The organism is uncultured Bacillus sp., assembly GCF_958411575.1.
Classification (GTDB): domain Bacteria; phylum Bacillota; class Bacilli; order Bacillales; family Bacillaceae; genus Bacillus; species Bacillus spizizenii.
In genome coordinates, this window is record NZ_CATYRA010000002.1 from 345,234 (window position 1) to 401,527 (window position 56,294).

The window sequence follows — 56,294 nt, forward strand, 5'->3', positions numbered from 1 at the left end:
ATTGCTGCGAACAGACTTGTCCCCCAACATTTCGTGAGTAATAGAGCCTTCTTCAATTACAGCTGGATCGCCCTTTGGACCGGGCTCACCCTGAGGCCCGGGTTCACCCTGAGGCCCGGGTTCACCTTGAGGACCGGGCTCACCTTGAGGACCGGGTTCACCTTGAGGGCCGGGTTCACCTTGAGGGCCGGGTTCACCTTGAGGGCCGGGTTCACCTTGAAGTCCTTTCACATAAACAGGGTTATCCTCACTGTTTTCTTTTAGATAAACAGGTGTAATTGCTTTACCGTCAGCCCCTTTTTCTGATGATGTTTTTACTCCGCCACTCTCATAAAGATAATCTTCTGCCATCTTCACTCATCCTTTTCTTTATATTTTTCATTCAGTTGCAGCTGGTTCTGTTTTCGCTGTCTCTAAAGCTTTTAATCTATTTTCTAAACTTGAAAGTCTTTCTGTGATAGCTGAATTCAAGTGCTCTTCCATTACACTTCCGGTGCCTATATTGTTGCTGCGGACTGATTTATCCGCCAGCATTTCATGGGTTACACTTCCGGTGCCGGGTTCTGCTTGGCTGCCGCCGTCTAAACTGACTTCTTGTCCATCCTTAATGACCTTGCCTCCGGCAATTTCTAAAACACCGCCAATAACGGTACGATCCCCGCCATCAGTAGTGTAATTTTTAGTAGAGTAGCTCACAATATCTCTCCTTATTCAACTGTGACTTGTCCAAATACTACAGCATCTTCATCCCACTTACGGACATCTTCTCGCTCAATACCTCTGACTTTTGTTGAATTTGTTTCAAATGCTCCTGCCCCTGTATCTGTGGATGCGATTGACTGTTGTTCACGATCAAACAGAACAATCGCTTCTTTTAAATTCCCGATGATGAGGGGAGCTTTACCTTTTTGAGTTTTTAATACTCTGTTAGTAAAAGGTACGACAGGTCGTCCATCAAGTAATTTCTTTGTAGGATTGGTTGGGTCTGGCTGTAATAAGTATCTGCCTGTGCCATCTTTAAGCGTGTCTAACCAATCGTATCCGTCTTGGTTTGTCATCACGATAGACCCCGGCGAAACCATCGGATCAAGCGTGACGTTTAACACTTTTTTAATACCATCTAAACCATCAATATCCACTTTTTTCAATGATGCAATTGCAGCCAAAATCAAACTGTTACGGGTAACAACTGATTTCTTTGCGAACCATCTTGCTACATATGACATGATCGCTTGGTCAGAGTCGTTCAACATTGAATTTGATAGGGTCATGATGCCACCATAATCCACGATTGAGTAGGATATTTTTGTGAATTTAGGCTGATCAATCTCAGGTAAATTCCCCAATTCCTCTACAGGCGAAAATGGCACCATATCAGCATTCTTTTCAAGCAAACGAGTTCCAGAACGAGTTGTCACAGGTTCAACGGTTACGTATTGTTCCAATGGCTCAAACTGACGTTTAAATTCATGAATTTGTCTTCCAATGTCTTCAGGGATCAAAATTCCGCCGTCTTCATCATTTATACCCGACATGGCTCTGAATTCTGGGCTATCCAGAAGGTCACGCTCTTCATCGGTAAGTCTTTTCCCTCTCAATCCTTTAAGGAAAGCTTTAGTGTATTGCTGTTGCCTTTCCTCTTTTCCTTGATCTTGTGAACGCTGCCCTTCTGGATTCCGCTCCTGCTCCGGCACAAAATTCACTCCTCCCGGCAAGTCAGGCACATCAAGTGAACGTCCTTCGGTCATCAATTCAATTTGATTCTTGAGCTGTTTCACTTCATCAAGCAAGGCACGGGCCTCATCTGTTTTCCCCTCCTGCAGCGCCTTGTCTGCTTGTTGCTTCTTTTCAGTAAATTGCTGTCTTAATTGAATTTCTTTTTTGCTCATTTGCATTGGCATATAGGTTTCCTCCTTATTTAGACACAAAAAAAGACCTTACTCCGGGAGTACAAGGTCAAGTAATTCCAATTCCATTTTTAATGTTTCATCTGATGCGTTGCGGCTCTCCTTCAATTGCTCCACTTTTTCCAAGCTGCGGGCGCCTACGACTGCCTCTGTATCGCTATACGCCGGCGTCGTCACAAGAGATATATCAAAAATACGATGTATTTTGTTAATTCTTCTCTCGTAGATGTCCTCATCTTCATTCAGCCGCCACTCGTCCGCTTCTGCGTCTCCATAATCGAGTGAAAAAGCAAAAGAGCATTGATTAATAACACCGCTGCGGACATTCTCCATTAAATCACGAGCATATGACGTGTCTGAGGGCTTAAATCTGAATTTGAGACCTATTCCATCTATTTCAAGGTCAAGACGCCCAGAATCGCCTGAAACAGTATTTCTCGCCAAAGGAAAGTCTTGCTGATGATTAAAAAGAGCAATAACGTTTGAAAGATCGGCTGAATCAAGTGCATTCCTGCTTATAATCTCCTTGAACCATCCAAGACGCTCTGACCATTTTTCAAATTTCAAGGCATATCCTTCGACAAATTCGCTTTGCCCTTCACCTTCTGAACGTATTTCAATGGGTGTTGTTAACTGCCGAACCTCTTTATCCTTCATTCTTGATGTCACCCCCTTTCACGGCACCGCCAGCTTTAAGACGCTGATATTCTTCCATGAAATCAAGGAACACATAATTTAAGCTGGCAAGATATTTTTCACCGTGTGGAATCGGATTGCGTTCAATGAGCTCTCTAATTTCGTTTTTATTCAGCACTCCTGTTTCATGCATTGTTTTAAAATACTCAGCCTGCGACTGGCTATCTCCCCGCAGCTCACTGTCGACATTGAATTTTACATAGTGGCCGCTTCTTTGGTTGTGATCCATAAATAATTTGACGTTGAGTTCTTGTTCAAAATTCACGATCCACGGCTGCAGAGTATTCCTGACATATTCAATAGACTGATGCTCAATATTGGAGAAGGTTGCTTTATCCAATTCGTTGAGTTTATGCAACGGCACTTTATAGATCATTGAAATTTGCGCTTTATTAAATTTCATAGACTCGACAAATTGAGCTTCTTGCAATGGCATAGAAATAGATTGATATTCTAAACCATTGTCGATGATCGCAATATTTTCGCCCTGGTTTACTCTTTTCCATTCTTTACGAACATTCTCTTTAGGCTTCTCATCTAAAAAAGCAGGAACTTTCAAGATTCCGCGCGGTGTTGCTTCATTTTTATACAGCTTGGCATTGTATTTTGTGGCGGCCGATTGTGCCCCGATATGTTCCCGCACTACCCCTATGGGTGATTTTCCGTGTATGCCATCTGTTGAAAGTCCTTTAAAATGCAGCACTTCATGATCATACAGCTCCACGGTCTTTCCATTGACGACCGTTTGATACCACAACATGCCCGTATTCGGACTAATATAAGCGTTTGTAGTCTCAGGCCGTAAAGGAGACAGCGCTTTTGGATAACCGTTTTCACCGAATTGGATATATGAGTAACCATTTCCCCACGTCAGTACTTGCGTCATCATCAACTTTTTCCATACAAAAGCCGTCATATAAGGATTAGGACGTGCATAAACAGCGTAGGCAGTGGGATGATCCGGATTACGTTCTATGCCGTTTTCTGTTTTCTGAAACGTATGGATCGGAAGCTTCGCTATATCATCTGATAATACATTCACGCAAGCAAAAACATCAGGCTGCACCAATGAATTTCTTTCATTTACAGTTTCACCGCTTGCTGTTTTCCGGCCGCCGAATAAATTTACAAATAAATCATTGAAACCGTCTATATCCGTTGAACCAGACCGTTTTTCAAACATCCGATCTATTAGCAATTATTTCACCTCGCTTTCTTGGTCAGAAGATAGGCATAAAACATAAAAAAGACACCCGTCAGAATCAGACCGATGTTTGTATTCCATCTATAAGCAGCTGTCAGGATAAAGCCTGCACCCGTGATGAACAGCAGATCATTTAATATCAACAAGAAAAAAGAAAACCCTCTTTTCATAACTCTAGGGTTAAACACGGCGGCAAAAAAAACACTAACCTTTTTCATACTTCTCACATCCTAAAAACTGAAATTGCCGGACCCAAAATGTTCATTCAAATCAACTCTTCCACTATTGCCGAAGTACATCGCACGGGCATACGCATTTATAACAGCTGCAATGGGGTCAATCCTTTGCGGCGATTTTGCTTTATCCAGCATAATATTTTCCTGCGGATCAATTTTCATGATCGCGTTATTGATCGCCCATGTTAAAACTGGATCATCACCGTGTATGATTTTCCCCTCATAAACATTTTCACGAAAGCTCTTAGTTGGTAATGAAAGATGATTTATTCTTTGCGGCATCTCAACAGTCGTAAGCCCTTTTGATTCAAGCCGTTGAGCTAAATGAAGAGCGTTCCATTTGTCATATACGATCTCTTGTGGCCGAAAACGATGTTTATGAATGAATTCCATGATCCATTGTTCGACTCGTTGATAATCAACTGCTTCCCCTGCTGTATACGTGATGTAACCCATCTCTTTCCACAAGTCATATGGCACCTTATCGGTGGCCATTTTTTCCTTTGCTCGTGCCTCCGGCATAAAGGAATGTTGTCCAACGTAGAACAAACCTTCCTGCACGGCCACATATCCAACGGATGTTAAGTCTGTAGTCATTGACAGATCAAGCCCAAGGTAAACCGACATGCCCTGTAAATCAGGGATTTCGCCGCTGCATGCCCGCCATTTTGTCATGTTCATATATCCATTATCCTTTTGATCAACCCATCGATTCATATTTTTTGTCAGGAAGCTTCTCATTTTCTCTGGAACTTCCAATGCTACTTTTAAGGCTGACCGTAAAGACTCCATGCCTTCTGGATATGTTGCAACAATCGGATTAGCTTTAATCCAATTTGATTCGTCTTTTATATCGTCCTCTGGATCAAGCTCACAGATCATAACAAAATAATCATCATTCTCCGTGTCAATGTCCGGATCAAGTATTTTACTTGTATATTGATATTCCCTGAAACACGGCCTTTCCATATGAAATCCGGCTGTCGTAATAACAGCCATTAACGGGCTGCGGCGGGCGACCATACCACTATCAAGAACATCATATATTTCACTTGTTTCATGAGCATGATATTCGTCCACTATCCCAATAGATGGGTTTTTCCCGTCCCCTAACTTCCGGGCTTCACGAGATAAAGGCTGAATGATGGAGTTTGTCTTGTATTTTTTGACTCGCCCATTGGCTGAGGAGTATTTCCCTTTCAGTATGGGCGCATGATGCAGCTGTTCGAGTATGGCTTGATAAACCTCATCGGATTGTTCTCTGGACCACCCGGCGATAAATACCCGGTGTTTTTCTTGCGTCGGAAAAATCTCATATGACGCCATTAAAGCAAGAAACTGTGATTTCGCATTTTTCCGGGCCAGCTGGATATAAACTTTTCGAAATCGCCGAGCACCGTTTTCTTTTTTATAAAATCCGTAGATATTAGCCGCTATAAAAAGCTGAAAGTCTGTAAGTTCAATTGGCTGTCCGGCAAGAATCCCCTCGACGTGTCTGAATTGCCTTGCCCATTCATAAAAATCGACAACAGCCTCGGCATCAAAATAATAAGGGCAGTCATCATCTGCAAGTCGTTCAACATCTCGAAAAAAGCGCTCAACAGCCCATCTGTGCTTTTTGCTTGCCTTGATTTCACCAGAACGGATTTTCTCAGCGTATGACCATACCCGTTCAATGAGAATTTCGGCATTAATCTCTTGCATTACATGCGGCCCCCGAACCGTTCTTCCTCTTTTGACTTCGGTTTCCCATCATCTTTTTTCGGGATGACAAGTCTACAGCGAGAGGAAATGGTCAGCCCTAAATCACTTGAAGCTTGCCGGCATTGTTTAAATAGCTTGTCCTGATTAATTAACAGCTCGGAATAGTCATCATTTGTGACTTGTTTTTCATGTTCCCCAATAACATTTCCCGCTTGATCAAGGTCCTTGACGATAATTGTCTTCATCGGTCCCTGTTCAAGCAATTGATCAGTGATCTGGATGTAAAGTTTACGGGCATATAAAAAACGGGCGAGCGCATCAACATCTAAATTGGTCATAATCCCGATGTTTTTTAGCTCGTCCGCTATCTTTTTAAACTCTCTTTTTAAGTCTTTTGGCAAATAAGAAGGAGCTTTTACTTTGTCGTTTGGTGCCTTTATTTCCTGTGCTCGACGCTCCTCGATCTCTTGCTGTGTCAGATGTTTCTTCCCTTTCACCAGTAGCAAGTCAACTGGTTGCCGCGGTCTAGCCATTCCCTCACCTCCTTCCGAATTTTCATTTAGGGAATTTTTCAAAATGGGGAGGGGAGCGCGGTCTCTGGCGTTCACCCCTCAGAGATTTTAGGGTGGGGGGTGCTCATTTCCTCTTTCAGCTGTAGCATTGCGGCTTCTAATTTCTTTTGTGCTTCTTTTAATTTCTTTGTATACAGATCGAATGCTGTTTCCTTTTTCATCGTTGCACGAAGAGCAAACAGTTTCTTTACCTTCTGTTGCATACGTCTTATGTCAGCGTTGGTGTAATAGGATGTATACTCAGTCCGACACCGAGGACACTTGATATAATGCTCACGGATTCCGTCGTCATGCTTCCTGACCTTTGAGCATCCTTTGACCAAGAGCATTGTTCCGCATTCATCACACATGCATGTTTGATGTTCTGTTCCCAAATCCTCCATCCTCCTTCGCTGTCTTTCGGCTATGGCATGGCGCGCATAGTGGCTGCCAGTTGCCTGAGTCCCAAAAGAGTTTCCTGTCTCCTTTATGCGGCTTGATATGATCGACTACTGTTGCCGGCACCCGTCTACCTTCCATCATGCACGATACACAAAATGGGTGCTTTGACAGATAGCCAAGACGCGCCTGCCTCCACTTGCTGTTATATCCACGTTTGCCAGCGGACTCCCGGTGCTGATCATAGGCCGGCTTGGTTCGCTTGTGCTGTTCACAGTAGCCCTCCCTTGTTAAGTTAGGACAACCAGGTTCATTACAGGGTTTCAAAGACTTATGCATATTACTAGAATCCCCCCATTAAAAAAGCTCTCCAATCTGGAGAGCTTTTAAAAATTATAAATTGTGTGTTAGTATGTTGTAAGTTCACAATGCTGAGCACTAATTATTAATTATTCTCATCTCTAGGTGGAAGTAAACTTGTAGGTAAAGAATCTTCAATCTCTTTTGGAAGTAAAGTTTTTACAGCCGATTGACCAATCTGTTTTGCCGCCTGAGGATTTCTTGCACACCAATTAACTAGCTTAACCATTAAAGCAGTTGCCCATTTCTTTTTAGTTAAGTATTGAACTTGATCCTTTAACAACTCGATTTCTTGATGCATCTTTTTCTTTTCAGCTTTTAATTCAGATTCAAGTTCTTCCGATTTATCAAAGGCTGAAGAATACTTTTCTTCAAGCTCATCAAGTTTATCTTTCAGCTTTTGTCCTTCAGCTTTTGTAAAATAACTCTCAGATACTTCTTCAAACTTTTCTTCCATAATCTTTTCAATTTCTTCTATTTTTTCTTGCGTATCTTTGATTTGTCTCCCAACAACTGAATTTCCCATTTCTCTTCTTAAGCGTTTAAGCCAAGCAGTTATTTCCATTGTAAGGAATTCATCAGCGAATGTGCCATATGATTTTTCACGAGATAATAATTTTCCGGGGCTTATCTCAAATTTTTTTAAATCTCCACTAGGATTTAATACAAATGAAAAGTAAAAATTTTTGTGATAAATATAAGTAATTTGCAAAATTAATTCATCCAGACTTTCAGTTGATTCGATGGATGTTGAGATTTTAAAATCATCTGCAGTAAAACCATTTCCCTCTAATTTATCTCGTAATTCTATTAGGAAAGATTGATTAATATCCAATGACAATAATTTCACCCCTGTTATGTTTTACACTATAAACAAAAAGCATCTCGAAGGATGCTTTTTGTTTATTTTTTAAAGATTAACCTGTAGATCATCTGCTTCTTATAATTGTCATTTTTAAACTCTGATCGATCTAAAGAATGTATATACCATTTATCGTGACGGTCTGACCACTTGGTTAACTCAACTTTAGTTATGTCAGGATAGCTGTATGTATATTCTTCGTTAGTTTCTGGGTTCTTCAAATGAATAAGTAAGAGCGCACCCGTCTTAGTTTCAAGTACCTGATGACCTTTAATCTCATGCAGAATTTGTTCATCTTTTCCTGGTATATCAGGTTCAACGCTTAATTCTACCTTTGTATAATTGTTCAAACAATTAATTAACATAGGATCAATAATCATTAAATTCACCTCCTATTTTATATATCGTCTTATGCATCCTAAATTTTAACACTTTATTCAAATCTTTAAGATTTGATGCTGTTAGATGAATAAAAAAGTCTCATGCAATTTCTTTATCGATTCATTACCTATTACCATAATAACTTTTTTAAAACGAAATGATGTGCCGTTATTCTGCCAAGTTTGTGCCATTTTAATAACTGGGTTCTATTTCGTCTGCATCATCATTTTCCTGTAGTTGTTCATTCTCTTTGAATGTATTCCAATTTATTAGCTCATTCAAAAAATACCCTTGAAACGCATTTAAGTTAGCTGAATAATGCTCGTACCCTTTTGATACTACTTTAAACAACCACCCTATTAGCCCAAAATAGATTAAAAATATAACCAAATTGAATATATACATATTTGGATTTAAGGTTTGATTAAGATAACTATCAAAATTATACTTTATTAAAGTAACAAAATTTATCACAATGGAAATCACTAGAGAAACTCTAAGGGTACCTAAACTATGAATTGTGCTAAGTATGTGCCTATATCGATCTGCTATATAATCTCTTTGAGCAGCATCTTTTAATTTCAATAATCCCCTATGCCAAACATATTCAAAAACGTAATAATCTTTATGATGATCACCTTCACCCCACTCATGCAGACTTACACCCTTAACATGCTCCTCCACAGCATTTGTCATTCTAGCAGCTTCATCTATGATTTGTTTATTTTTAGACCACCTATTAGAAAAGTGAATTTGTTGCATTATGTATCCTATAGTTACCCCGAAAAAAGCTAATGACACAAAAAGACCCAAAGTCTTGGATATATCTATTTTAAATTTAAGTAATTCATCATGATATAAAAATAATATTGGCAAGCTTATTAACATAATGAATACCCATCCTGGTATTCCCCACCTAATAAGATACTTCGTATCAAAATTCAAATTTTTCACTCCTAAACTTTTCCTCTATTATATAACATTTAAAGGCAGTATCCACATAATCCACGAATTACTCATATGTTTTATACTGTGCAACTCGTTGAACTGAGCCAACCCCTTGTCCCCTCTGTTTTTAACCAATATCCCTAAAATGAATTACACGCCTGTTATTTTTGAGGAATTGACGAAAAACGCAAAGAAAAAGGCCCATCCTTGTTGTTTTGGATGAGCCTGGTTATATTTTAAATTTCTTCATAGCGTTGTTCATGGCGTCTTGATTGATTCCGATGTATCTAAGGGTTGTCCGTTGGTCTGAGTGATTAAATATCTCCTGCAGCATAGCAACGTCCTTTGTTTGTTTGTAAAAGTGATAGCCGAATGTTTTTCTTAATGTATGCGTGCCAATGTCATCTAGCCCCACGTACTCAGCAGCCGCCCTGAGAATCTTGTATGCCATCGACCGGGATATTGGCTTGTTAATCCCTTCACGGCTTTTAAAGAGAAACTCATGGTCCTCTTTCCCTTCGACATAGGCCTTAAATTCCCTTTGAAGAGCTGGCGTCATGTCGATTCTCTTTTTCTTTTTCGTTTTCTTCTCTATGAGATTGAAGTATGGCCGTTTAGCGTCTCTTACTCTCAGCTGCAGAATATCTGATATGCGAAGCCCTGAATTGATACCCGTCACAAATAGCATGTAATTCCTCATGTTTTGCTCTTTTAAAAACCTCTTGATGTAAAAGATGCATTCCGGATCACGTATAGGCTGAACAAAATTCATTAAGAAGCTGCCCCTTTCTTGTAGACTTCTTCTCTAAGAGCAAATGCCAACCGATATAGAGCCTTTGCCTTCACACGATAATAGCTGCGCTGGCTCAGGTCCATTTCTGCATACACTTCATAATCATACATTTCTTCCGGCTGCATATAGAGCATGACAATGATCTGCCGTTCTCTTTGAGAAAGCCGGTTAACAGCTCTTTGAATCCTTTTTAGGAATTTGTCACGCTGAATCTCCCAATCAAGACGCTTTAACGCTGCATCTTCTGTCGATGAATGAAATTCATTCGTAATGCTCGGCGGAACAATGCTGTAAGTTGGTGTAACCTTTGGTAAAAAATCATCTGGCACCTGTAAGAGATATAACCGGTATTGATCCAGCAGCTTCTCTGCTTTTAATTTAGTCGCTTCTTCGTCAATCTGAGGAATGTTTAATGTTAATTGATTCATAGTTTTACCCTCCCGTTTATTTGCGTCTTAAAGTCCCGCCTTTGCCTCTTTTGAATGTTTGCCTATCTTGCCCCATCAATTTGCCGCCAAAACCATTCTGAGCGCTCCTGCGCGTTTTTATTGGACTTTTTCTTCCTCTTCTTCATGCCTTCCCTCCGTTCAAATAAAAAACGGACACCAACCAAAGCACAGATTTCTCTGTGTAGTGGTCAGTGTCCGCAGGCGTCTCCATCTTGGACTTATTTAGTTTTAAGCTCTTCTATACATGCATCAGCCATTTCCTCTATAAATTTCAAACGCGTTTTGTTCCCCGAAAAAAGGAAAACAAAATTGATAATAATGGATAAAAAAAAGAGCAATATCAACAAAACAGTCATAATGCTAATTAACTCTTGATTCGCGTTTTTTATTGGGATTTTTAAATATTCAATAATAGAATTGTTTTTAATGACAAAAAGAAATAATGGTCCAGCTAAAAGTGCAATTAATGTACGATTGATTGTGTCCAAACTCCCCTCAGTATTTTTGGTGCGAACATGAGCTTTAAGCATTCTTAACTTTGTTAAATCATGATTTGTATAAATTAATAGCTCTACTCGAAAATTATTGAGATTTTCTAGAAGATTCTTCTTATCTATATCTACTTCTTTTAAGTCTTTTAAAAATGAATCTTGTTCATATATAATCGGATTATTTAACCAATGATATAATTTTTCAGGAGGCTTGACTTGTTCTAAAGGGGATATAAGTACTGATATTAGATAGTAATACATTAATACGTAACTTGAAAAAACTATAAAGTTAGAAGACCAAATCGGTTTGTTAATCCACTCAAAAAAAAATGCTCCTAAAATGATTACCAACAATGAAACTATAAATATAACAGCAAACTTCACGTATTTATTCCAAATTATTTTTTTCATTGCTTCAACCACTTATTAATCACACCCTAATTTAAAAGTTTTGATTCTTTTTCAAATATAATTTCACTATCAGAAAGAAGCGCTTTAGTTATAGTTAAATTCCATGCCCTCATTCTTTTATGCCAACGTTTATGCTTTATAAAACTTTCCCAACTCAATTCATATATACCCTTCAAAGAATATTCTTTATCAAACAATACTATTATCACATATTCAAATTTCTGTATATCAGGTTCCCTTATTTCAGGATCGTTCATACCATAAAAAACTCCCGTAACGCTCCCAGTTGTTGTTTTAATACTATACCGATCTCCTTTTATACTTAGAGCATCGATATTTTGAGTCCCTGTTGGTGCAGCTTGAAGTTTGGGGAGCCCTTTAGTTTTATTATAAAAATTAATAGCCAAGTATTCTCCAAGCTCCCCAACAACATTATTAGTTCGTATTATACCTCGTTGCTTCAGTTCCTTAAGCAACGAACTATAAAGCAAAGTTAATTCTAAATCATCTAATTTTTTTAATGAAACAGTCAAGAAAACCACCCTTTTATTATTTATAATCATATTAAATCATAAAAAAGTGAAATTATGTTTTAAAATCATAAAATTCCCTTATGGACTTAAATATTGGATAAATCTGCTGAGGGACAACTGCGTTGCCTAATCCTTTAATTCTGTCCACCCGATTGGGAATCCCATTAGCCACTCTACCCACGTCGGGTTCAGCTGTCCAACTTCCCCACCGCTCCTTATGTAGTCCGGAAGACTGTTGGTAACACTCCTTCCTTTTTCTTTCAACTTCTCTGGTGTTCTTGCTCCTCGATAATCTCGTGTTATTGGTGTCGGAAAGAATTGAACGTGACTCCCTAAACTCAGACTGCAGTTCTTCCCGCTTTTTAAGTGTCGTCTGCTTGTTCCATTTTTGGTTTGTGTATAGTTGTCTTTTTCTCCAATTATTTGCCCTGCTGTTCCGTCTGTTGCTGTCGGAGTAGGCAACAACGAACGTCCGATCTCTTCGATGTTTGGCGTCGACGGCGCAAGCCGGTATAATAAACGATTGCCCTTTGTAACCTGCGCTTTCCAAGTCAAATAACGTGCGGTCGAGCTCCATGTTTGCGAAGTTAGCAACGTTTTCACCAACAACCCAAGTGGGTCTAAGTTCTTTGATGATCCTAAACATTTCCGGCCAGAGGTCGCGGTCATCTTCCGTGCCTCTTCGCTTCCCGGCAATACTGTAAGGCTGGCAAGGGAATCCTCCTGAAATAATGTCAATTGTTCCACCTGGCTCAATCACTCCTTTTTCCTCTAAAAGCTGTCTATTCAATGTGCGTACATCATCGAAGATGGGAACGCCTCGGAAGTTCTTATTCAATACTTTCTGGCAGAAGGGTTCACGCTCACAGAATGCAACTGTTTCAATCCCAGCCCATTCAGCAGCAAGCGCTATACCCCCTATTCCTGCGAATAACTCGATGCTTTTCATGCTGTCATCCCCCTATTCCCAACCGATTGCGGTTGCAAAGAATAAAACCAAAACCATCGCCCCAATGAGCCATCCGTTTGTTTTGTCTCTTTTTGCAATAATTGCGTCATTGCCGATCATTCTTAGATCATCAGCTTGAGCAACGATCATAGGCACTTCCTCGACATTAACCTTTAAGTGTTCGGCCGCCTCGTAAATGGTCATCGCTTCGTCCTTCGTAGCTTTGACTGCCCGCTGAAGCTCTACTTGTAAAGGAATCATTTTGCTTCCCCCTCGCAAAAGCATTCGCTTTCTTCATGTCCGCACTCTTCGCAAATTCTTTCAACTTGCCACCCCTCAAAATGATAGTGAGGCAATGAAAAATATTCCTTATGGCAACTCGTGCATGTTACAATTCCGTCACTGTCTGAATCCCAATTAGAGTAGGAATCTTCTTCTGTGTAATCGCAGTACGGGCAAGTTTGTTTATCTGATAACTCATTCATTTCACATCACCCTCCAATTCATTTTGGGCAACTGTTATCGCAAAATTGAGATTGGTAATGATCTTCTCTAATGCCTGTTTGTATCGTTTCATATCCCCGCTTAAATGCTGAATGTCCTTTTGTGCCTGCCGGAACTGATGAACCGTTACTTCCTGCTGGCGCTTGTTTTCCTCAATGATCTCCTGCTGTTTTTCTACTGATTGAATTAGAAATTCTTGATCCTCAAGAATAGTGGACCAATTAACGTCAATTTTCTTTTTATAAAGTGAAGTTGCTATTGAAAATCTATTTTGTATTTCCTGCAATTTATCCATGTCCGTTCCTCCCATATCGCAGAGAGGACCGGCCCCTCTGCGTCACATTTTATATCCGATTTCAAAATCAATTCTTGAAAGATTACCTTTTGACGTTTGCACGATGGTTTTCCCGTGCTCCGGCATTTCCGTTAACTTGAATGATTTATTGTTTCCGTCAATCACAATGACGTAATTTTTGTCATTTTCAATTTGGTTAAGTACCTGTTCCAGATTTTCTATATGTTTTGGACAGTTCACTATAAACGCCCCCGTGTGGTATAATAAAAGTGACTAGTTTCTATTTTCCGCACGGTGACGTCTACTTATGACTGTCATCACATCCAATCGTTCATCGAGAAAACCTGCAGCTTTGTCTGTGGTTCTTCTGTTGGGATGATTGGATGTTTTTTTATATACTCCAAGCGCTCCTCTTCCGTCATAATCCATGTAATGACTTCCCCATGCTGACGTAAGTTTTTATTTTCTGTCATGTCCTCGCCTCCTTACTCTTCGTTTAATTGTTTGATGTGCAGATTGTAAAGCGTCTCAATTTCATCGTCTGACTGGTGTTCCAGAAATGCTTTTCCGTATACACCCAGAATAGTGAGCCACTCAATCAAGTGCTGGCGTTCTGTCCATTCCAACGGTCCCCGCTCCCTTCTTGATCAATAATTGCATCGCAGCATTTTTATAGTCAGGCGGACATTCTTCAAACCGCACAATGACCATAAGTTGGTGAATGGTTGCTTTCTCAAAAGGGAAGGCGCTGCCTGATAAGATCATGCTTTGTCGCATCCTTTCCGAGAAGTCCGTTCATTCGTGGCTGAATGAAGTCCCTGCTGGCTTGATCCATAACAAGGAATAGAACTTCGTCTATGTCTCTATTAAGCTGCTTTGAAATACAGATAATAGATTCATTGGCTTCCCACATTTCACGGAACCGCTTAATCTCCGAATCATTCCAGACAAAGTTTTTTTCGATGAATGGTATATACACCGGGCTATCCTGCACGAACCGCCGCAGATTATCTTTTTTACCTTTTAGATGCGTTCTCTTGATTGAAATTCGTTTATTTGCATTTAACCCATAAGGACGTGGCGGAAGCACGCGGCCTCTTGCAAAGTCAACAATGAGCAAAATGATTTCATCCGGCTTTCTATTCAGCAGTTCGGCCATGTCATAAATGGATTTGCCGTCGTACCAGTAATCAACAACCTGACGCATTTGCACCAATGACCATTCAAAATTAAGATCAGTCAAAGCGATTTCTAACCGATCAGCAAGAACCGCAACGCTCATGCCAAACACTTCCTTACCGTCCCGGTATACCGATGAACAATGATCAATCTCTGTTCATGCTGCAGGTTTTTAGAAACCAGCCAGTTGTTTGGATTTAAACCGTTTTGCTTGATAATGTCCTTTTGCGCGCGTGTTGGGCGTTTACCGTGTTTCAAACTGCATTCCTCCTAGAGTTTTTATAGTCTGCTATTTTCTGATCAACCAGAGCAATGAGATTATTGATCTCTTTTTTGCGTTCAGCATCAGTAAGCTTCCGTTCTGGCTTGAGCTCCCAAACGCCAGGCATCACTGCTTGTACCACTTGTTTGCACCCCCTTAAAACGGCATTGCCGGTGTCTTACGACCTTTGTTCTTTTGCTTCTCTTTAAACTCAATTTTTTCAAGATGAGCTGTAAGACGGTTAACGGTCTTTCTGTCATAAAGCTTTGCTAAAGCAACTCCGGTGAGGTTTGTTGTCACTATCGTCACCTTGCCTTGTCTGCCAGTAGAGATCCCATACCAAACTCTTGAAATGAAATCAGGTGCCGCCCTATTCTCATTATCTGTGTCGCCCACTTCGCTCCCTAAGTCATCAATGACGAGGTAATCGACTCGTGTAAGCAGTTCGATTGCTTTGGACTCCGTAAGCTTTTCAGAATCATCTTTGAAAGAACTCTTGATACGCCGCATGAGTGCGTCACTATTAACAAAAAGGGCTGATTTTGCATACTCTTCTGAACTCTTTTTGTTCAGTTCTTTAAGAGCTGCTATTGCCAGATGACTCTTTCCGGCATTGGATTCGCCAGTTAGAAATATGTTCATGATCACGCCTGCTTTGATCTGTTTGACTAGCTCAAGCATCCGGCTTTTGTTCTGTTCGTCCTCTTTGTTGTAGCAGTGGAAAGATTCAAATGTTGCCTTTACCAGAGTTGGATCAGCGATAAGTGAATGTGTAGAAAGAACCTTTCTCTCTACCTGCCGGCGCCACGCCTCAGCTTCTTGTTCGATCTCCCTATTGCGCTGTTCCCTTTCACACATTGGGCATTTTACTGAGCCGTCTCGTAGCTGCATCAGTTGAACTGGATAAGGCTTTTCTTCGCCGCCTATAATTCTTGTGTGTTTATTGCAGTAGACAGGATTTCCAGCCTCATCAGTATGGAATGTCATCCTCCGAGATATTTCGCCCTTGACTGCGGTTGCCCGCTCCCTTGTGATTTCCTCCACGTGATAAGCCTCCTTTTTGGTTTAGATAAGACTCGAACTTTGTGCCGAACAATGTTTCAGGACGGAGAAACTTATTCATAGCAGGGTCATTAAGCCATTCTTCTGTTTTCACTAGGATGACGTGTTTAAAATCTTCAAAACGAAAACCGTCTTTCCAGAGTTTCTTTATAAGTTTTCTTGTTTTGTCAGTGGTATGACGGTATCGTGTACCCGCTTTTTTGTTCAGCAGATCAATGATCAGTTTGTAAGGAATCTCATCGTTTGCTTTTTTTGAAGTGGACGCGCCGTCTGGTTTACCAGACAATATATCTTTTAATTCTTTTTCTTTATCTAATTCTTTATCTATATCTGTACCGTCATGTGACGTCACGCTAACGTCATTATTTTTTTCTGGTGCAGTTAGCTGTAATAGCTTCTTCCGTTCCCGGTATTTTCTGTTTCTTTCAGCGTTTAATTTTCTTACTCTGTCCATACCTTCAACGTTTTGGTGTTTTTCCCAATTGGCAATAGATATGAATTTATTTTCGTCAACTTCAATCATTCCAAATTGTTGAAATGTATTTAACGCCATTCTGACAATTGGTAAGGGCCTATTAAAAATAGTTGCCAACATTTCGTCGGTATACGGGATGTTTTGATTTAGATAAATGTATCCAGAAGCATTGGTTTTCCCGGCTTGAGCAAGCAGTTTGACCCAAATAATTAAAATTGTATCTGATTCAGGCATCTGCTCTATCAACTTAATTTTTTCGTCCTCAAACATCTGAGTGCTTAACTTGATCCACTTAACCTCAGACATTTTGTTCAATCCTTTCTGACTTAGTTAAAGGCCAGGGCGACCTCTTTCCGTTAACAATGACTGTACCCAACAGATTGTCAGCTCTTTCACTTCGGATAACCTTTCCACCTTGCGAGAGAAGTTTATCTAAAGCTTTTTGATGAGTTGACTCAGACTCACTGATTACCAAGTGAAACCTGTTAGTTTGCCAAACATGACTTACTAAGAACATTTCATCCATTCCTTTCAGTTCTTTTTCGAAAAAATTTCAGCAAAGTGTTTATCTAAAAAGGCAGCCATTTTTGAAGCTTGGAAGCTCCAGTTTTGCCCTTTAGATTGTGGGTAAAACACAAAACCACCATTTGCTGAATCTAAAAATCTGCGGAAGTGACTTGGATATAAAATGTTTTCTTTAATCCACTCGCTTTTCCGTGACGTCTTTTTCTCTAAATCTTTCATATTCCAGTAAACGCCGGATAGAGATTGATCTCTCAGTTCTTGTAACTCCACTTTGCTGATAAGGACTTTATCAGCCGGAATCGGAATGGACAGACTAACATCAAGAAGCTGTGCCATAATTTTCTCCTTTCTATAACTTTTGAATAATTCATCCGTAGTGAGACCTAAGCAAGCAGCTAAATATCCGTTTTCTTTGTGAGTGACAAAATATTAAAACACACAACTTAATATTGTTCCTGACAGTACCATTATTAATCAAAAAAAATTCTGATCTTAATATTAAGTTGCTTAGTAATTTTTTCAATCGCCTGTATAGAAGGATTCGCTTTCCCTCTCTCAACTCTTGAGACATACGACGCTGTAAATCCAAGGAGTTGAGCAAATTCGATTTGAGACATCTTACGCTTTTTTCGTATTTTTTGAAGCAAACACCCAAACTCTTTTAGATCAAACATTGTTATATCACATCCTTATTTGTACCTGTAAGGAACAATTTGATCTTAACATAGCTGGTTTTTTTATACAAGCGCTTTTTAAAAGAATTTTCTCGTGAGGTACACGATGTGGTATAATTATTCCTATGAGGAATAAGGCTAATTTTTCAAAAAGCAGGTGTTATTATGGGAAATATGAAAATGGGAGAAGCGATTCGGCGCATCCGTAAGGAAAAGAAAAAAACATTAGATGAAGTTGCTGAAGCTGTGGGAATTACACATAGTTACCTTTCAAGAATAGAAAGAAATTTACAACAACCATCAATACAAGTAATTGAAAAAATCGCTGACTATTTAGGCGTTCATAAATCTTATTTATTTTTTGATGAAGAAAGTCTAAAAAAATATTCAGAACCGGAGAAACAGCTACTTGCACAGAAAAGCATCACAATAGATGATCTTAAAAAGCTAAACATTGTTCATGATAACGGTAGTAAGATTACTGAAGAAGAATTACAACTCGTCATAAACTATTTGAAAGAATTAAGGGAGTTAAAAGAACGGCATTTGAAAGACCTAGATTAACCAACTTTGAGCTTTCTTGTTTCTTCATTTTTCTCCTCTTCAATTTCCTTTTTCAAATTCCCGATGATGTTTTCAAATGTTATATGCATGATGTTTCCCCTTTCAAAAATAGAACCTTTGTTCTCATTGTATTTAAAATCAAATTTAAAATAAACACTTTTTCAAGAATTTCCTGTTTTCGTTTTTTTAGAAAACAGGAAATTTCCCCGAAAAGCACGAAAGACGCTGCCAGCGAAGGCATCGTCTTTTTTTTTGATATTTGTATCAGCTTTTCAGGGTGTTGATGAAATTATGCACCTACTATAATTTCGGCTGTTTGGAATTCACCTTCTGCATTTGAATGATCCAATGCAGCATTTGCACCAGCTAAAGTCAGTATACCGAACGCCAAAATCAAGACTATCGACATCTTTTTCATCTAAAACACCTCCTGTTACTAGATGTTAAAATTAAATCCTAATTTTATCAAGTATATTTTTGGAAGGTTAGAACGAAATTGATCTTTTTGCTGCGAAAAAAAGTAAAGTGATAACAGTAACTTCTCTGCTGACTTTTCTTTAATTCCATCAAAGAGCAAAGCATACCTTTTATAGAAATCATTCTGATAAAAAGAGCTTAATGAGTCCTGTGACGCTAATGATTTTGCAAAAGCAGTCACCTGATAATCTTCAGAAATCTTCTTGCCCCAAAATGCTTGTAAGATGGCTATTTCTTCTTTATTTTGTACTAATTCTTTTTTTCGATCTGGAAAAACGCTGAGCAAGTCAATACATTTCTTATAGTATTCATAAGACAGAAAATAAGATTCGTTCATATAGGACAATGCTAATATGTACAACGCGGTCAAATTTAAATTAACACTGAGGTTTTTCTCACGAAGAGAATGGGCAAGTTCACGAGCTTTAAAAACGGCATTATCTTGTTTTAAATATAGATTCACAGAAACTTCTTCTAAGCGAGCAGAGAATGCCGTCTTAAGAAACGGATCAGATATCCTATTGATATTCTTTTGAATGGTTCCAATTTTATCGAGTGTTAGTTCATACTTTCTGCTTTGATAATTAGAGTACATTTCTAAAATGAGTAGTAATGTTTTGGTATCATGGCAATCTGATTTAAGTTCATTAAGCTTTTCAATATACTCAAAGCTTCCGAGTGACAATCTATATTCCAGCATGAATTTATAGATTTCAGACCAAGAACTGATCTTACCTTCTTTTTTAATTTGCCTTTCAATCAAGGTCTCAATAACCGAAAAAAGTCTCTTGGTATAACAATATTCTAATGCTGCAGGGTAATTCTTTTTCTTCACCCCGCTGAGGCAATGCCTTTTCATCAAATCAGTTTCGTTCTCGGGATCAAGATACCTAATGATCTCTCGAACCATCCAAAAATTAATTTCTTTTCCGCTAAGAAACTTACTTAAATAGCCTTCGCTAATTCCGATTTTAGCTGCTATCATGTTCTGCTTTTCATCGGATGATTTTATCATTTCTTTAAGATGAACTCTTATATCTCTAGTTGCTAATATTCCCATATGATCACCTTTTCAACTTAAATTTAACATATTTACAAAAAGAATTTTGTCGAACAATGGCGATAAGATTTAGAATTTTGAGATTTTTTAATATGAATTATTTCTATGATTCTTTATTATAACATATTTTACATTTAATTCATTAAAGAGCTACTTGATTAAAAACTGATCTTTCAAATTATAATAGATAATGCTATCTTATAGACTGTAAAAAACCTTGATTTATTTTGTATTTATTAGTGGGAGTTGGAACTATGGCAAGTTTTCAAAAGCGCGGGAAAACATGGCAGTATTGTGTTAGTGCTAAACCAAAACCTATACGGAAAGGCGGCTTTAAAACTAAAAAGGAAGCTCAAGTAGCAGCATCAGAAATTGAGGAAAAACTTCGAAAATCGATGTCTCCTCGTGTAACCAAAGTACTTTTTGATGAGTACTTTAAAAGTTGGGTGGATGTTTATAGAGATGATATTGGTGATATCACTCGGAGTGGTTACTACATTACCCTTGGAGAAATTTCCGAGAGTTTTGCCGGTAGATATATCAATGACATCACTAAACGTGAATATCAGGAATTTTTAAATGACTTTGGGGCTGTCCATGCCAAAGAAACGGTTAGAAAACTGAACACACATATTAGAGCTTGTGTACAAGAAGCTATTGAGGAAGGAATAATACAATTTGACTTTACCAGAAAGGCCAAATTAACCGGTAGCGTGGAATCTAAACGACCTGAAGAAAAACATTTGAATTATGTTGAAAGTCAAAAGCTTCTAAATGAATTATATGAGCGTAAGGATAAGTCTATCGGATATTATTTACTGATACTGGCCCTTACTTCGGGGATGCGGTTTGCTGAAATAGTGGGATTAACAACAGATGATTTCAATTTTGATTTAAATGAAATCACAATCAATAAAACCTGGGATTATAAAAAAGGAAAAGGTTTTGCTAAAACCAAAAATGCTTCATCAAATAGGACCATTAAAATGGACTCCAATACAATGAATTTATTCAAAAAATTGTTTGATGAAATGCCTAACAACATACATAATCTTGTATTTTATAGCCCTCGAAGCTCTAAGAAAGTTCTTACCAACGAATTTGTCAACAAAATATTGAAAAAGACATTGACAGACTTGAATATTGAATCAATTTCGGTACATGGATTAAGACACACACATGCTAGCATTTTACTCTACAAGAAAATATCAATTTATTATGTTTCAGAACGTTTAGGACATGCGAAGATAGATACCACCCTTAATTATTATTCACATGTAATTAAAGAACTTCGTGAAGAAGATACACGAAACACTCTTGACTTATTTGAAAAAATGCCTGTTTCAGCAATAACGATTGTATAGCAATGTGAAAAAAATGTGCAAAAAAAAATAAATTCACATCGTTTCCCACCGTATTCTCTTCCAATTGAAAAACTCCTAGAAACAGCAAAAACCCTTGTAAAACAAGGGTTTTGTTGTTTTGTGGATGTTATTAATCTGAACACATCCAATATAAAAAACGCTCTAGGAGAGATTCGAACTCCCGACCTGCAGTTTAGGAAACTGCTGCACTATCCGCTGTGCTACTAGAGCTTTTTGTATTTATATAGTAGCTCTGATGATCAATATTTTCAAGCGGTTTGTATTAAAGCCCTCCAAAAACCTTATACGCGGCCCTTGTCGTGTCCTCGTCAATACCGATATACCGCATTGTAATCGAGGGTGATGAATGATTCAGTATTCTCTGCAGCTCGGCAATGTCTTTTGTCCGCTGATAAAAGTGATAGCCGAATGTTTTCCGGAGCGTATGCGTCCCTATCTCCTCAAGTCCGCACGCCGCGGCAGCTTCTCTTAAAATCCTGTATGCCTGAATGCGGGAAATCGGTTTCCTGGTCCGGACAGATTTAAAAAGATATTCGTTTTCTTTCATGTCTTTCGTATACTCGTATATTTCCTGTTTCAGTGATTCTAAAATCAGAATCTTCCTTTTCTTTTTCGTTTTGCTTTCAGTCGCCCATAAATGATCTTTATTTTTAACGTCTTTCACTTGCAGCGGCAGAATATCAGAAATGCGGAGCGCGCTGTTGATGCCGAAAATAAACAGAAAATAATCCCGCTTGTTTTTGTTTAGCAAATACTGTTTTACATCTTGGATTTTCTCTAAACTGCGAATCGGCTGTACAATATGCATCAAAAAACTCCTTAAAAACCGTTATGTAACGTTTTGAGGTCTATGTTACTATTATAGCTGAAAAACGTTGAATGTCAAAGTGCGACGGTATTTATGTAACATAATATACATAGTGTTACATAAGGAGACGAAGAAGTTTTCAAAATCTCTCTCCCTCTTAAATACGTTTTAAGGCCTCATATAAAGCTTCTGATCTATTTGATACGTATCCCTCTAGATATCATCAAAAAACCTCTTAAAATAAAATCTGATGATTCGGTTTTTCCGATGTTTTTAAAAAGATATACAAAAAAAGACACAATTTGAAATTGTGTCCTAATCCTCATCCTTTACATCAATATCTTCCGGGATCGGTTCATTTAATATTTCCTGCATGAGTGCTTTGTAATTCTCCAGCTGTTCGAGATGCGTTTTGAACTGTCCCTTATAAATCAAAAATTGCTTACCGTCATGAACGGCTCTGATTTTTCCTTCGAGCACCAAGCTTTTAATATAATCCTCTGAAAGATTTGCATATTCTGCTGTTTCTTTAATCGTTAAATACATATAGAAGTCCTTTCTAAATCCGTATACTGATTCTAATATAGCACATGGCTCATAACAATATAATCAATTTCGCACAGAAAAACGGCTGAATGTTCTATATAATATACCATTTGTCACTTGTGAAAACGCTGTAATTTTTTTACGCTAAGATTGTAACATAACAGCTTCATATAGGAGGGAGAACATGAAAAGAACGTGGAACGTCTGTTTAACAGCTCTGCTTAGTGTTCTGTTAGTCGCCGGAAGTGTCCCTTTTCACGCGGAAGCTAAAAAGCCGCCCAAAAGCTACGATGAGTACAAACAAGTAGATGTAGGGAAAGACGGCATGGTTGCCACCGCGCATCCTCTCGCTTCGGAAATCGGTGCTGATGTGCTGAAAAAAGGAGGAAATGCTATTGACGCGGCGGTTGCCATTCAATTTGCACTCAATGTAACAGAGCCGATGATGTCAGGCATTGGCGGCGGCGGTTTTATGATGGTGTATGACGGAAAAACAAAGGATACAACGATCATTGACAGCCGTGAACGTGCTCCAGCAGGCGCAACCCCCGATATGTTTCTCGATGAAAACGGCAAAGCCATTCCTTTCTCTGAACGTGTGACAAAAGGTACTGCCGTCGGTGTTCCAGGCACGCTGAAAGGGCTGGAGGAAGCCCTGGATAAATGGGGAACCCGCTCGATGAAGAAGTTAATCGCCCCTTCTATTAAACTCGCTGAAAAAGGATTTCCGATTGATTCGGTACTGGCAGATGCTATTTCAAATTATCAGGAAAAGCTGTCACGGACTGCTGCAAAAGATGTATTTTTGCCAAATGGCGAGCCGCTCAAAGAAGGCGATACATTGATTCAAAAGGATTTGGCAAAAACGTTTAAGCTCATTCGCTCAAAAGGCACTGACGCTTTTTATGAAGGAAAATTTGCCAAAGCACTTTCTGACACTGTACAGGATTTCGGCGGATCAATGACGGAAAAGGATTTAGAAAATTATGACATCACAATCGATGAACCGATTTGGGGAGACTATCAAGGCTATCAAATCGCCACTACTCCTCCTCCAAGCTCTGGCGGTATTTTCTTACTGCAAATGCTGAAAATACTTGATAATTTTAACCTTTCACAATACGATGTCCGCTCATGGGAAAAATATCAACTGCTTGCTGAAACGATGCATTTGTCTTATGCCGATCGTGCGTCTTACGCAGGTGATCCCGAATTTGTAAACGTTCCTCTCAAAGGCCTGCTTCACCCCGATTATATTAAAGAACGCCAGCAATTAATCAATTTAGATCAAGTCAATAAAAAACCGAAAGCCGGTGATCCTTGGAAATACCAAGAAGGATCGGCAAACTATAAGCAAGTCGAACAGCCGAAAGACAAAGTAGAAGGCCAAACAACCCACTTTACAGTTGCCGACCGCTGGGGAAATGTTGTTTCTTATACAACGACAATTGAACAGCTATTCGGAACAGGTATTATGGTCCCTGATTACGGTGTCATTTTAAACAATGAATTGACGGATTTTGATGCGGTTCCAGGCGGAGCTAACGAAGTACAGCCGAACAAACGGCCTTTAAGCAGCATGACCCCGACCATTTTATTTAAGGATGACAAGCCTGTCCTCACCGTCGGATCTCCTGGCGGGGCCACCATTATTTCATCCGTTTTGCAAACCATTCTCTATCACATCGAATACGGTATGGAATTAAAAGCTGCTGTTGAAGAGCCGAGAATTTACACAAACAGCATGAGCTCCTACCGCTACGAAGACGGAGTTCCTGAAGACGTCCTCAGTAAACTAAACGGCATGGGCCATAAATTCGGCAAAAGCCCGGTGGAAATCGGAAACGTACAAAGCATTTCTATCGACCATGAAAATGGCACTTTTAAAGGCGTAGCTGATTCAAGCAGAAACGGCGCGGCGATCGGCATTAATTTAAAACGGAAATAAAAAGATAAAAACTGTACTCGCTTCAAATGAGTACAGTTTTTGTATGCAGTCCTAATATCCACCTGTATTTCATACGCTTTTGCAGTACTCCGTACTTTCTTGACAATCGGCTACGCTCTTTGTTCAGCGTAAACAGACTGAAACCCAATGCATCTTTCCTCATCATTTTATTTCGCTTATCTCATCAATAAATCTCTGAAACGCACTCGTAATAAAAAAGTCTTTCCTGTATATAAATACGATCTCTAAGTCTTGATAAGCTGCTGGCAGCTGATGAATCCATACATTATTAGGACGCTCGGAGCAGTCTACAGCAGACTTAGGAAGCAGCGCCGTACCCAATCCGGCGGTTACTCCTCTTATAATGGCTTCCAATGTGCCAAACTCTACCGGCTGTACCTGAGATTCTGGGAGGCCCTTCTGACGGAACGCTTGCTGAATACGTGATCATCCCATCACAAAATGTAATCAAAAAACCTTCTTATTTATCCTGGGAAGAAGCAGGCGTTTTACCTTTATCAGCTTTAACTGCATATCGGGCCCTGTTTACAAAAGCCCAATTGAAAAAAGCGAGCATCTATTGATACCCGGCATCGGCAGCGGTGTTGCAACCTACGTTTTGTTCATGGCTAAAGCGATTGGAGCAACGGTAAGCGTGACCTCCCGCAGTGAGGAGAAAAGAAAAAGGGCACTGCAATTAGGTGCTGATTACGCAATTGACAGTTACAGCAATTGGGATGAACAGTTGCAGGGAAAAAAGGCTGATGTAGTTCTTGATAGCATAGGCCCTGCCCTCTTTTCGGAATACTTCCGGCGCCATATAAAACCGAACGGACGTATTGTCAGCTTTGGGGCAAGCTCAGGTGACGATCTCCGTTTTCCAGTGCGTTCTTTATTCTTTCCTCAGATCAATGTATTGGGTACCTCAATCGGAAGCTGTGAAGAATTTCACGATATGCTCGCTTTTATTGAAAAATATAAGCTGCGGCCTGTAATAGACCGTACATATCCTTTAGAAAAAGCATGTGAGGCATATACGAGAATGCAGGAAGGCAGACAGTTTGGAAACATCGGAATCGTAATGGAATAAAAAAGGAACCGGCTGGCAATCAGACCGGTTTCCTTTATATAATCCCCTTTATTTACGGAAGAACTGAACTCCCCATCAAGTATCGATCCACTTCACGCGCCACTTCACGGCCTTCATTAATCGCCCATACGATTAAGCTTTGGCCTCTTCTTGCATCCCCTGCGGCGAATACGCCATCGATATTTGTTTGATAATCCCCATATGCTGCGCTGATTTTGTTATTTACAGAATCAACACCGAACTGTTTCAACAGCGGCTGTTCTGTGCCTTCAAAGCCAATAGCGATGAAGACAAGCTGAGCAGGCCATACTTTTTCCGTTCCAGGCAGCTCGCGGAACTCGTACTTTCCGTGCTCATTTTTCACTTTCTCCATTTGAATCGTATGGAGCTCTTTCAATTTGCCGTTTTTATCGGCAACCAATTTTTTTGTTTGGATCGAATATTCTCTCGGATCTCTTCCGAATTTTGCTTCTGCTTCTTCATATGCATATTCTAGCGTAAAGACGTGCGGCTGTTCAGGCCACATATTATCATTCGTGCGAGCCGGAGGAAGTTTCGGGTGTTTGCCGAATTGGTGCACGCTTTTGGCTTTTTGGCGTAAAGCGGTAGCCACACAGTCAGCTCCTGTGTCTCCGCCTCCGATCACGATAACATCTTTCCCCTTCGCATCAATGAATCGCTTGTCTTTAAAGTTAGAATCTAAATAGCTTTTTGTAGCAAGCGTCAAGTAATCCATCGCGTAGTGAACACCTTTTGATTCGCGTCCCTCGATTAATAGATCCCGCTGTTTTTGAGCACCTGTGCAAAGGATCACGGCATCAAATTGCTCTTTCAGCTCATCAGCCGTTATATCAACGCCAATTTCCGTATTTGTAACAAAATCGATTCCTTCTTGCGTCAGCAACTTAATGCGGCGTTCGACAATCCCTTTTTCAAGTTTCATGTTTGGAATGCCGTAAGTTAAAAGGCCGCCCGCTCTGTCTGCACGTTCAAATACAGTGACGGAATGTCCTGCTTGATTCAGCTGGTCTGCACTCGCCAGTCCGGCTGGGCCCGATCCGACAATGGCCACTTTTTTGCCTGTTCGTTTTTTAGGAATTCTAGGCTGAATCCAGCCGTTCTCAAATCCTTTGTCGATAATGGTCCGCTCGATGTTTTTAATTGATACGGCCGGGTCTGAAATCGCTAATGTACATGATCCTTCACAAGGAGCGGGACATACCCGCCCTGTGAATTCAGGAAAGTTGTTTGTTTTTAGAAGGCGTTCCAATGCTTCTTTCCATCTGCCCCGGTAGACAAGATCATTCCATTCAGGAATTAAGTTGTAAATCGGACAGCCGGATGTAAATCCATTAATGTCCGCACCGATCTGGCAAAACGGTGTACCGCAATCCATACACCGCGCCCCCTGCCGTTTCGATGCTTCTTCTGAAAAAGGAGCAGAATATTCTTTCCAATCCTTTAAACGAGTGAGAGGGTCCCGCTCAGCAGGTTTTTCTCGTTTGATCTCCATAAATCCAGTTGGTTTCCCCATGTTCCTCTCCCCTTCCTTACTGCACTACCGCTTGTTTTTGTCCCGATGTTGCTGTATTCTGCTTTGGCTTCGTGTTGGCTTCAAATGCGAACATCACGGCTTCTTCATCTGATAAACCTGCAGCTTTTTGCTCTTCGATGCTTGCAAGCATTTGTTTATAGTTTTTCGGAATGACTTTGACAAATTTTTTCACGCTGTCTTCCCACTGATCAAGCAGGTCTGCAGCTTTTTGGCTGTTTGTATACCCAGCATGTTTTTCAAGCATTGCTTTGATTTGTTCGATTTCTTTCTCATCCTCTAATGATTCAAATAAAATCATTTCAAGGTTGCATTTGCGTTTGAACGCTTTTACATCTTCGGCGAGAACATAAGCGATGCCGCCGGACATACCTGCCGCGAAGTTTTTGCCTACATCACCGAGTACGACAACACTGCCGCCAGTCATGTATTCACAGCCGTGATCACCGATACCTTCTACCACCACGTTCACACCGCTGTTCCGAACGGCAAAGCGTTCACCCGCACGTCCGTTAATGTATGCTTCTCCGCTTGTCGCGCCGTAGAACGCCACGTTACCGATAATGACATTGTCATCTGACGCAGAATTAAATCCTTCCGGTGACTTAACGATGATTTTTCCGCCAGAAAGCCCTTTTCCGACATAATCATTTGAGTCTCCGTCCAAATAAAGCGTCATCCCTTTAGGAACGAAGGCTCCAAAGCTTTGTCCGGCTGATCCGGTAAACTGCAGCTTGATCGTATCTTCAGGAAGCCCTTCTTCTCCGTAGCGTTTTGAAATTTCACTGCCTGTTATTGTTCCGGCTACACGGTTTGTATTGTTGATTTCGATAGAAACATCCGCTTCTTTTCCAGACTCAATGGCTTCTTGTACGGCCGGGAGAATCGCTGTGATATCAAGTGATTGATCAATTTTATGATTTTGCGGCGATTGGAACATTCGTACGCCTTCAGGCTGATAAAGAAGTGTAGACAAATCAAGCTGGCTTGCCTTCCAGTGCGCCTTCGCCCGTTCACTCACATGAAGTACGTCAGTGCGGCCGATCATTTCATCAAATGTCTTGAAGCCTAACACAGCCATGTACTCACGAACTTCTTCAGCAATGAACAGCATATAGTTCACAATATGATCAGGATCGCCCATAAACTTTTTGCGAAGCTCTGGATTTTGTGTCGCTACACCGACAGGACATGTATCCAAATGGCAGGCACGCATCATGACACAACCGAGTACAACTAACGGAGCCGTTGCGAAACCGAATTCTTCAGCTCCGAGCAAGGCAGCCATCACAACGTCCCGGCCCGTCATGAGCTTTCCGTCAGTTTCTAATACAACACGGTCACGGAGTCCGTTCAGCATTAATGTTTGATGTGCTTCTGCGAGGCCAAGCTCCCACGGAAGCCCTGTATGTTTAATACTGGTTTTCGGAGAGGCACCTGTACCCCCATCGTAACCGCTGATTACAATGACATCTGCAGTCGCTTTGGCAACACCTGCAGCGATTGTACCTACGCCTGCTTTTGACACCAGCTTCACGCTTATTCTTGCGTCACGGTTGGCATTTTTCAAATCGTGGATCAGCTGGGCTAAATCCTCAATCGAATAAATGTCATGGTGAGGCGGTGGTGATATTAATCCGACACCAGGCGTTGATCCGCGGACATCGGCAACCCAAGGATATACCTTATTGCCAGGCAGCTGCCCGCCTTCACCCGGCTTAGCGCCTTGCGCCATTTTAATTTGCAGCTCATCTGCATTGACGAGGTAATGGCTTTTGACACCGAAACGTCCGGATGCAATTTGTTTGATTGCACTTCTTCTGTCATCTCCGTTTTCATCTGGAACAAAGCGTTTTGGATCTTCTCCGCCCTCACCGCTGTTGCTTTTTCCACCAAGACGGTTCATTGCGATTGCTAAAGCTTCGTGAGCTTCCTTACTCAAGGATCCAAATGACATCGCACCTGTTTTAAAGCGTTTGACAATCGATTCAGCGGATTCGACTTCTTCTAATTTCAGCGGCTTTTGGTTTCCGTCAAATCCGAACAAGTTCCGTAAAAATCCGATTCGCTCTTCATCTGCCGCTTTTGTATATTGTTTAAACAGATTGTAATCATTTCGGCGGCATGCCCATTGCAAGGTATGAATCGTTTTCGGGTTAAACGCGTGATGCTCTCCACCGTTTCTCCATTGGAAGTCACTTCCTGATTCAAGCGTTTTGCTGTAATCATCCTGATACGCTTTCAGGTGGCGGCGCTGCGCCTCTTCCGCAATTGTTTTTATGTCGATGCCGCCGAGCTGTGATGCAGTACCTGTGAAATAGCGGTCAATTACATCACGGCTGATTCCTACCGCTTCAAAGATTTGGGCGCCTCTGTAGCTTTGTACAGTTGAAATCCCCATCTTGGACATGACTTTTACGACACCTTCAGTAATGCTTTTTCCGTATTTGCTGACCGCTTCTTCATAGCTGATATCTAAACGTCCTTCATCAATTTCCTGCTTGTAGGTCGCATAAGCGAGATAAGGATTAATCGCATCTGCACCGTAACCGATTAATGATGCAAAGTGATGCACTTCACGCGCTTCTCCTGATTCCACAATAATGCTGACTTTCGTACGCAGCCCTTTGCGGATTAAATGCTGATGCAGTGCGCTGACTGCCAGAAGCGGCGGAATTGGTGTCAGGCGTTCGTTCATCTTTTTATCTGATAAAATTAACAGGCTTACGCCTTGGCTGATGGCTTTCTCTGCCTGTGTGAACATGTCCTTTAATCCGCGTTCAAGATCCTCTGAAAACAGCACATCGATTTTTTGGCTTTTTAAATCCGGATGAACAATCGTTTTTAATGCGTAAAACTGTTCATTAGATAAAACAGGTGTATACAGTTTAATTCGGCGAACGTTTCGCTCACTCGGGTGAAGAAGATCACCTTCTGCACCGAGCCAGGTCATCGTTGATGTCACAAGCTGCTCACGAATCGCGTCGATTGGCGGGTTCGTTACTTGTGCAAACAGCTGCTTAAAGTAGTTAAACAGTGATTGTGCATGGTCTGACAGAACAGCAAGCGGCGCGTCATTTCCCATTGAACCGAGAGGATCTTTACCTTCTTTAATGACAGGAATTAAATATTTTTGGATATCTTCATATGTGTATCCGAATGCCTTTTGGCGAGTAAGTAGATCTGTAAATTGTTCTTCCTCTCTTGATTCCGGATCAGGATTCACTTGCACAAGCTCTTCTTCAAGCCACTTTTGGTACGGGTACTCCGTTGCAATTTGTGTTTTGACTTCTTCATCCGAGATAATGCGGCCTTCTTCCAGATCGATTAAAAGCATTTTTCCAGGTTCGAGACGGTTTTTATATAAAACGTTCTCCTGTTCAACTTCAATAACGCCTACTTCAGATGAGAAAATAATATAATCATCTTTTGTTACATAATAACGGGCCGGACGGAGACCATTCCGGTCAAGAATCGCACCGATTTGTTTTCCGTCAGTAAATGAAATGGCTGTCGGTCCGTCCCAAGGCTCCATCAGGGAACTGTGGTACTCGTAGAACGCTCTTTTTTCCTTAGACATATGCGTATTTTCCGTCCATGGCTCAGGAATGAGCATCATTGCTGTATGTGCCGGTTTGCGTCCAGCCATCACGAAAAATTCAAATGCATTATCTAAAATGGAAGAGTCACTGCCGTCAGCATTTAAAATCGGCAGAATCTTGTTTAAGTCCTCACCGAAGCTTTCAGATACAAATTGCTGCTCACGGGCTCTCATCCAGTTGATGTTTCCGCGAAGGGTGTTGATTTCACCGTTGTGTACCAAATAGCGGTTTGGATGCGCTCTTTCCCATGTAGGGAATGTGTTGGTGCTGAAACGTGAATGGACAAGCGCAAAAGCAGAAACGAATGATTCATCCTGCAGATCAGAATAAAACGCATCAACTTGCTCAGGTGTTAAAAGGCCTTTGTAAACGATGGTCTGGCTTGAAAGACTGGCAAAATAAAAATCAAAACCTTCCGTTACTCCCCAGTTTTCAGCTTGTTTGCGAATGACATACAATTTTCGTTCAAAAGACAAATTGTCCTTCAGATCAGAACTTGCACCGATAAATACCTGACGGACAAACGGACAACTTTTTTGCGCTACTGTTCCGATTTTTCCGACATTTACAGGTACAGTTCTCCATCCAAGAACAGCTTGGCCTTCTTGTTCAATCAGTGCATTGATTTGTTTTTCGATTTTTTTTCTTTCATCTTCCTTCTGTGAGAAAAAGACCATTCCTACCCCGTAACACCCTTTTTCCGGCAGATTGATGTCTTTGCACTCTTTCCTAAAGAAAGCATCAGGGATTTGAACCAGTAAGCCGGCTCCGTCTCCTGTATCCGGATCACTGCCTTGGCCTCCTCTGTGGTCTAGCTGGCAAAGCATCTTAAGCCCTTGTTTGACGATGTCGTGAGTCTGCTTGCCCTTTAAGTGCGCATATAGGCCGATTCCGCATGCATCATGTTCAAATTCAGGACGGTAGAGACCTTGAGCTTTTGGCATTTGATTGTACGTCATAATTCCTCTCCCCCGATCAATTTCCGATAATACCGGTCATAAAATCTAACACTCTATAATCATTGTAGGTTTTCAAAACGATATAAACAATATATAATTTAGATCAAAAGAATCTCAAAATGAGATAGATGGATGTGAGACAAACATGGAGCTGCGCCAACTGCGTTATTTTATGGAGGTGGCTGAAAGAGAACACGTTTCAGAAGCCGCTGATCATTTGCATGTGGCCCAATCAGCAATCAGCAGACAAATTGCAAATCTTGAAGAAGAATTAAATGTGACTTTATTTGAGCGTGAAGGGAGAAATATCAAACTCACGCCGATCGGAAAAGAATTTTTAATTCATGTGAAAACGGCTATGAAAGCCATCGATTATGCGAAAGAACAAATTGATGAGTATCTCGACCCGCATCGCGGAACGGTAAAGATCGGCTTTCCTACAAGCCTTGCCAGCCAGCTTTTGCCGACTGTCGTTTCAGCATTTAAAGAAGAATATCCGCACGTCGAATTTTTGCTGCGCCAAGGCTCCTATAAGTTTCTGATTGAAGCTGTCAGAAACCGCGATATTGATTTGGCTTTATTAGGGCCGGTGCCGACGAATTTCCCTGACATAGCAGGGAAAATTTTATTCACAGAAAAAATTTACGCGCTTGTTCCATTAAATCATCCGCTTGCCAAACAAAAAACGGTTCATTTAATCGATTTGCGCAACGACCAATTTGTATTGTTCCCGGAAGGATTTGTGCTTAGAAAAATGGCAATTGACGCTTGCAAACAAGCCGGCTTTGCTCCTCTCGTTTCTACGGAGGGTGAGGATTTGGATGCCATCAAAGGATTGGTGTCCGCGGGAATGGGCGTTACTCTTTTGCCTGAAAGCACTTTTGCTGAAACGACACCTCGTTTTACTGTGAAAATTCCAATTGAGTTCCCTCAAGTAAAACGGACTGTCGGGATCATTAAACCGAAAAACAGAGAGCTTGCTCCGTCTGCGAATGACTTTTATGAGTTTGTCATTCAATTCTTCTCTAAGCTGGAGCAGTATCAATAAAAAAAACGAACCCGAGCTTCTATAAGAAGAAGCTTCGGGTTTTTTACTGCAAATTAATTGACAGGCAAAGATAAATTCACATGGCAAACAAATGCTTCCTGATCTATCACAGCTTTGTTTATCAATTCTTCCTTCTTATCCGGTTCTTGAAGCTGTACAGAAGAATAATTGACAATTCCGAGCCCGATTTCTGCCCCTTGTGAATCCATCAGCCGAACAACTGATCCGCTTTTGAATTTTCCTTTAATCTCCTGTACACCGTCCAGATATAGACACGATTGGCCGTTTGTTATTTTTCGGGAATAATCATCTGATAAAATCATTTCACCTTCCGGGCCGGAATTAAAAGCGATCCACTGCTCCTTTTGATTCAACGGAAGCGTTCCCTCTGCTTCAAAATAGGTGCCTTCCGCTTCTTCATGAACGGCTTGATATAAAATATCGCCGGCATCTGCCTGACCGAGAAATCCTTTAATTCCGGATGCCATTACGATTTTAAACGCATCAAGCTTAGAGCGCATACCGCCAGTGCCGACGCCGCTGCCAGTGTCACCTGCACACGCTTCAATGTCAGGCGTTATTTCACTTACCCGCTCCATCCTTTTCGCTTCTGGATTTGTACGCGGATTTCCGTCATATAAACCGTCGATATCTGATAAAATCACAAGCATATCTGCATCAATTAATCCGGCGACTTTTGCTGCGAGCGTATCATTGTCGCCAAATTTGAGCCGATTGACGGTAACTGTATCATTTTCGTTGATAATCGGGATGATGCCGCGTTCGAGGAGTACATTCATTGTATTCCGGACATTGTTATACCGATATTCATCAGAAAAATCGCTTCTCGTAATTAAAATTTGGGATGCAACATAGCCGTGTGCCAAAAACAGCTTTGAATAAGCTTCCATCAGCAGGCCTTGGCCGATTGAGGCTGATGCTTGTTTTTCCGGAAGCTTTTCGGGTCTTCGGATAAATCCGAGCTTCCGATATCCCGCCGCCACTGCGCCTGAGGAAACCAAAATCACTTCATAGCCGGCGTCTTTGAGTTTGACGACTTGGTCGACCAGCGCTTCTAATTTTCGAATGCTGATTTCTCCATGAAGGCTTGTTAATGAACTGCTTCCAATCTTCACAACGACTCTTTTCATGTTTGTATCAGGCGTCACTTTATCACTCCTGATAGCGGTGCCGCTGTTTTTTCGATATCGTCGCTGATTTCCTTTGAACGCTTAGCCGCATGCTTAATCGCTTGAGAAATCGCTTCTCCGCCGCCGCTCTTTTTCAAGGCTTGCAGCCCGGCAGCAGTCGTTCCGTTCGGTGACGTGATATTGTCTCTTAAGACCTCAGGCTGTTCTCCTGTTTCCATGAGCATTTTTGCGGCACCTAAAAGCGTCTGTGCGCCGATGCTTCGAGATAACTGTTTATCGAGGCCCGCTTCCTCGCCTGTCTTTTCAATGAATTCCATTAAATAATAAAAATACGCGGGGCCGCTGCCGGCAATTCCGGTGAATATGTCCATTTGATTTTCTTGGATTGTATAGACCTCACCCATGCATCCGAGCAATGCTTCAGCCAGCTTTTGCAGGTCTTCTGACACATACTTGCCAAGCGCAATGGCTGTTGCAGAAGCACCGATCATACTGGAGGTGTTGGGCATCACTCTGACAACCGGCTGTTGATTAAGCAATGATTGTTCAATAAAAGAGGTGGTTATGCCGGCTAGGACCGACAAGATTAATTGATGGGGTTGAATACGTGTTTTTAGTGATGACAGAGCGCTTTCAGCGTCTTTTGGCTTCATTGCCAAGATGAGCACATCCATGTCTTCAATACATATTTGGTTCGGTGAGGCGCCTTTGATTCCATATTGAAGTTCAAGTTCAGCTAATCGCTCTGTATTGCTGCGGTTTGTAACGCAGATGTTTTGTTTCGGGATTTTGTTGGCACGAACGATACCTGATATCATTCCTTCCGCCATAGATCCTGCTCCTATAAAGGCTACTTTTTTTTGATCAAAGATCGGTAACATCTCCTTTGTTCGCTTTTTTGTTCGCATTTTCACACGTTTAAAATGTTACCACGTGAGGAAATGATGTCAAGTGTGAAGGTCATCATTGATTTGTATTGTTTCTTTTCGACAAATATGTATAATGTAAAGCAGAAAACACCCGATGCAACTGCTGCGCGGGTGTTTGTTTCTATTAAAAATTATCTGAGAGCGCTTTTTCAATCAGTTTTTTACAGCGGTCCAGCTCAACTTTCAGCTGTTTTTTATATAGTTTGGCAGCCTCGTAATCTTTAAATTGATAGAGGACGACTTCCTGGAGCTTAGCCCCTTCTTTTTTTACTTTGATTTGCTTTAATATTCCGTCATCAAGAAGCTCATGCAAAGACCGGTATACTTCTGTATGATTTGGTTTAAATCCAATCTCTTTAAATTCAGACCGAAGCACCTCAAGCAGCTTTAGTCCGTAGAGCCTTTCTTGCTCTGTCATCGTTATCATATAAAGTTTTAAAAATGCGCGCTGTTTCACTAAAAAGCCAGTTGAACTTCTTTTTTCTTCTTTCATCCTATACACCCCTCCTTCTATCACTGAGAACACTATGTACTAAATATTCAATTTTATTCTATTGTTTTCCTTCTTTATAATATTAAGGACTGATAATCCAGTAATCTCATATTTGTTGTTTATTATTGAAGCGGGATACAAAATAATCAGTGAACATTTGGTTCACAGTTCACTTAGTTCTATTATAGTCGATTTTCACCGTATCTTCAATGTGAAACGATTGTCCGATTTACATTTTCTTTATTTTATGTCCATTGAATTGAAAAACTCGGTTTGGTAACGTATGGAGAAAGGAGATGATAGAATGACAAATCAAACTGCACGCTCTTCAAAAAAAGAACGTTACGCCAATCTTATACCCATGGAAGAATTGCACTCCGAAAAAGACCGGCTTTTTCCTTTCCCAATTTATGATAAGCTCCGGCGTGAGTCCCCTGTCCGTTATGACCCACTGCGGGATTGCTGGGATGTTTTCAAATACGATGATGTTCAGTTCGTCCTGAAAAATCCCAAACTCTTTTCATCAAAGCGCGGCATACAGACTGAAAGTATATTAACAATGGACCCTCCGAAACACACCAAATTACGGGCTCTCGTCAGCAGAGCGTTTACCCCAAAAGCAGTAAAACAACTCGAAACCCGCATAAAAGACGTGACAGCGTTTCTCTTACAAGAAGCACGGCAAAAGAGCACAATCGATATCATTGAAGATTTTGCAGGTCCCCTCCCTGTTATCATCATAGCTGAAATGCTGGGCGCTCCGATTGAAGACCGCCACTTGATTAAAACATACTCCGACGTACTTGTAGCTGGAGCAAAGGACAGCTCCGACAAAGCTGTTGCTGACATGGTCCATAATCGGCGTGACGGCCACGCTTTTTTAAGTGACTATTTCAGAGACATCCTGTCAAAACGAAGAGCTGAACCAAAAGAAGATTTAATGACAATGCTTTTACAGGCGGAAATCGATGGAGAATATTTAACAGAAGAACAGTTGATCGGTTTTTGTATTCTTCTTCTCGTCGCAGGGAACGAAACGACTACAAATTTGATCGCAAATGCAGTTCGCTATCTGACAGAAGATTCAGTGGTCCAACAGCAGGTAAGACAAAATACAGACAATGTTGCCAATGTAATAGAAGAAACGCTTCGCTACTATTCGCCTGTGCAGGCCATTGGGCGTGTCGCGACGGAAGACACAGAGCTTGGCGGAGTGTTCATCAAAAAGGGATCTTCCGTTATCAGCTGGATCGCGTCAGCCAATCGCGATGAAGATAAATTCTGTAAACCTGATTGTTTTAAGATTGACCGCCCTTCCTATCCTCATCTCAGCTTTGGATTCGGGATTCACTTTTGCCTCGGCGCTCCATTGGCCAGGCTAGAAGCGAACATCGCTCTTTCCTCCCTTTTATCAATGTCAGCTTGTATCGAAAAAGCTGCTCATGATGAAAAGCTTGAAGCGATCCCTAGTCCCTTTGTCTTTGGCGTTAAACGTTTACCAGTGAGGATTACATTCAAATAAAAAAGCCTGTCGCAAGACAGGCTTTTCATTTTTACGGATTTGTTGACCATAATCCCGCTGTTTTGATGAAAATTCGCGGATCTAATTTCAATTGTGCCACCATGTATTCAGCAAGATCTTCTGGCTGCATAACCTTTTCAGGATTACCGTCTGTTAAGTTCAAGTCAATAGACATATCACTAGCAACTGTGCTCGGCGTTAACGCGCTGACTCTGATATTATGCTTTCTCACTTCTTGCATAAGAGACTCTGTTAACCCGAGAACCGCAAATTTAGAAGCGCTGTAAGCACTAGTTGCAGCAGCTCCTCTTTGGCCCGCTGTAGATGAAATATTAATGATGTCTCCGGCTTTGCGTTCGATCATTTCCGGAAGCACCGCGCGAGTGACATGATACACACCCATTAGGTTGACTTGTATAATATTTTCCCACTCATCAGCTGACAGATCTAAGAAACCGCCAAATTTGCTGATGCCAGCGTTGTTAATGAGGACATCGATATCACCGAGCTGTTCTTTCACTTGAGCTACAGCTTGGTTAACCTGCTCGGCATCTTTTACATCTGCAGCGGCAAATGCTGCTTTTACACCAAGCGCTTTGACTTCTTCAGCCACTTTTTCAACATTTGCGGCAGTCCGGCCGATTAACCCGATATTTACGCCTTCTTTCGCAAGCGCAAGAGCTGTAGCGCGGCCTATCCCTCTGCCTCCGCCTGTGATAAGAGCGGTTTTATTTTGTAAACTTTGCAATTGAAGCACCCTTTCTTTGTTTACATATGTACGATATCACATTATAAGTACAATAAATCCAATACGCAAATCAAACGAACTGTACAAACATCATTTCTTCTGATCTTCTGATTAAAAAAGTGGAAACTGGGTAATGACATAAGAAAAGGAGTGAACATATGGTTATTGTTTATATCAGTCTCGCTGTATTGGCTATTTCTATTATTTATTTAGGGGTTAATGTGATTCAAAACAAGAAAAAAATAGAACCCGCACTAAAGGAGCTCACCTCTGTTACGCAGGCTATGCAAAAACAAGTCGAAGGATTAAAAACAGAAGCGCAGCTGCTGACGCAGAAACAAAAGAAGACTCAGCAGGATGTCCAAATGAAAAAAAATGCATTTCAGCAAACAGCTGCTGAAGTGAAGGAAGTTCCTCAAGCAGTCAAAGAGGTGTGGCAGGCAGGCCATTTAAATAGCAGATAAAGATGAATGATATCCCATTGTTACGATCAGAATGGACAATGGGATATTATTTTTTGAGGAGGCTTACGCATGATTATAAACCGAAGCTGCCTAAAGGAGTTCGCAGAGAAACTGCATTGTCTTCCTTCGTCTCTTACAAAGTCTGATTTACTTGATTCTCCATTTCGTCTCCATCAAGAAAACGAACTTGGCATCTACTATTCACCTCATAATGAATATATCAACCGGACTGCCTCTATTGTGATTGCCGGAATCACGCCAGGTTTTTTCCAGATGAAAACCGCTTACAAAACAGCCGCCGAAAGCCTGCGTCAAGGCCGGTCTCTTGAGCAAATGGCGGTAGACACGAAAAAAGCAGCGGGTCTCTCCGGTTCGATGAGGCATAACCTTATCACGATGCTGGATTTTTGCGGGCTGCCGCAGGCTTTCGGCATTCAAAGCGCCGCACAGCTTTTTGGAGACTTACGGCATATGCTTCATACAACTTCCATTATCAAATATCCTGTCTTCATTCAGCAAAAAAACTATACCGGTTACAGCCCGGCTATCACTCGCTCACCTATCCTAAGCACCTATGCTTTTGGGCACTTCCCTGCGGAGCTCAATAAAGTGACGGGACCGGCTCTTCTCATTCCGCTAGGAAAAGCCGCCGAAGCAGTCTGTGAAACACTGCTCAGCCATCACAGCCTTCGGAATTTTTTTTGCCTGCGCGGCTTTCCCCACCCATCAGGTGCGAACGGCCATCGTTTGAAACAATTCAGCAAAAACAAAGAGCTACTAGAAAGACAAATTCGGTCCTTTGCTTCCTCAGGTTTGAATTCACTATAGAAAAGAGGAAATAAAAGGGGTATGATAAACGAAACACAAACTTGGAGAGTGGTGGAATGTTTCCTGTATTAGAAACGGATCGGCTTTCACTTAGACAAATCAAAGATCAAGATGCAGAAGCCATTTTTGCTTGTTTTTCAAACCATGAGGTGACACGCCATTACGGACTTGAAAACATGACATCTATAGAAGAGGCCAATTCAATGGTTCAAACGTTTGCCGGCCTTTATCAAGAAAAACGCGGGATACGGTGGGGTATTGAAAGAAGAGACACCAAAGAACTGATCGGAACAATCGGCTTTCATGCTTTGGCTCAAAAGCATAGGCGTGCAGAGATCGGTTATGAAATCATCCCTGCACATTGGCGAAACGGATTTGCATCAGAAGCCGTGTCAGAGGTTGTATCCTACGGGTTTGCCGCCCTTGGACTGACACGTATTGGCGCAGTAGTTTTTACTGAAAATGATGCCTCAAATCGACTGCTCGTAAAAATGGGATTTCAAAAAGAAGGCGTCTTAAGACAGTACATGTATCAAAATGGAATCCCTTATGATACAAATATATATTCTCTTTTAAAATCAAGGGAATGAACGGACGGCATTCTCTCGATCTGTATGTACATCTCCTTCCCTTTAAATGTCCGAATCATGACCTGCACCAGCTATGACATCTTGATTCTTGATCACTTCCTTCAAGATTTTCACCCTTATGCGCTTATATAACTTACAAAAATAAAAAAGATGCATAGTGGTCTATGCATCTCATGTTCTATTTCCCCTATTCATAAATCCCTTTATTGATCCTTTTTCTTGTAATATAACCTCCAAGGAAACAAAACACAGCCGACCACATCAGAATGTAGACAACCTGAGTCTTGTATTCCCACATTGTATGCCCCATTTCCACTCCATGAATGAAAGTCATATACGCTTTTTGCGGCAGTATCGCACAAAGGTCATTCAATAATGGATGATGTGGAGCAAAAGAAGTAAAACAGCCTGACAATACACACGTGATCACACTGATACCGCTCGCCATCAAACTGATATTTCGCTCCATCACAGAAGCCATGAAGATAGCGAATGCTGTTCCAAGCATGATAAGAACACCCAGTAACCCGGCAAGAATGTCCAAACGGAACCCAATTCCAGTATGAAAGAATACATTTGTAATCACGACGGCCAAATAAGTGGGTATGTATAAACATAAAAACGTAAAGATAAACTGAACAAGCAAATATTTACCCACATGTACGGGAGACACTAAAATCCTTCTGAAGGTTTTGAGCATCCGGTCTTCTGGATATAACGAAGCCAATGCCACACCTTGCATCAATACAAGCATTACGATAAAGCCTAATATATTCGTTCCTGTTCCCCGTTCAGTCCTTAATTCATCCTCTCCCCGGTAGCTGCCCGGCATTTTTCCAGTCTCAAAAAATTGCTGAATCATTTTTTGATCAGCTTTACTTTTCAAAGTGGTCACTTTGTAATCACGTTGATTTTTTTCTACGATAGCTGCATATTTCCCTAACACCAGATCAGAAAACTTCGGCTTCTGATGTACCGGCACCACTATAAATGCTGAATCACTCGGCATATGGTGCACATCGTCCTGCTCTGTTACAAAAGCGATCGTTTCCTTGAAAACCGGTTTCCCGGAAAACATAATCGCAACGCCAATCATCAGAGGGATGATGATCAACGCAATGATGATAATGGCTTTTTTGGTAAGGATTCGCTCCCACCTGTTTTGAAATAAACTCAGCATACATATCCCTCCGGCTTAAATACAACATGCGAAACGCCAATACAAATGATTGAAGCAAATAATAGTCCTGACATAACAGGCAGCAGCATACTGAAATCGTGATCATATATGAGGCGAAATGAACATTCTGTTACCCATTTAACCGGAGAAAGAAGCGATATCTTATTGACGGTATCTCCAAATCTGTGAATCCCGAAAAATACACCGCCAAAGAAAACAAAAAAAGCTATCGGAATTTGCATGATCCCGTTCGCCTGTTCTTCATTTTTGAACAAACAGCAAAACATTGTCCCAAAACAGCAGCCGAAAAATAAAAATATGTACAATAAGAGCATGAAATATGGGAGATCCTGTCCTCCAAAGTTCAAATGAAAAACCGTATGTGCAATCAACACATTCACGCTGTGCATGATAATACTGAATATCCAGGTTGATAGTAATTTAGAAAGATAAATACTGGTTGTCGAAACCGGCGCATACACAATGCGAATGTTTGCTTTCTTCACCTTTTCCTCCATAAACGTATTAGAGGCCGTCATAGCGATCAAAGCCGCAGCGAAAATCATCATATTTACTCCGTAATAATCGTATGAACTGACACCGCCCGCTCCAAAGCTGTTTTTCGTAACAAAGCCCATGACCAGAATGAGAACGAATGGAAAAGCCGTATTGGCGATCACGAGAACCGGATTCCTTACAATATTCATAAGATCAAACGTTATCAATTTTAACAAACTCATTTTGCTCTCCTAATCTCTTAAATTTCTTCCCGTCAGCTCTAAAAATACCGTTTCTAACGATGCCTCTTTTTTGTTCATGCTTAGGATGCCGCACCCTTGGGCCCCCAATTCTGCTATGATTTCACTCAGGTGATCTTGGTTCTGCCGAACGGTCACTTTTAGTTGTTGGTCTGAGAAATCAACTCCTGTCACTCCTTTGACCTCTCTAATTGAGTTTTTATTTAATTGCTGAGCATGTGTCAGTTGAAAAGCATATGTCATTTCTTTATTCACTTCTCTATATAGCTCATCTTTTGTTCCATTGGCAATGATTTTTCCTTCATTCATGATGATAATGCGATCTGAAATAGCCTCGGCTTCTTCCATATAGTGTGTTGAGTAAATAATGCTCGCGCCTCTTCTCTTCAGCTCTTTTATCGATTCCAAAATGTGATGCCGAGATTGCGGATCGATTCCTACTGTCGGCTCATCCATGATAATCAGTTTCGGCTGATGGGCAATGGCGCACGCAATGTTTAATCTTCTTTTCATCCCGCCAGAAAACGTCTTAGGCTTGTCATCTTTCCTGTCATAAAGCTGTACAAGCTCCAAAGCCTCTTTTACTCGGCTTTTCAGTTCTTCTCCTTTAAGCGAATAAAGGCTCGCAAAAAAACGAACATTTTTCTCAGCGGAAATTTCCTCATAAATCGCGATATCTTGAGGCACAATCCCGATGCCTTTCTTCACTCAACATGTTGTCTATTTTCATTCAGAAAAATTTTATATCCGCTATTCAATGAAGATCAAGCGTTGGAAGCCGCTAAGAATCTATTTTGGGAGAAAGGCTACGAAGCCATTTCTTTAAGCGACTTAACAGCCAAAATGGGGATTCAAAGCCCGAGTATTTACTCAGCCTTTTTGCGATAAAAAACAGCTATTTGAAGCGGTGCTACGGAAATATTCGCAAGCCCATTCCACTTCTGTGTGAGCCAGACTGGATAATCACTCATCCGTAAAAGAAGCATTCCGCTCCTTTTTTGAAGGTCTGATTGCAGAAGAATACGAAGAAGAAACAAATCGCGCAGCTGTTTCAGCCTCAGCACGGTGGTAGAACTCATCCCCCAAGATAAAACCTACGAATCTCTCACTCGAGAGCATCAAATATCTCTTGCAGCCATTTTTCAAGATACGATCTAAAAAGGGATTCGTTCAGGCGAGTTAAAAAGCGAGATTAACGCTGAACAAACGGCGCAGACCTTTATTTTGTTTCTCATCGGGTTGACTGTGATGATGAAACCCCGCTCCGATCAGCCATTTCTACAGCATTCCGTATCGTAAATCCTTACATTACTGAACAAATGATAAAAAGCGCCCTGAGACAGGGCGCTTTCTGATTAGGATGCATATTGAGGAGACGTTTCCTCCTTCACTGCTTTTTCCTCAGGTATATGAATGCATTTCGTCATGACTGCACTCGCAAGGTAAAGAACCGCAAAGATCCAGACGACGCCTTGCGCACCGACGAGACCGATGAACAGCCAAGCGAGCGCAGGACCGACAAACGCTGATAAACCTGCAGCCAAATTCAATACAGACATGGCCGCTCCTTTGTCTTTTCCGGCCACCGTCGGCACAATGGCGCCGATCGGCACATAGCCTGCCAACAAACCTCCCCAAATAAAGCCGATCACGCTGACAACCGCTACACTTCCACCGGAGAAAACAGGAGCATAATATAATAGGACGGTGAAAATACCGCAGCCGACTCCGCCAAACCAAATAACGGTATTTTTCCAGCCGAATTTATCGCCGACAATTCCAAAGATAAGGTTAAACACAATGTTTCCCAGAAAAATCGTTCCCCAAATCTGCAGCCACACATTGGTTGAAATTCCGTGCTGAGCCATGTGTATCGGCAAAAAGACTGGGAAACCATATGTACCAATGCTGTTGATGATTCTGATGATTCCCCCTGTAAGCACCCGCGGATTCGTAAAAAGAATGGTGACCCCTTTTAAAAGTTCCTCGGCTGTTTCTGATCTTTTTCTTTTCTTCTTTTCAAAACGGTCTTTATTGATAAACAATGCGAAGAGAGCACCGAGACATACCCAGAATATAGAGCTCCAAAGCGTATTCAAATAACCGAATGCTTTGATCGCATAGCTTGAGTACCAAGCACCGAACACAAACATGCCCAGGCAATATGCAATCCAAAACCAGCCGACAGCAGTGCTCAGTTTGTTTTGCGGTGTTCTGTAAATGACCCATGTCAAGAAAGAATAAGCAAAAAGCGGGTAGCCTAACCCTTTCACGAAGTAAGTTACATACATCACAGGAAGGTTCAGCTGCTCAAATCCAAACACGATAAAGGCAGCTGTACCGATCACATAAAACAACAGCCCCATAAACATCGTCCGTTTTGCGCCAAATGCTTCGAGACATACACCTGAAAACCAGGAAGCTATGGCAAGCGCAATCCCGTAAATGCTAAAAATTGAAGCGGATTGCTGAACTGTAAGTCCGTTTTCGATCAGAAACGGGCTGAGCCAGCCTTGTTCAAGCCCGTCTCCCATCATAAACAAAACTACACCTAAAAACCCCCAAGCAAGCCGCTTTGGTATTCCAATTTTATCTAACATATCTGTCTCCTCCTTAGATGCTGATATCAATTACCGTATTACCTTATTAAAGCCGAAAATTAGATCATTCCTTAAAACAGCAGCACATTCCGCCTTATATCAACACTTTGCTTTCTGATCCTGAAAAAAAACGCTGTGTTTGCTTCCATTCCTCATATAAAGCCAGTTCGACCCGACAGTCCTGCGGTTCGATCACCCGGACATTTGCTGACATCTCTTCCGTCAATTGAAGGGTTTCGTTGCAAATGACTGCAGCCCCCACGACAGATGCCTGATGATATCCCTCTTGAACATAGACTTTTTTCTGAAGAAGGTCCGCGATATATTGAGTGAGTGCTTTGCTTTGGAATCCTCCTCCGCACACCCAAACATAGTCACGTTCAAACGGAGTAACCTCTGTTAAAATGTCAAAGTTCCATTTGATCGAAAATGCGATCTCTTGCAGTGCTGCACGTACAAAATGTGCTCTCTTTAAATTTGCAGAAAGCGGGGCATCAAAAAGAAATCCGCCTCTCGTTAACGCATTCTTTTCTGCCGATAAGTAAGAACCGAGAGCTGCCACACATGCATTGTCTTCTTTAGCAAGGGCAGAAATCTCTTCCTCCATCACTTCGTACGATTCATTTGGATAAAAAATCTGTTTTAATTTTTGATAATTCAGGCCGGTAATTCCGGGGTTCGTTTCCACAAGCCAATGCCCTTGATCTGTATGGCAGTTCAGCCAGGCTTTATGTTTTGTGTCGCCATGATCAACAGTAATTTTGGTTATTGGCGTTGTTGTCCCTGATACGATGACAATGTCCTCAAGCGCAGCGCCAGTGCTTTTCACAGCCAGCTGTGTATCACCGCCCCCTGCTATAACCTTCGCATTTATAGAAAGGCCTAATTCGGACGCATATTCATTTGTTATCGTTCCAATCGCTGTTCCCGCTCTTACGAGAGACGGAAGGATGGATGGTGAAAAGCCGAATATGCCGCACATCTCTTCTGACCAAGTGTTTTGCTTCACGTCAAACAGCAGGGTTTCGGTTGCCTGCGATGGTTCATATGTCAAAATTCCGCTCAGCTGATATGTCACCCAATCACTGATGCTTGTAAAGCTAGCAGTCTTTTCCCATAAAGAGGGCTGACGCTGTTTTAAACCATAAAGCTTGAGTGCAGAAAAAAGAGCAGTCGGGAGGCGGCCTGTGCGGCTGTATATCTCTTCCTGATTGGGTATACTCTCCTCCCACTCACGGCCGCGATTATCAATGTTCGGCAGCCCGAGAAAAGAGTCGCCGTTTTGATCGATCAGAACAATCCCCTGTCTTTGACTCGTCGATGTCAAAGCAATAATGTCAATATCACCTGAACGAGAAAGCGCACGTTTTGCCAGTTTCATCACTTGCTTCCACAGCACCTGAGGAGAAAAATAACAGCTGTCCGGGTAAAGCGTCTCGGTGGCATACACGATGTCCTCCCTTTCAACCGTTTGAACGCTACCCGATACACTCATGACCGCTACTCTCGCATTCCCTGTGCCGATATCAAAAACGAGATAGCCTTTTTGTTTTTTCATTCCTCTAACCTCCTTTCTTATACCTCTGTTTTCAGCTCATCTTTGTTATACAATGTCGGAATATTGAGAGTTTTTTCAACCTTCCACCTTTTGAGGGCTTTGTTCAGGATCGTCACGTGATGATCCTCCACTTCAAAGGTTGCTCCAGCGAGATGCGGTGTTGCCAGAACATTAGGCAATGAAATGAATTCGTAATCTGATTTCTCTGGAGGTTCATGATAAAAAACGTCTAAAATCGCTCCTCTGATTTTATGTTCTTTTAGTACAGATAAAAGATCTTCACGGTTTACCACAACCGCTCTTGAAGTATTGACGAAAATCGCACTCTCTTTCATCAGATCAAAACACGTCCGATCAATAAGTCCCAGTGTTTCCTCGGTACGAGGCAGTTGGACTGAAACGATATCACTGTCTGAAAACACCGTTTTAAGAGATACTTTTTCATATAGCGGATGATCGTCTTGTACGTATGGATCGTAATACTTTACTTTACAGTCAAACGCAGTCAGCAGTTTTGCAATCCTTTGCCCAACCGCGCCGAACCCCACCATGCCGACCGTTTTTCCCGTTAATTCGTTCCCTTTAAATTTGGCATAAGCCTGCAAGTAATCGCTGTCCCATTTCCCATCCTTCAGCCATTGATTAGAGGTGCTGGTATGGCGGAGAAAGGAAATCACATGACCGATAAACATTTCAGCAACCGCTTGTGCATTCCGCCCGGGTGTATAAAAAATGGGTATGTCTCTTTTTGACGCTGCGGCCACATCCACATTGGAGGGCATTCCTCTGCACACACCGACAAATGAAAGTTCTGGAACAGATGCAAATACGCTGTCTGTTACTTGATCAAGCTCAGTAATCAAGCCTATCGCATGTGTTTCTTTTAGTAGCTGAATGAGTTCATCTTCCCGGTATGCCCGGCCTTGTTCCTTCCAGGAATGATAAGTGACTGAGCCGAACAATTTTTCAACCTCTTTTCGTCCTTCTTCGTTGTACGGTGCTGTAATCAAAACCGTCATGGTGCAAAACATCCTTTTCATCATATTTTTTCATAAAAAAAATCTCTTTCCGAAGATGGAAAGAGATTCATGTATAAGCGTGCCCTGTTTACAGACAGACGCCGGTATAAACCTTGCTTTCCTATCTTTCAAGCTGACGCTTGCTGGAATTGGCACAATAATGTTGCCGAGGTTTCATAGGGCCAGTCCCTCCACCTCTCTGGATAGAAAATGTTGAGTATGTAATTTTCAGAATGAAGAATACGTTTATCATAAAGAAGTCTCAGATTGATGTCAATCTCTTTTTTTCAGAATTGACGTTATCATCCGAAATGTTATAATTCTTACAATATATCTAACTAGAGAGAGGAACTGGGCCATGAAATCTTTTGCCACACAACAAAACGGCATTTTTAAATCCGTTTGCTCGCTTGACTGCCCGGATCAGTGCGGATTGTTAATACATAAAAAAGACGGAAAAATTGTGAGAGTCCAAGGTGATCCTGATCATCCTGTCACAGCCGGAAACATATGCAACAAAGTCCGAAACATGACAGAGCGCATCTATGATGAAAAGCGGCTGACTACACCTCTCAAACGGACAGGTGCGAAAGGCCGGGCAATATTTGAACCGATTTCTTGGAAAGAGGCGATCGATACCATCACCTCCCGCTGGAAACAGCTGATTGATGAAGAGGGTGCTGAAAGCATACTTCCTTACAGTTTTTACGGTAATATGGGCAAATTAACAGCTGAAGGAATGGACCGCCGTTTCTTTTACCGCATGGGCTCAAGCCAGCTTGAACGGACGATTTGCAGCAAAGCGGGATCTGAAGGCTATAAATATACGATGGGTATAAGTGCGGGAATCGATCCCGAGGAAACCATTCATACGAAACTATTTATTTTTTGGGGAATCAACGCGGTCAGCACAAATATGCACCAAATTACCATCGCCCAAAAAGCACGAAAACAAGGTGCCAAAATTGTCGTGATTGATGTTCATAAAAACCAGACAGGACGTCTCGCAGATTGGTTTATTCCCATAAAACCCGGAACCGACAGCGCACTTGCTCTTGGCATCATGCACATCTTATTTAAAGAAAACCTTCATGATGAAGCATTTCTGTCTGAATACACGGTCGGCTATGAAGAGCTCCGTGAACACGTGAAACAGTATGATCCAGAAAAGGTATCACTGATCACCGGTGTCAGTACCGAAGATATTTATCAGCTGGCAAGAATGTACGGCGAAACCTCCCCTGCTTTTATTAGAATCGGAAACGGACTCCAACACCACGATAACGGCGGGATGATTGTACGGACGATTGCCTGTCTTCCGGCAATCACCGGCCAATGGCTGCACACAGGGGGCGGTGCAATTAAGCATAACAGCGGAATTTTAGAATATAACACAAATGCCTTGCAGCGGTCTGACTTGCTGAAGGGTCGCACACCGAGATCGTTTAATATGAATCAGCTGGGCAAAGTGCTTTTGGAAACAGATCCGCCAATTCGTTCTCTTTTTATTTACGGGACAAATCCGGCCGTTGTCGCGCCAGAAGCGAATAAAGTCAGACAGGGCTTGCTGCGGGAAGACTTGTTTACTGTGGTTCATGATTTATTTTTAACGGAAACGGCTGCATATGCGGACATTGTACTGCCTGCAACATCCGCTTTTGAAAACACTGATTTTTATACATCCTACTGGCACCATTACATCCAGCTTCAGCAGCCGGTGATTGAGAAATATGGAGAAAGTAAGTCTAACACTGAGGTGTTCCGATTACTGGCTGAAGCAATGGGATTCACAGACAAGGAGCTCAAAGATTCAGATGAAGAATTAATCCGCCAGGCGCTTGACCATCCAGATAATCCGTATTTGACGGAGATTGATTATGATTCACTTTCTAAGCATTCATTTATGAAAGCGAAACGCGAAAAGCCGCTGTTTCCAGGCGAACTTCCGACTCCAAGCGGAAAAATAGAATTATATTCAGAGAAAATGAAACAAGCCGGTTTCCCGGCTTTACCGACACATACGCCTCTTACATGCGATGACGAATATCCGTTTATGTATGTTCCGGGGCCAAACCATAATTTCTTAAACTCAACGTTTTCCAACAATGCAAAGCACATCAAGCTTGAAAAGACGCCAAAGCTCTTTATCAACACAAAAGATGCTGAAGAATATGGGATCGTTGACGGGGATCCTGTACGAATTTGGAACGGCCGGGGAGAATGCGAGCTGGCCGCTGCAGTCGGAGAACAGGTGCTGCCCGGTGTCGTAGTCAGCCAAGGGTTATGGGCGGATGAACCAGGAAAAAAACAGCTTGTAAACGCGCTTACCCCAGACCGCTTGTCCGATATGGGAGGCGGGGCCACCTTTTTTTCAGGACGTGTACAGATTGAAAAAGCATGAACGAAAAAACCGCCCAGAGCACGTTCTGGCGTTTTTTTTTGGTTGATAATGAAACCCGGAGTATGCCAAGCCCGTATAACATAACATCGACATAATGGAGGTTTGCATATGGACGTTTTTTTAGGAATCGGTGTTGCTTTGGCTGGCTATTTTATCGGTGAAGGCTTAAAGCAAATGAACCATCCAAAAGCATATGAAAAAAGTGATACCTATCTTATAAAAGAACGAGATATTCACTTTTACATCGGACATTTTTTAGGAATAACGACAACTGAGGCAAAACAGTTAGCCGGAGACATGACAGACATTCCATACATTGAAATAAACGGAAAAAAATATGTACAGAAACATCTATTAAAAGAATGGACATTCACATTAGTTGAGAAACATCAGGATGAATAAAGCAAATCTGAGGAGAGCAAGATTCATTGTCACGCTCTCCTTAGTTCAGATGTATAGTCAGCTGATCATCCTCTCATTTCATACATCGATTCTATTTTAAGTAAACTTGTAAAGATACATTCTGATTGCCGTAAGACCAAACGATGTTTTCAATTTTGAGGTTCTGGCTGAATGTTTCAATCCATACCTGTTTTGAGTTTAATAAAGCGGACAATTGCGCTGAGTTAAGCGTCACTTTTTCAACCTGCTCGTTTTTTTGATACACAAATACTACTTTTATTGTATCTCCGTCTTTCGCCATATTCATCTTCAATGTCTCCCCTTTATGATAAGTAGAATGCCGTGCCTTCCCATTTTTCTAAAACGTGAACCAGATTCACTTTATTTGCCCGTTTAGCTGCACACGTTTATAAAGGATTAGAGAATCCCAAAACCAGTACATCACTGCTGATGCCATACTTAACATATAATAAATATTTGATTGGAATATCCATGATATTGAAGCAGGCTCATTGATAACATAAAACAGGAATACAGCAATAAAAGCGATTATACTGTAAAGCGATAGATACATTAGACTGAATGTTCTCGCTGTTTTCTGCAAAATCATTTGCAGCGGAAAAGCAAAAAGACCAAACATCATAAAACCATATAATAAAGCAAGTGCTCCTGTGAATAAAGCGATCATCGGCATGTGATAAGTGACGAGTGATAAAATCCGAAAAACAAACCAAAGGAAAGGCTGGATAGTCCTAACGTCATAAGCTGATATGATACCATTTTGTTCATTTTTTCACCTCCTAATTATTTAATGGTGGCTGTTATGTTTACATGCAGATTCCTTCCCTAACCTGTCCTTATCTCCGCTTCTTTTTCAAACGTTTTGTACAGTGTTTCCCAGCTTTAGTCAGCTTCTTCATATACGAAGTGTGCTAATAAAATGTTTCAAAAACGACCGGGGTAAAGCTGACTCTCTTGTCTTAATGGGAAAGAGTCAACGAAAAAAAGCGAATGAATACCTGCCTAACAGACAGAATAAGAAGAGTTGATATTCAACACTTTTCGTAAAGGGGTGACACCAATGAGTAAAAAAGGAATTCAAAATTCAAGTATTGAGCAAATAAGAAATGACCATGAGACTGAAACAGCTTTTAAAGTAGATGATCCTAAAAAACATGGTTCTGATCCTAAAAGAACGAAATAAGTTTCGTCTTAATCCCATATGACACAGTTAAATTTTAATAATCTGGAGTGAGTAAAGTGACTCAAAAAAATGGAGCAGACAGACCGGATGACTACAAAAGATTTTCTTCAATTGACAAGGACTATGATTTTCAGCAGACTTTAAATGAAAGTGGTAAGACAGAAGATGCAAACGCTGAAACTCAAACTCATAATAAAGAAAATATGAATGACACTACAGATGTGGCTGGAAAATATTTTGATCCCTCAGATTATAAAGGAACCACGCAATTGGAAAAAGGATTGGCTGAAACTCATGAACAAGTCAGCGATGACTATTTTGAAGGGACTATTGATCAAAATTTGGACTAGTCATTTAAAACGGAGCTAACTTTAAAGAAGTAAGTTAGTTCCGTTTTTACAGTGTAAATGCATGTCAATGCTAAATCATACCAGCTTCCTATATTGAGAAAGCTTAAAACCCCACCGAATAAGATGGGGTTTTAACCTACTTAATATTTAAAACGATGAATAACGGTTTGAAGCTCTTCCGCCAACTGGGATAGAGACTCTGCAGCATAAGAGATTTCCTCGATTGAATGAAGCTGTTCCTGTGATGATTTTGCAACCGCTTCTGTATTTGCTGACGTTTCTTTTGTACCAGCGGCTAATGTATGAACTGTATGCTGAATCACTTCAACGCCTGATGTAAGCTGCTGTGTTGCCGCTGCCACTTCTTGTATTTGAGAAGTGACCTGTTCCACCAGATTCAGTATTTCATTGAAATTCCCTGTTGTCTCTTGAGAAAGCACAATACCTGAGCTCACATTTTCTTGAACAACCTTAATGTTATTCACCGTTTCAACCGATTCATTTTGGATGGTTGTTACCACCGATTGGATGTGATTGGCTGACTTATTCGTTTCATCGGCCAATTTCCGAACTTCTTCTGCCACCACAGCAAATCCTTTTCCTTGCTCTCCGGCTCTGGCCGCCTCGATCGCTGCATTCAGTGCCAGCAAATTTGTCTGCTCGGAAATATTTGTGATTAGCGAAGAAATATCTCTGATTTCTGCTGTGCTCGCTACCAATGCCTGCAAGCCATTGCCGGCTGAATCTACAGATTTATCAATGAATTTCATCTGATCTAACATTTTGTTGACGGATTGAGATCCTATTTCAGCCTTGTCTCTCATCGACGAAGAAAGATCCGCTATGTTACCTGTATTTGAAGCAACAGATGATATACTGTCTAATAATTCAGTAATGGATTCCGCGCTCTTTTCTGTCATTGAGCTTTGCTTCACATTGCTGTCGGCAGCCATCCGCATTGCTCTGGAAATATGTTCAGAAGTTGATTTCGATTCTTCCGCGCTTGCCGATAATTCTTCAGAAGATGCGGCGACTTGTTCAGATGAGCTGCTGATCTGCTTCACAATTTGAGTTAATGAATGGGTAAAAGAATTGAAAGATTGAGCAAGCTGACCAAATTCGTCCTTATTTTTCACAATGACTTTTTTGGTTAAATCCGCCTCGCCATGAGCAATTTCCTCCAGCTGCATATTCATACTTCTCAATGGCACCATAATGGACCTTAACAACAATAAGCTTAAAACAATGCCTACCATCATTGATACCGCTGTGACAATGATGATGAACCATTGACTCATTTCCCCATTGCTTCGTATTTCACCTTTTAGATCCTCCACCTCTTGATTCAGGCGATCAGACAGCTTATTGACAGCTGGATCCACAACTTCTTTTCTTAATGTTCTTTCTTCTCCAAAATGGATGGTTTCTGCTTTTTTAGGATCTGAAGAGTAGGCTTTTAATACTTGCTGATTTAAAGCTCTATACTGAGTAATTCTTGTTTTAATGTCTTCAATATTTGATTGATATTTCTCTTTATCAATCAAGTCATTGATCCGATCAAGGCTCTTTAAGACATCCTCTGCTTTTTCCTCCATTCCCTCTTCATATTCAGTGTCTCCGGTAATCAGAAAGCCTCTCTCATCATTTGATAAACCGGCCAATCGATATTGGATGTATTTCATTTCTTTTTGGAATTCCATTTTGTCTTTAAGTTCTTCATTCTTTTTCACAGTAGAAGAAATCATAAAAACGGAGGAACCTCCAATTCCAATCATTGAAAGAACTAATATTGATACAATCCCCAGCAATTTTGTTTTCACTTTCATGTGTCGTTTTCCCTTTCTGCACTATGTATGATCGAAATAGCTATTCGCTTACTCCTATGTCAATAATATCGACATGTTTTATAAAGTTTTATAGTGATGTCTTACCCCGTGCATAAGCAAATTGTTTACATCTCTGGACAATGCAGAAAAAAATATGATAGACAGTTACTGCCTTGTCTACATAGTATTTCAATTTGCTCTTTTCTATTAAGGCATACTAAAAAAGGCTTTTCCTATCTCAAATTAGCTGAACGGGCTGTTCTTTCGAAAATATAATGACAATACGCAGCATGATGTGAAGGAGCGAAACGTCAAATGGGGATCATCAATGGAAAAGAATTCATTGACCGATTGAATAAACTAGAAAACGAAATATGGTATGATGGCGAAAAATTAGAGGGTAACATTTCTAATCATCCTGCATTTAAAGGAATACTCAAAACGAAAAGCTCGCTTTATGATTTGCAAACGAAGGATGAGTTAACCAATGAAATGACTTATCGCCTTCCTGGAGAACTTGATCGAATCGGACTCTCATATCTTCAGCCTAAAACCAAAAGTGATTTGAGAAAAAGAAGGAACATGATTGAACATTGGGCTAGACATACTCACGGAATGATGGGGAGAAGTCCGGATTATATGAATACGGTCATGATGAGCTTTGCCTCCTCAGCAGAGCTTTTCAGAGATAAAGAAAATTGCTTTCCTGAACATATACTAGACGTGTATAGGGCAGCTGCTAAACATGATCTTTCCTTTACCCATACATTTATTACCCCCCAAGTGAACCGGTCACAGTCCTATTTTGGGTCCAGTGAAAAACCGATATCTGCTAAAGTCATTGATAGAACCGAAAAAGGATTAATTGTACAAGGTGCGCGTCTGCTTGCAACCCAAGGTGGCTTAACTGATGAAATCCTGGTTTTTTCGGCACCTAAATTTTTCTTTGAAACGGATGAAGCTTTTGCTTTTTCGATTCCATCTAATACAAAAGGCGTCAAATTCATTACAAGAGAATCATTTGTTTTAAGCGAATCTGCCTTTAATCACCCTTTAAGCTCAAGGTATGAAGAAATGGATTCAATTGTTGTTTTTGATCACGTTCTGGTACCATGGGATCGTGTATTTTTTTATGATAATGTTGAAGCAGCTAAAGACTTTATGACGAAAAGCTCGTTTCATGCCTTTACCTTTCACCAGGTCGTCATTAGGCAAATGATCAAAATTGAATTTCTATTAGGAGTTTCACAGCTTCTGGTCGACACTATTAATGTTTCTGAATACCAGCACATACAAGAAAAGCTCTCTGAAATCATTGTGGGGTTGGAAACAATTAAAGCACTCATTGACAAATCAGAAAATGACGCTCAGTTAGATGAATACGGCTTTATGCGTCCCAGTTTGATTCCTCTTCAAGTCATCAGTACGATCATTCCTACTCTATATCCTCGATTTACTGAAATCATACAATTAATTGGAGCTAGCGGAATGGTGACGCTGCCGACAGAAAATGCGTTTGACTCAGAGATACGGGAAGATCTTGACCAATACCTCCAAGCAACTAATACAAACGCTGAAGAGCGTGTGAAAATTTTCCGTTTGGCGTGGGATTTAACAATGAGTTCATTCGGAACAAGGCAAACACACTACGAAAGATACTTTTTTGGAGATCCTATTCGGATTTCAAGCAGACTGTACACCAGTTATCCAAAGCAGCAGCAAGTAAACATAATTAAAGCATTTTTACATGCAGATGTTGATGATTGATATCTAATCTCTTCATATAACGAAATGAAAAAAACAGCGGGAAAGGTCCGCTGTTTCGTATTTTTTATTCAGGAAACTGTACATGGCCCGGCACTGTATACGCATTGGACGTTCCGCTTTCAGGCAGCTTCGGAATGGTGTCTTTTACAACTTTTCCGCGGATGTCAGTCATTCTGACTTTGAGAGAGCCTGTCCCTACATTAGTGCTGACAAAATGGTTATAGTCCATTTTCTCCATGTTAATCCACTTACCATCCTTTTCATATTCCATTTTCATAACAGGATACTTGTGATTTCTGACTTGGATTGCAGCCCACCATCTGCTGCTGCCTTCTTTGACCCGGTACGTGAAATTGCCGGTGATTGGGGCTTTGACAACACGCCATTTAATATTGATTTTTCCGTCTTTCATATCGCCGATTTTTCGAAAGGCATTAGGTGACAGATCAAGAGCTCCCCGAGCGCCTTCAGGATATAGATCGGTAACGTAGACAATTGTTTTTCCTTTTGGCCCTTCAACTTCCAAATAAGAGCCTGCAAGTGCCGCTTTCACTCCCCCGTAATTGAGATCTGCAGGATTTATTGCGGTAATCTCCATATCAGAAGGAATGGGATCCAGCAGGAAAGCTCCTCCTGAATAACCTGACCCTGTATACGTTGCATAGCCTTCATGCAGGTCGTCATATGCTGCCGAAGCTTGCGGGGAAAAACAAAGGATCATCAACAAAACCATACCAACAATTGCACTGATATTCTTTTTCATAAATCTCCTCCTTAATCCAGACTTCGAATGAGAATCATTATCATTGTAAGACTCAATCCATCTGGTTTGAAAGAGGAAATAGATTCATAGATGATTTTAAGACAGATTCACTATCATTCATATATCAAAGGAAGGGTTTTTATGAAAAGGTCAATACGAATGAATGAGTATACCCATCAGCCGAATTTCTTATTTTTATTTGTGAGCTATATTCGCATAGATATAAACGAAATGAAACGAGCTGATGGCCTGATACCAGCTATTATTTTTCCGCGCTCAGTTTCAACTTAGCTGTCATCATGATGCCAAATATCAGCACAATCGGAACCCAAATGATGATGTCATAAAAATTAGGCTCAGCTAAAGCTACAATAATAGCCCCCACACAATATAAGATAATAGCCAGCGCTCTTAACACAGCATCTCTTAAGAATGTCTTCTTTTGCTTCTTAAAAAACAAACGGCCGGACAAATCCTCTAAAAGCGAAGCCAATGTTCCGGTCAACACAGTTGAAGAAATACCTGCGATCCCCAGCTTTTTAGCTGCTATTGTTTGAATTCCCATGGAAATGCTCAAGAGAATAATAAGAATGTATACAGGAACAAAAGCCGAATAAAAAGAAAGACAAGCAAAGACAAATAAAATGAATGCTTCAAGTGCCAGCGCTTTTGTCACAGCAGAAGGCCAAAGGGTATTTTCTGCCTTTCCGACCATCAGTGTTGAAATAATTACGCCGCATATAAATCCGATTAGGGCAGTCAAAGAATTAAAAACTGTGACCTGAAGAGATTTGCCGATCGCTAACCCAAATAATACAATATTTCCAGTCATATTCGCTGTGAATACATGTC

At 41.0% G+C, this 56,294-nt stretch carries 64 protein-coding genes, 1 tRNA gene, 4 pseudogenes and 1 riboswitch (2 of these 70 cut by a window edge); of the genes and pseudogenes, 15 read left to right on the forward strand and 54 right to left on the reverse strand.

The window, feature by feature from the left end:
- The 31 genes from Q5C82_RS05175 to Q5C82_RS05325 all read right to left on the reverse strand — a co-directional run.
- Positions 1-351: the 5' portion of a collagen-like protein gene (locus Q5C82_RS05175; RefSeq protein WP_003220234.1), read on the reverse strand. 141 nt of this gene lie to the left of the window's left edge; 351 of the gene's 492 nt are visible here — the first part of the coding sequence; the start codon lies at positions 349-351; the stop codon falls past the left edge of the window.
- A 27-nt stretch (positions 352-378) separates the two neighbouring features.
- Positions 379-696 carry a hypothetical protein gene (locus Q5C82_RS05180; RefSeq protein WP_003220237.1) on the reverse strand — a complete coding sequence of 106 codons (318 nt, stop codon included), beginning with the start codon at positions 694-696 and terminating at the stop codon, positions 379-381.
- An 11-nt stretch (positions 697-707) separates the two neighbouring features.
- Positions 708-1,901, reverse strand: a complete 1,194-nt coding sequence (locus tag Q5C82_RS05185; protein WP_003220239.1) for a phage major capsid protein — start codon at positions 1,899-1,901, stop codon at positions 708-710.
- Positions 1,902-1,937: 36 nt separating this feature from the next.
- A complete protein-coding gene (locus tag Q5C82_RS05190; protein WP_003220242.1) occupies positions 1,938-2,564 on the reverse strand; it encodes an HK97 family phage prohead protease in 627 nt (208 codons plus the stop codon).
- Complete coding sequence (locus tag Q5C82_RS05195; protein WP_032727203.1) at positions 2,554-3,801, reverse strand: phage portal protein; 1,248 nt, start codon at positions 3,799-3,801, stop codon at positions 2,554-2,556. Before Q5C82_RS05195 ends, Q5C82_RS05190 begins: the two co-directional genes overlap by 11 nt.
- 5 nt (positions 3,802-3,806) lie before the next feature.
- Entirely contained in the window at positions 3,807-3,953 is a 147-nt protein-coding gene (locus Q5C82_RS05200; RefSeq protein ID WP_003220246.1) for a hypothetical protein, read from the reverse strand.
- Positions 3,954-4,037: 84 nt separating this feature from the next.
- Positions 4,038-5,747: a terminase large subunit gene (locus Q5C82_RS05205; protein ID WP_003220248.1), complete on the reverse strand. Its 1,710-nt coding sequence runs from the start codon at positions 5,745-5,747 to the stop codon at positions 4,038-4,040.
- Entirely contained in the window at positions 5,747-6,280 is a 534-nt protein-coding gene (locus Q5C82_RS05210) for a phage terminase small subunit P27 family (RefSeq protein ID WP_003220250.1), read from the reverse strand. The genes Q5C82_RS05205 and Q5C82_RS05210 overlap by 1 nt, the downstream gene beginning before the upstream one ends.
- 71 nt (positions 6,281-6,351) lie before the next feature.
- Entirely contained in the window at positions 6,352-6,693 is a 342-nt protein-coding gene (locus Q5C82_RS05215; protein WP_003220252.1) for a hypothetical protein, read from the reverse strand.
- On the reverse strand, positions 6,662-7,036 hold the full coding sequence (locus tag Q5C82_RS05220) for an HNH endonuclease signature motif containing protein (protein WP_003220254.1): 375 nt from the start codon (positions 7,034-7,036) through the stop codon (positions 6,662-6,664). The genes Q5C82_RS05215 and Q5C82_RS05220 overlap by 32 nt, the downstream gene beginning before the upstream one ends.
- 106 nt (positions 7,037-7,142) lie before the next feature.
- On the reverse strand, positions 7,143-7,898 hold the full coding sequence (locus tag Q5C82_RS05225; RefSeq protein ID WP_003220256.1) for a hypothetical protein: 756 nt from the start codon (positions 7,896-7,898) through the stop codon (positions 7,143-7,145).
- Positions 7,899-7,960: 62 nt separating this feature from the next.
- Positions 7,961-8,299 carry a hypothetical protein gene (locus Q5C82_RS05230; RefSeq protein WP_003220259.1) on the reverse strand — a complete coding sequence of 113 codons (339 nt, stop codon included), beginning with the start codon at positions 8,297-8,299 and terminating at the stop codon, positions 7,961-7,963.
- 193 nt (positions 8,300-8,492) lie between these two features.
- Complete coding sequence (locus Q5C82_RS05235) at positions 8,493-9,245, reverse strand: hypothetical protein (RefSeq protein WP_003220262.1); 753 nt, start codon at positions 9,243-9,245, stop codon at positions 8,493-8,495.
- Between the two features lie 232 nt (positions 9,246-9,477).
- Positions 9,478-10,020: a tyrosine-type recombinase/integrase gene (locus Q5C82_RS05240; RefSeq protein ID WP_003220264.1), complete on the reverse strand. Its 543-nt coding sequence runs from the start codon at positions 10,018-10,020 to the stop codon at positions 9,478-9,480.
- A complete protein-coding gene (locus Q5C82_RS05245; RefSeq protein WP_003220267.1) occupies positions 10,020-10,469 on the reverse strand; it encodes an ArpU family phage packaging/lysis transcriptional regulator in 450 nt (149 codons plus the stop codon). The genes Q5C82_RS05240 and Q5C82_RS05245 overlap by 1 nt, the downstream gene beginning before the upstream one ends.
- Positions 10,470-10,708: 239 nt before the next feature.
- Entirely contained in the window at positions 10,709-11,404 is a 696-nt protein-coding gene (locus Q5C82_RS05250; protein WP_230939491.1) for a hypothetical protein, read from the reverse strand.
- Between the two features lie 14 nt (positions 11,405-11,418).
- Positions 11,419-11,925, reverse strand: coding sequence for a hypothetical protein (locus Q5C82_RS05255; protein WP_003220272.1), 507 nt, complete (start codon positions 11,923-11,925; stop codon positions 11,419-11,421).
- 52 nt (positions 11,926-11,977) lie between these two features.
- On the reverse strand, positions 11,978-12,874 hold the full coding sequence (locus Q5C82_RS05260) for a DNA cytosine methyltransferase (RefSeq protein ID WP_003220275.1): 897 nt from the start codon (positions 12,872-12,874) through the stop codon (positions 11,978-11,980).
- Between the two features lie 12 nt (positions 12,875-12,886).
- Positions 12,887-13,135, reverse strand: coding sequence for a hypothetical protein (locus Q5C82_RS05265; protein ID WP_003220277.1), 249 nt, complete (start codon positions 13,133-13,135; stop codon positions 12,887-12,889).
- Positions 13,132-13,359, reverse strand: coding sequence for a hypothetical protein (locus Q5C82_RS05270; protein ID WP_003220279.1), 228 nt, complete (start codon positions 13,357-13,359; stop codon positions 13,132-13,134). Before Q5C82_RS05270 ends, Q5C82_RS05265 begins: the two co-directional genes overlap by 4 nt.
- Positions 13,356-13,673 carry a hypothetical protein gene (locus tag Q5C82_RS05275; protein ID WP_003220281.1) on the reverse strand — a complete coding sequence of 106 codons (318 nt, stop codon included), beginning with the start codon at positions 13,671-13,673 and terminating at the stop codon, positions 13,356-13,358. Before Q5C82_RS05275 ends, Q5C82_RS05270 begins: the two co-directional genes overlap by 4 nt.
- A 42-nt stretch (positions 13,674-13,715) precedes the next feature.
- Entirely contained in the window at positions 13,716-13,913 is a 198-nt protein-coding gene (locus Q5C82_RS05280; RefSeq protein ID WP_003220282.1) for an XtrA/YqaO family protein, read from the reverse strand.
- Between the two features lie 77 nt (positions 13,914-13,990).
- Positions 13,991-14,146 carry a hypothetical protein gene (locus Q5C82_RS05285; protein ID WP_003220285.1) on the reverse strand — a complete coding sequence of 52 codons (156 nt, stop codon included), beginning with the start codon at positions 14,144-14,146 and terminating at the stop codon, positions 13,991-13,993.
- Between the two features lie 12 nt (positions 14,147-14,158).
- A complete protein-coding gene (locus Q5C82_RS05290; protein WP_003220287.1) occupies positions 14,159-14,299 on the reverse strand; it encodes a BH0509 family protein in 141 nt (46 codons plus the stop codon).
- 107 nt (positions 14,300-14,406) lie between these two features.
- A complete protein-coding gene (locus tag Q5C82_RS05295) occupies positions 14,407-14,955 on the reverse strand; it encodes a hypothetical protein (RefSeq protein WP_003220290.1) in 549 nt (182 codons plus the stop codon).
- The gene (locus Q5C82_RS05300) at positions 14,952-15,110 is read right to left on the reverse strand and encodes a hypothetical protein (RefSeq protein WP_003220291.1); all 159 of its coding nucleotides are present in this window, start codon (positions 15,108-15,110) and stop codon (positions 14,952-14,954) included. The genes Q5C82_RS05295 and Q5C82_RS05300 overlap by 4 nt, the downstream gene beginning before the upstream one ends.
- On the reverse strand, positions 15,107-15,256 hold the full coding sequence (locus Q5C82_RS05305; protein WP_003220293.1) for a hypothetical protein: 150 nt from the start codon (positions 15,254-15,256) through the stop codon (positions 15,107-15,109). The genes Q5C82_RS05300 and Q5C82_RS05305 overlap by 4 nt, the downstream gene beginning before the upstream one ends.
- 14 nt (positions 15,257-15,270) lie before the next feature.
- Complete coding sequence (locus Q5C82_RS05310) at positions 15,271-16,101, reverse strand: ATP-binding protein (protein WP_003220295.1); 831 nt, start codon at positions 16,099-16,101, stop codon at positions 15,271-15,273.
- Positions 16,085-16,957, reverse strand: coding sequence for a phage replisome organizer N-terminal domain-containing protein (locus Q5C82_RS05315; RefSeq protein ID WP_003220297.1), 873 nt, complete (start codon positions 16,955-16,957; stop codon positions 16,085-16,087). Before Q5C82_RS05315 ends, Q5C82_RS05310 begins: the two co-directional genes overlap by 17 nt.
- A 225-nt stretch (positions 16,958-17,182) precedes the next feature.
- Positions 17,183-17,512 carry a DUF771 domain-containing protein gene (locus Q5C82_RS05320; RefSeq protein WP_003220300.1) on the reverse strand — a complete coding sequence of 110 codons (330 nt, stop codon included), beginning with the start codon at positions 17,510-17,512 and terminating at the stop codon, positions 17,183-17,185.
- Positions 17,513-17,646: 134 nt separating this feature from the next.
- A complete protein-coding gene (locus Q5C82_RS05325; RefSeq protein ID WP_003220302.1) occupies positions 17,647-17,850 on the reverse strand; it encodes a helix-turn-helix domain-containing protein in 204 nt (67 codons plus the stop codon).
- Between the two features lie 165 nt (positions 17,851-18,015).
- Here Q5C82_RS05325 and Q5C82_RS05330 point away from each other — a divergent pair, with 165 nt between their 5' ends.
- On the forward strand, positions 18,016-18,414 hold the full coding sequence (locus Q5C82_RS05330) for a helix-turn-helix domain-containing protein (RefSeq protein ID WP_003220304.1): 399 nt from the start codon (positions 18,016-18,018) through the stop codon (positions 18,412-18,414).
- 289 nt (positions 18,415-18,703) lie between these two features.
- On the opposite strand, the gene Q5C82_RS05335 is transcribed toward Q5C82_RS05330, so the two are convergent.
- Together Q5C82_RS05335 and Q5C82_RS05340 are read right to left on the reverse strand one after the other, a co-directional pair.
- Positions 18,704-18,832, reverse strand: coding sequence for a hypothetical protein (locus Q5C82_RS05335; protein ID WP_003220310.1), 129 nt, complete (start codon positions 18,830-18,832; stop codon positions 18,704-18,706).
- 18 nt (positions 18,833-18,850) lie between these two features.
- Complete coding sequence (locus Q5C82_RS05340; RefSeq protein WP_003220312.1) at positions 18,851-19,951, reverse strand: AimR family lysis-lysogeny pheromone receptor; 1,101 nt, start codon at positions 19,949-19,951, stop codon at positions 18,851-18,853.
- A 254-nt stretch (positions 19,952-20,205) separates the two neighbouring features.
- Between Q5C82_RS05340 and Q5C82_RS05345 the strand changes: the two genes are divergently transcribed.
- On the forward strand, positions 20,206-21,315 hold the full coding sequence (locus tag Q5C82_RS05345; protein WP_003220314.1) for a site-specific integrase: 1,110 nt from the start codon (positions 20,206-20,208) through the stop codon (positions 21,313-21,315).
- 158 nt (positions 21,316-21,473) lie between these two features.
- On the opposite strand, the gene Q5C82_RS05350 is transcribed toward Q5C82_RS05345, so the two are convergent.
- The 3 genes from Q5C82_RS05350 to Q5C82_RS05360 all read right to left on the reverse strand — a co-directional run bounded on the left by Q5C82_RS05350 (position 21,474) and on the right by Q5C82_RS05360 (position 22,690).
- Positions 21,474-21,546: transfer RNA gene (locus tag Q5C82_RS05350), tRNA-Arg, on the reverse strand.
- Positions 21,547-21,598: 52 nt separating this feature from the next.
- Positions 21,599-22,144 carry a site-specific integrase gene (locus Q5C82_RS05355; protein WP_003220317.1) on the reverse strand — a complete coding sequence of 182 codons (546 nt, stop codon included), beginning with the start codon at positions 22,142-22,144 and terminating at the stop codon, positions 21,599-21,601.
- Between the two features lie 315 nt (positions 22,145-22,459).
- A complete protein-coding gene (locus tag Q5C82_RS05360; RefSeq protein ID WP_003220318.1) occupies positions 22,460-22,690 on the reverse strand; it encodes an excisionase family DNA-binding protein in 231 nt (76 codons plus the stop codon).
- A 184-nt stretch (positions 22,691-22,874) separates the two neighbouring features.
- Between Q5C82_RS05360 and ggt the strand changes: the two genes are divergently transcribed.
- A complete protein-coding gene (gene ggt / locus Q5C82_RS05365) occupies positions 22,875-24,638 on the forward strand; it encodes a gamma-glutamyltransferase (protein WP_003220322.1) in 1,764 nt (587 codons plus the stop codon).
- 162 nt (positions 24,639-24,800) lie between these two features.
- Here the strand turns inward: ggt and Q5C82_RS05370 are convergent.
- Positions 24,801-25,040: pseudogene (locus Q5C82_RS05370) on the reverse strand (LysR substrate-binding domain-containing protein); the annotation flags it as partial.
- On the opposite strand from Q5C82_RS05370, the pseudogene Q5C82_RS05375 reads away from it, so the two are divergent.
- Positions 25,025-25,728: pseudogene (locus Q5C82_RS05375) on the forward strand (zinc-binding dehydrogenase); the annotation flags it as partial. The pseudogenes Q5C82_RS05370 and Q5C82_RS05375 overlap by 16 nt on opposite strands.
- Positions 25,729-25,780: 52 nt before the next feature.
- Here the strand turns inward: Q5C82_RS05375 and gltD are convergent.
- Both gltD and gltB read right to left on the reverse strand, forming a co-directional pair.
- Positions 25,781-27,262 (reverse strand): glutamate synthase small subunit, encoded by a 1,482-nt coding sequence (gltD, locus tag Q5C82_RS05380; protein WP_003220325.1) that lies wholly within the window; start codon positions 27,260-27,262, stop codon positions 25,781-25,783.
- Positions 27,263-27,278: 16 nt separating this feature from the next.
- Positions 27,279-31,841, reverse strand: a complete 4,563-nt coding sequence (gltB, locus tag Q5C82_RS05385; protein ID WP_003220328.1) for a glutamate synthase large subunit — start codon at positions 31,839-31,841, stop codon at positions 27,279-27,281.
- Positions 31,842-31,986: 145 nt separating this feature from the next.
- On the opposite strand from gltB, the gene gltC reads away from it, so the two are divergent.
- Positions 31,987-32,889, forward strand: coding sequence for a glutamate biosynthesis transcriptional regulator GltC (gene gltC / locus Q5C82_RS05390; protein WP_003220330.1), 903 nt, complete (start codon positions 31,987-31,989; stop codon positions 32,887-32,889).
- A 53-nt stretch (positions 32,890-32,942) separates the two neighbouring features.
- On the opposite strand, the gene proB is transcribed toward gltC, so the two are convergent.
- The 3 genes from proB to rtp all read right to left on the reverse strand — a co-directional run bounded on the left by proB (position 32,943) and on the right by rtp (position 35,462).
- Positions 32,943-34,058: a glutamate 5-kinase gene (gene proB / locus Q5C82_RS05395; RefSeq protein WP_003220333.1), complete on the reverse strand. Its 1,116-nt coding sequence runs from the start codon at positions 34,056-34,058 to the stop codon at positions 32,943-32,945.
- A complete protein-coding gene (gene proC, locus Q5C82_RS05400; RefSeq protein ID WP_079996383.1) occupies positions 34,055-34,948 on the reverse strand; it encodes a pyrroline-5-carboxylate reductase in 894 nt (297 codons plus the stop codon). The genes proB and proC overlap by 4 nt, the downstream gene beginning before the upstream one ends.
- 145 nt (positions 34,949-35,093) lie before the next feature.
- Positions 35,094-35,462 carry a replication termination protein gene (gene rtp / locus Q5C82_RS05405; protein ID WP_003220337.1) on the reverse strand — a complete coding sequence of 123 codons (369 nt, stop codon included), beginning with the start codon at positions 35,460-35,462 and terminating at the stop codon, positions 35,094-35,096.
- 304 nt (positions 35,463-35,766) lie between these two features.
- Here rtp and Q5C82_RS05410 point away from each other — a divergent pair, with 304 nt between their 5' ends.
- On the forward strand, positions 35,767-36,984 hold the full coding sequence (locus Q5C82_RS05410) for a cytochrome P450 (protein ID WP_003220340.1): 1,218 nt from the start codon (positions 35,767-35,769) through the stop codon (positions 36,982-36,984).
- Positions 36,985-37,015: 31 nt separating this feature from the next.
- Here Q5C82_RS05410 and Q5C82_RS05415 read toward each other — a convergent pair whose 3' ends face one another.
- Positions 37,016-37,732 (reverse strand): 3-ketoacyl-ACP reductase, encoded by a 717-nt coding sequence (locus Q5C82_RS05415; RefSeq protein ID WP_003220342.1) that lies wholly within the window; start codon positions 37,730-37,732, stop codon positions 37,016-37,018.
- 158 nt (positions 37,733-37,890) lie between these two features.
- Here Q5C82_RS05415 and Q5C82_RS05420 point away from each other — a divergent pair, with 158 nt between their 5' ends.
- From Q5C82_RS05420 to Q5C82_RS05430, 3 genes and pseudogenes are all read left to right on the forward strand, one after another.
- Complete coding sequence (locus Q5C82_RS05420) at positions 37,891-38,196, forward strand: DUF948 domain-containing protein (RefSeq protein WP_003220343.1); 306 nt, start codon at positions 37,891-37,893, stop codon at positions 38,194-38,196.
- Positions 38,197-38,265: 69 nt separating this feature from the next.
- Positions 38,266-39,038, forward strand: a pseudogene (locus tag Q5C82_RS05425) (hypothetical protein).
- A gap of 42 nt (positions 39,039-39,080) precedes the next feature.
- Complete coding sequence (locus Q5C82_RS05430; RefSeq protein ID WP_003220347.1) at positions 39,081-39,614, forward strand: GNAT family N-acetyltransferase; 534 nt, start codon at positions 39,081-39,083, stop codon at positions 39,612-39,614.
- A gap of 187 nt (positions 39,615-39,801) precedes the next feature.
- On the opposite strand, the gene Q5C82_RS05435 is transcribed toward Q5C82_RS05430, so the two are convergent.
- The 3 genes from Q5C82_RS05435 to Q5C82_RS05445 are packed head-to-tail and all read right to left on the reverse strand — an operon-like array spanning position 39,802 to position 42,260.
- Positions 39,802-40,794, reverse strand: a complete 993-nt coding sequence (locus tag Q5C82_RS05435; protein ID WP_003220349.1) for an ABC transporter permease — start codon at positions 40,792-40,794, stop codon at positions 39,802-39,804.
- The gene (locus tag Q5C82_RS05440) at positions 40,788-41,534 is read right to left on the reverse strand and encodes an ABC transporter permease (protein WP_032727201.1); all 747 of its coding nucleotides are present in this window, start codon (positions 41,532-41,534) and stop codon (positions 40,788-40,790) included. The genes Q5C82_RS05435 and Q5C82_RS05440 overlap by 7 nt, the downstream gene beginning before the upstream one ends.
- A gap of 9 nt (positions 41,535-41,543) precedes the next feature.
- Complete coding sequence (locus Q5C82_RS05445) at positions 41,544-42,260, reverse strand: ABC transporter ATP-binding protein (protein WP_003220353.1); 717 nt, start codon at positions 42,258-42,260, stop codon at positions 41,544-41,546.
- Positions 42,261-42,290: 30 nt separating this feature from the next.
- On the opposite strand from Q5C82_RS05445, the pseudogene Q5C82_RS05450 reads away from it, so the two are divergent.
- A pseudogene (locus tag Q5C82_RS05450) lies at positions 42,291-42,851 on the forward strand (TetR/AcrR family transcriptional regulator).
- Between the two features lie 56 nt (positions 42,852-42,907).
- On the opposite strand, the gene Q5C82_RS05455 reads toward Q5C82_RS05450, so the two are convergent.
- The 3 genes from Q5C82_RS05455 to Q5C82_RS05465 all read right to left on the reverse strand — a co-directional run bounded on the left by Q5C82_RS05455 (position 42,908) and on the right by Q5C82_RS05465 (position 46,753).
- Positions 42,908-44,152 carry an MFS transporter gene (locus Q5C82_RS05455; RefSeq protein WP_003220356.1) on the reverse strand — a complete coding sequence of 415 codons (1,245 nt, stop codon included), beginning with the start codon at positions 44,150-44,152 and terminating at the stop codon, positions 42,908-42,910.
- A gap of 94 nt (positions 44,153-44,246) precedes the next feature.
- Entirely contained in the window at positions 44,247-45,710 is a 1,464-nt protein-coding gene (locus Q5C82_RS05460) for an FGGY-family carbohydrate kinase (RefSeq protein ID WP_003220358.1), read from the reverse strand.
- Between the two features lie 17 nt (positions 45,711-45,727).
- Entirely contained in the window at positions 45,728-46,753 is a 1,026-nt protein-coding gene (locus Q5C82_RS05465) for a 2-hydroxyacid dehydrogenase (RefSeq protein ID WP_079996385.1), read from the reverse strand.
- A 94-nt stretch (positions 46,754-46,847) separates the two neighbouring features.
- Positions 46,848-46,939: riboswitch (SAM riboswitch) on the reverse strand.
- Between the two features lie 148 nt (positions 46,940-47,087).
- Here Q5C82_RS05465 and Q5C82_RS05470 point away from each other — a divergent pair.
- The gene (locus Q5C82_RS05470; protein ID WP_003220362.1) at positions 47,088-49,130 is read left to right on the forward strand and encodes a molybdopterin oxidoreductase family protein; all 2,043 of its coding nucleotides are present in this window, start codon (positions 47,088-47,090) and stop codon (positions 49,128-49,130) included.
- A 108-nt stretch (positions 49,131-49,238) separates the two neighbouring features.
- The gene (locus tag Q5C82_RS05475; RefSeq protein ID WP_003220364.1) at positions 49,239-49,532 is read left to right on the forward strand and encodes a hypothetical protein; all 294 of its coding nucleotides are present in this window, start codon (positions 49,239-49,241) and stop codon (positions 49,530-49,532) included.
- A gap of 91 nt (positions 49,533-49,623) precedes the next feature.
- On the opposite strand, the gene Q5C82_RS05480 is transcribed toward Q5C82_RS05475, so the two are convergent.
- On the reverse strand, positions 49,624-49,839 hold the full coding sequence (locus Q5C82_RS05480; RefSeq protein ID WP_003220365.1) for a hypothetical protein: 216 nt from the start codon (positions 49,837-49,839) through the stop codon (positions 49,624-49,626).
- 69 nt (positions 49,840-49,908) lie between these two features.
- Positions 49,909-50,226 (reverse strand): UPF0715 family protein, encoded by a 318-nt coding sequence (locus Q5C82_RS05485; protein WP_003220368.1) that lies wholly within the window; start codon positions 50,224-50,226, stop codon positions 49,909-49,911.
- Between the two features lie 387 nt (positions 50,227-50,613).
- On the opposite strand from Q5C82_RS05485, the gene Q5C82_RS05490 reads away from it, so the two are divergent.
- Positions 50,614-50,736: a hypothetical protein gene (locus Q5C82_RS05490; RefSeq protein ID WP_003220370.1), complete on the forward strand. Its 123-nt coding sequence runs from the start codon at positions 50,614-50,616 to the stop codon at positions 50,734-50,736.
- Between the two features lie 56 nt (positions 50,737-50,792).
- Positions 50,793-51,086, forward strand: a complete 294-nt coding sequence (locus tag Q5C82_RS05495; protein WP_003220372.1) for a YozQ family protein — start codon at positions 50,793-50,795, stop codon at positions 51,084-51,086.
- A 140-nt stretch (positions 51,087-51,226) separates the two neighbouring features.
- On the opposite strand, the gene Q5C82_RS05500 is transcribed toward Q5C82_RS05495, so the two are convergent.
- Positions 51,227-52,912: a methyl-accepting chemotaxis protein gene (locus Q5C82_RS05500; RefSeq protein WP_003220374.1), complete on the reverse strand. Its 1,686-nt coding sequence runs from the start codon at positions 52,910-52,912 to the stop codon at positions 51,227-51,229.
- A 315-nt stretch (positions 52,913-53,227) separates the two neighbouring features.
- On the opposite strand from Q5C82_RS05500, the gene hpaB reads away from it, so the two are divergent.
- A complete protein-coding gene (gene hpaB / locus Q5C82_RS05505) occupies positions 53,228-54,679 on the forward strand; it encodes a 4-hydroxyphenylacetate 3-monooxygenase, oxygenase component (protein WP_003220375.1) in 1,452 nt (483 codons plus the stop codon).
- A 64-nt stretch (positions 54,680-54,743) separates the two neighbouring features.
- Here hpaB and exlX read toward each other — a convergent pair whose 3' ends face one another.
- Positions 54,744-55,442 (reverse strand): expansin ExlX, encoded by a 699-nt coding sequence (gene exlX, locus Q5C82_RS05510; RefSeq protein ID WP_003220378.1) that lies wholly within the window; start codon positions 55,440-55,442, stop codon positions 54,744-54,746.
- A 262-nt stretch (positions 55,443-55,704) separates the two neighbouring features.
- Positions 55,705-56,294, reverse strand: partial view of a YoaK family protein gene (locus Q5C82_RS05515; RefSeq protein WP_003220380.1) — the 3' portion only. It continues 88 nt past the right edge of the window; 590 of the gene's 678 nt are visible here — the last part of the coding sequence; its start codon lies off the right edge, out of view; it ends in the stop codon at positions 55,705-55,707.

What these genes read in the sequence shown, in the direction of transcription:
- Q5C82_RS05185 (WP_003220239.1), bottom strand. Translation starts at nt 1,901, where the DNA reads ATGCCAATGCAAATGAGCAAAAAAGAAATTCAATTAAGACAGCAATTT.
- Q5C82_RS05190 (WP_003220242.1), bottom strand. Translation starts at nt 2,564, where the DNA reads ATGAAGGATAAAGAGGTTCGGCAGTTAACAACACCCATTGAAATACGT.
- Q5C82_RS05205 (WP_003220248.1), bottom strand. Translation starts at nt 5,747, where the DNA reads ATGCAAGAGATTAATGCCGAAATTCTCATTGAACGGGTATGGTCATAC.
- Q5C82_RS05210 (WP_003220250.1), bottom strand. Translation starts at nt 6,280, where the DNA reads ATGGCTAGACCGCGGCAACCAGTTGACTTGCTACTGGTGAAAGGGAAG.
- Q5C82_RS05220 (WP_003220254.1), bottom strand. Translation starts at nt 7,036, where the DNA reads ATGCATAAGTCTTTGAAACCCTGTAATGAACCTGGTTGTCCTAACTTA.
- Q5C82_RS05230 (WP_003220259.1), bottom strand. Translation starts at nt 8,299, where the DNA reads ATGATTATTGATCCTATGTTAATTAATTGTTTGAACAATTATACAAAG.
- Q5C82_RS05240 (WP_003220264.1), bottom strand. Translation starts at nt 10,020, where the DNA reads ATGAATTTTGTTCAGCCTATACGTGATCCGGAATGCATCTTTTACATC.
- Q5C82_RS05245 (WP_003220267.1), bottom strand. Translation starts at nt 10,469, where the DNA reads ATGAATCAATTAACATTAAACATTCCTCAGATTGACGAAGAAGCGACT.
- Q5C82_RS05260 (WP_003220275.1), bottom strand. Translation starts at nt 12,874, where the DNA reads ATGAAAAGCATCGAGTTATTCGCAGGAATAGGGGGTATAGCGCTTGCT.
- Q5C82_RS05265 (WP_003220277.1), bottom strand. Translation starts at nt 13,135, where the DNA reads ATGATTCCTTTACAAGTAGAGCTTCAGCGGGCAGTCAAAGCTACGAAG.
- Q5C82_RS05270 (WP_003220279.1), bottom strand. Translation starts at nt 13,359, where the DNA reads ATGAATGAGTTATCAGATAAACAAACTTGCCCGTACTGCGATTACACA.
- Q5C82_RS05275 (WP_003220281.1), bottom strand. Translation starts at nt 13,673, where the DNA reads ATGGATAAATTGCAGGAAATACAAAATAGATTTTCAATAGCAACTTCA.
- Q5C82_RS05285 (WP_003220285.1), bottom strand. Translation starts at nt 14,146, where the DNA reads ATGACAGAAAATAAAAACTTACGTCAGCATGGGGAAGTCATTACATGG.
- Q5C82_RS05295 (WP_003220290.1), bottom strand. Translation starts at nt 14,955, where the DNA reads ATGAGCGTTGCGGTTCTTGCTGATCGGTTAGAAATCGCTTTGACTGAT.
- Q5C82_RS05310 (WP_003220295.1), bottom strand. Translation starts at nt 16,101, where the DNA reads ATGACATTCCATACTGATGAGGCTGGAAATCCTGTCTACTGCAATAAA.
- Q5C82_RS05315 (WP_003220297.1), bottom strand. Translation starts at nt 16,957, where the DNA reads ATGTCTGAGGTTAAGTGGATCAAGTTAAGCACTCAGATGTTTGAGGAC.
- Q5C82_RS05320 (WP_003220300.1), bottom strand. Translation starts at nt 17,512, where the DNA reads ATGGCACAGCTTCTTGATGTTAGTCTGTCCATTCCGATTCCGGCTGAT.
- Q5C82_RS05325 (WP_003220302.1), bottom strand. Translation starts at nt 17,850, where the DNA reads ATGTTTGATCTAAAAGAGTTTGGGTGTTTGCTTCAAAAAATACGAAAA.
- Q5C82_RS05330 (WP_003220304.1), top strand. Translation starts at nt 18,016, where the DNA reads ATGGGAAATATGAAAATGGGAGAAGCGATTCGGCGCATCCGTAAGGAA.
- Q5C82_RS05335 (WP_003220310.1), bottom strand. Translation starts at nt 18,832, where the DNA reads ATGAAAAAGATGTCGATAGTCTTGATTTTGGCGTTCGGTATACTGACT.
- Q5C82_RS05340 (WP_003220312.1), bottom strand. Translation starts at nt 19,951, where the DNA reads ATGGGAATATTAGCAACTAGAGATATAAGAGTTCATCTTAAAGAAATG.
- Q5C82_RS05345 (WP_003220314.1), top strand. Translation starts at nt 20,206, where the DNA reads ATGGCAAGTTTTCAAAAGCGCGGGAAAACATGGCAGTATTGTGTTAGT.
- Q5C82_RS05355 (WP_003220317.1), bottom strand. Translation starts at nt 22,144, where the DNA reads ATGCATATTGTACAGCCGATTCGCAGTTTAGAGAAAATCCAAGATGTA.
- Q5C82_RS05360 (WP_003220318.1), bottom strand. Translation starts at nt 22,690, where the DNA reads ATGTATTTAACGATTAAAGAAACAGCAGAATATGCAAATCTTTCAGAG.
- ggt (WP_003220322.1), top strand. Translation starts at nt 22,875, where the DNA reads ATGAAAAGAACGTGGAACGTCTGTTTAACAGCTCTGCTTAGTGTTCTG.
- gltD (WP_003220325.1), bottom strand. Translation starts at nt 27,262, where the DNA reads ATGGGGAAACCAACTGGATTTATGGAGATCAAACGAGAAAAACCTGCT.
- gltB (WP_003220328.1), bottom strand. Translation starts at nt 31,841, where the DNA reads ATGACGTACAATCAAATGCCAAAAGCTCAAGGTCTCTACCGTCCTGAA.
- gltC (WP_003220330.1), top strand. Translation starts at nt 31,987, where the DNA reads ATGGAGCTGCGCCAACTGCGTTATTTTATGGAGGTGGCTGAAAGAGAA.
- proC (WP_079996383.1), bottom strand. Translation starts at nt 34,948, where the DNA reads ATGCGAACAAAAAAGCGAACAAAGGAGATGTTACCGATCTTTGATCAA.
- rtp (WP_003220337.1), bottom strand. Translation starts at nt 35,462, where the DNA reads ATGAAAGAAGAAAAAAGAAGTTCAACTGGCTTTTTAGTGAAACAGCGC.
- Q5C82_RS05410 (WP_003220340.1), top strand. Translation starts at nt 35,767, where the DNA reads ATGACAAATCAAACTGCACGCTCTTCAAAAAAAGAACGTTACGCCAAT.
- Q5C82_RS05420 (WP_003220343.1), top strand. Translation starts at nt 37,891, where the DNA reads ATGGTTATTGTTTATATCAGTCTCGCTGTATTGGCTATTTCTATTATT.
- Q5C82_RS05430 (WP_003220347.1), top strand. Translation starts at nt 39,081, where the DNA reads ATGTTTCCTGTATTAGAAACGGATCGGCTTTCACTTAGACAAATCAAA.
- Q5C82_RS05435 (WP_003220349.1), bottom strand. Translation starts at nt 40,794, where the DNA reads ATGCTGAGTTTATTTCAAAACAGGTGGGAGCGAATCCTTACCAAAAAA.
- Q5C82_RS05440 (WP_032727201.1), bottom strand. Translation starts at nt 41,534, where the DNA reads ATGAGTTTGTTAAAATTGATAACGTTTGATCTTATGAATATTGTAAGG.
- Q5C82_RS05455 (WP_003220356.1), bottom strand. Translation starts at nt 44,152, where the DNA reads ATGTTAGATAAAATTGGAATACCAAAGCGGCTTGCTTGGGGGTTTTTA.
- Q5C82_RS05460 (WP_003220358.1), bottom strand. Translation starts at nt 45,710, where the DNA reads ATGAAAAAACAAAAAGGCTATCTCGTTTTTGATATCGGCACAGGGAAT.
- Q5C82_RS05465 (WP_079996385.1), bottom strand. Translation starts at nt 46,753, where the DNA reads ATGATGAAAAGGATGTTTTGCACCATGACGGTTTTGATTACAGCACCG.
- Q5C82_RS05470 (WP_003220362.1), top strand. Translation starts at nt 47,088, where the DNA reads ATGAAATCTTTTGCCACACAACAAAACGGCATTTTTAAATCCGTTTGC.
- Q5C82_RS05475 (WP_003220364.1), top strand. Translation starts at nt 49,239, where the DNA reads ATGGACGTTTTTTTAGGAATCGGTGTTGCTTTGGCTGGCTATTTTATC.
- Q5C82_RS05480 (WP_003220365.1), bottom strand. Translation starts at nt 49,839, where the DNA reads ATGAATATGGCGAAAGACGGAGATACAATAAAAGTAGTATTTGTGTAT.
- Q5C82_RS05485 (WP_003220368.1), bottom strand. Translation starts at nt 50,226, where the DNA reads ATGCCGATGATCGCTTTATTCACAGGAGCACTTGCTTTATTATATGGT.
- Q5C82_RS05490 (WP_003220370.1), top strand. Translation starts at nt 50,614, where the DNA reads ATGAGTAAAAAAGGAATTCAAAATTCAAGTATTGAGCAAATAAGAAAT.
- Q5C82_RS05500 (WP_003220374.1), bottom strand. Translation starts at nt 52,912, where the DNA reads ATGAAAGTGAAAACAAAATTGCTGGGGATTGTATCAATATTAGTTCTT.
- hpaB (WP_003220375.1), top strand. Translation starts at nt 53,228, where the DNA reads ATGGGGATCATCAATGGAAAAGAATTCATTGACCGATTGAATAAACTA.
- exlX (WP_003220378.1), bottom strand. Translation starts at nt 55,442, where the DNA reads ATGAAAAAGAATATCAGTGCAATTGTTGGTATGGTTTTGTTGATGATC.